The 44,366-nt window shown below is 43.5% G+C and carries 43 protein-coding genes and 1 riboswitch; of the genes, 11 read left to right on the top strand and 32 right to left on the bottom strand.

The window, feature by feature from the left end:
* Positions 1 to 109: 109 nt before the first annotated feature.
* From E2491_RS08245 to E2491_RS08200, 10 genes are all read right to left on the bottom strand, one after another.
* Entirely contained in the window at positions 110 to 1,183 is a 1,074-nt protein-coding gene (locus tag E2491_RS08245; protein WP_134374847.1) for an ABC transporter substrate-binding protein, read from the bottom strand.
* Entirely contained in the window at positions 1,183 to 1,986 is an 804-nt protein-coding gene (locus E2491_RS08240) for an ABC transporter permease (protein WP_134374845.1), read from the bottom strand. The genes E2491_RS08245 and E2491_RS08240 overlap by 1 nt, the downstream gene beginning before the upstream one ends.
* On the bottom strand, positions 1,970 to 2,788 hold the full coding sequence (locus tag E2491_RS08235) for an ABC transporter permease (protein ID WP_134374843.1): 819 nt from the start codon (positions 2,786 to 2,788) through the stop codon (positions 1,970 to 1,972). The genes E2491_RS08240 and E2491_RS08235 overlap by 17 nt, the downstream gene beginning before the upstream one ends.
* Positions 2,778 to 3,878, bottom strand: coding sequence for an ABC transporter ATP-binding protein (locus E2491_RS08230; RefSeq protein WP_134374841.1), 1,101 nt, complete (start codon positions 3,876 to 3,878; stop codon positions 2,778 to 2,780). The genes E2491_RS08235 and E2491_RS08230 overlap by 11 nt, the downstream gene beginning before the upstream one ends.
* A 513-nt stretch (positions 3,879 to 4,391) precedes the next feature.
* Positions 4,392 to 5,189: an SDR family NAD(P)-dependent oxidoreductase gene (locus E2491_RS08225; protein ID WP_134374839.1), complete on the bottom strand. Its 798-nt coding sequence runs from the start codon at positions 5,187 to 5,189 to the stop codon at positions 4,392 to 4,394.
* Positions 5,190 to 5,239: 50 nt separating this feature from the next.
* Positions 5,240 to 6,412: a cystathionine beta-lyase gene (gene metC / locus E2491_RS08220; protein WP_134374837.1), complete on the bottom strand. Its 1,173-nt coding sequence runs from the start codon at positions 6,410 to 6,412 to the stop codon at positions 5,240 to 5,242.
* Positions 6,393 to 7,526 carry a methionine biosynthesis PLP-dependent protein gene (locus E2491_RS08215; protein ID WP_134374835.1) on the bottom strand — a complete coding sequence of 378 codons (1,134 nt, stop codon included), beginning with the start codon at positions 7,524 to 7,526 and terminating at the stop codon, positions 6,393 to 6,395. Before E2491_RS08215 ends, metC begins: the two co-directional genes overlap by 20 nt.
* 102 nt (positions 7,527 to 7,628) lie before the next feature.
* Positions 7,629 to 7,731: riboswitch (SAM riboswitch) on the bottom strand.
* 962 nt (positions 7,732 to 8,693) lie between these two features.
* On the bottom strand, positions 8,694 to 9,398 hold the full coding sequence (locus E2491_RS08210) for a type 1 glutamine amidotransferase (protein WP_134374833.1): 705 nt from the start codon (positions 9,396 to 9,398) through the stop codon (positions 8,694 to 8,696).
* Between the two features lie 21 nt (positions 9,399 to 9,419).
* A complete protein-coding gene (locus tag E2491_RS08205) occupies positions 9,420 to 10,403 on the bottom strand; it encodes a DUF4003 family protein (protein WP_134374831.1) in 984 nt (327 codons plus the stop codon).
* Positions 10,404 to 10,418: 15 nt separating this feature from the next.
* Positions 10,419 to 11,060, bottom strand: coding sequence for a FusB/FusC family EF-G-binding protein (locus tag E2491_RS08200; RefSeq protein WP_134374829.1), 642 nt, complete (start codon positions 11,058 to 11,060; stop codon positions 10,419 to 10,421).
* Positions 11,061 to 11,236: 176 nt separating this feature from the next.
* Here E2491_RS08200 and E2491_RS08195 point away from each other — a divergent pair, with 176 nt between their 5' ends.
* The 3 genes from E2491_RS08195 to E2491_RS08185 all read left to right on the top strand — a co-directional run bounded on the left by E2491_RS08195 (position 11,237) and on the right by E2491_RS08185 (position 14,059).
* Positions 11,237 to 12,217, top strand: coding sequence for a Gfo/Idh/MocA family protein (locus tag E2491_RS08195; protein ID WP_134374827.1), 981 nt, complete (start codon positions 11,237 to 11,239; stop codon positions 12,215 to 12,217).
* A gap of 343 nt (positions 12,218 to 12,560) precedes the next feature.
* Positions 12,561 to 13,361 carry a transporter substrate-binding domain-containing protein gene (locus E2491_RS08190; RefSeq protein ID WP_134374853.1) on the top strand — a complete coding sequence of 267 codons (801 nt, stop codon included), beginning with the start codon at positions 12,561 to 12,563 and terminating at the stop codon, positions 13,359 to 13,361.
* Between the two features lie 20 nt (positions 13,362 to 13,381).
* Entirely contained in the window at positions 13,382 to 14,059 is a 678-nt protein-coding gene (locus E2491_RS08185; protein ID WP_134374825.1) for an amino acid ABC transporter permease, read from the top strand.
* 70 nt (positions 14,060 to 14,129) lie between these two features.
* Here the strand turns inward: E2491_RS08185 and E2491_RS08180 are convergent, their stop codons facing one another.
* The 5 genes from E2491_RS08180 to E2491_RS08160 form a co-directional block, all read right to left on the bottom strand.
* Positions 14,130 to 15,134, bottom strand: a complete 1,005-nt coding sequence (locus E2491_RS08180; RefSeq protein WP_134374823.1) for a sodium:calcium antiporter — start codon at positions 15,132 to 15,134, stop codon at positions 14,130 to 14,132.
* Positions 15,135 to 15,419: 285 nt separating this feature from the next.
* A complete protein-coding gene (locus E2491_RS08175; RefSeq protein WP_134374821.1) occupies positions 15,420 to 15,866 on the bottom strand; it encodes a hypothetical protein in 447 nt (148 codons plus the stop codon).
* A 4-nt stretch (positions 15,867 to 15,870) separates the two neighbouring features.
* On the bottom strand, positions 15,871 to 16,512 hold the full coding sequence (locus tag E2491_RS08170; protein ID WP_134374819.1) for a uracil-DNA glycosylase: 642 nt from the start codon (positions 16,510 to 16,512) through the stop codon (positions 15,871 to 15,873).
* Positions 16,513 to 16,777: 265 nt separating this feature from the next.
* A complete protein-coding gene (locus E2491_RS08165) occupies positions 16,778 to 17,713 on the bottom strand; it encodes a manganese-dependent inorganic pyrophosphatase (protein WP_134374817.1) in 936 nt (311 codons plus the stop codon).
* A gap of 138 nt (positions 17,714 to 17,851) precedes the next feature.
* The gene (locus E2491_RS08160; RefSeq protein ID WP_134374815.1) at positions 17,852 to 18,232 is read right to left on the bottom strand and encodes a hypothetical protein; all 381 of its coding nucleotides are present in this window, start codon (positions 18,230 to 18,232) and stop codon (positions 17,852 to 17,854) included.
* Positions 18,233 to 18,542: 310 nt separating this feature from the next.
* Here E2491_RS08160 and E2491_RS08155 point away from each other — a divergent pair, with 310 nt between their 5' ends.
* Complete coding sequence (locus E2491_RS08155) at positions 18,543 to 19,826, top strand: MFS transporter (RefSeq protein ID WP_371414462.1); 1,284 nt, start codon at positions 18,543 to 18,545, stop codon at positions 19,824 to 19,826.
* A 182-nt stretch (positions 19,827 to 20,008) separates the two neighbouring features.
* Here E2491_RS08155 and E2491_RS08150 read toward each other — a convergent pair whose 3' ends face one another.
* Entirely contained in the window at positions 20,009 to 21,055 is a 1,047-nt protein-coding gene (locus tag E2491_RS08150; protein ID WP_134374813.1) for a lactonase family protein, read from the bottom strand.
* 58 nt (positions 21,056 to 21,113) lie between these two features.
* Complete coding sequence (locus E2491_RS08145) at positions 21,114 to 22,040, bottom strand: AEC family transporter (RefSeq protein ID WP_134374811.1); 927 nt, start codon at positions 22,038 to 22,040, stop codon at positions 21,114 to 21,116.
* A gap of 173 nt (positions 22,041 to 22,213) precedes the next feature.
* Here E2491_RS08145 and E2491_RS08140 point away from each other — a divergent pair, with 173 nt between their 5' ends.
* The 3 genes from E2491_RS08140 to E2491_RS08130 all read left to right on the top strand — a co-directional run bounded on the left by E2491_RS08140 (position 22,214) and on the right by E2491_RS08130 (position 24,089).
* On the top strand, positions 22,214 to 22,693 hold the full coding sequence (locus E2491_RS08140) for a hypothetical protein (RefSeq protein WP_134374809.1): 480 nt from the start codon (positions 22,214 to 22,216) through the stop codon (positions 22,691 to 22,693).
* 17 nt (positions 22,694 to 22,710) lie between these two features.
* Positions 22,711 to 23,547 carry an endonuclease VIII gene (gene nei / locus E2491_RS08135; protein WP_134374807.1) on the top strand — a complete coding sequence of 279 codons (837 nt, stop codon included), beginning with the start codon at positions 22,711 to 22,713 and terminating at the stop codon, positions 23,545 to 23,547.
* A gap of 65 nt (positions 23,548 to 23,612) precedes the next feature.
* Positions 23,613 to 24,089 carry a M15 family metallopeptidase gene (locus tag E2491_RS08130; protein ID WP_134374849.1) on the top strand — a complete coding sequence of 159 codons (477 nt, stop codon included), beginning with the start codon at positions 23,613 to 23,615 and terminating at the stop codon, positions 24,087 to 24,089.
* Between the two features lie 283 nt (positions 24,090 to 24,372).
* Here the strand turns inward: E2491_RS08130 and E2491_RS08125 are convergent, their stop codons facing one another.
* The 5 genes from E2491_RS08125 to E2491_RS08105 all read right to left on the bottom strand — a co-directional run bounded on the left by E2491_RS08125 (position 24,373) and on the right by E2491_RS08105 (position 29,023).
* Positions 24,373 to 25,026, bottom strand: a complete 654-nt coding sequence (locus E2491_RS08125; protein ID WP_134374805.1) for a Dph6-related ATP pyrophosphatase — start codon at positions 25,024 to 25,026, stop codon at positions 24,373 to 24,375.
* A gap of 11 nt (positions 25,027 to 25,037) precedes the next feature.
* Positions 25,038 to 25,670: an HAD family hydrolase gene (locus E2491_RS08120; protein WP_134374803.1), complete on the bottom strand. Its 633-nt coding sequence runs from the start codon at positions 25,668 to 25,670 to the stop codon at positions 25,038 to 25,040.
* Between the two features lie 89 nt (positions 25,671 to 25,759).
* Positions 25,760 to 26,554 carry a hypothetical protein gene (locus E2491_RS08115; protein ID WP_134374801.1) on the bottom strand — a complete coding sequence of 265 codons (795 nt, stop codon included), beginning with the start codon at positions 26,552 to 26,554 and terminating at the stop codon, positions 25,760 to 25,762.
* A 341-nt stretch (positions 26,555 to 26,895) separates the two neighbouring features.
* The gene (locus tag E2491_RS08110) at positions 26,896 to 28,431 is read right to left on the bottom strand and encodes a UDP-N-acetylmuramoyl-L-alanyl-D-glutamate--2,6-diaminopimelate ligase (protein ID WP_134374799.1); all 1,536 of its coding nucleotides are present in this window, start codon (positions 28,429 to 28,431) and stop codon (positions 26,896 to 26,898) included.
* A gap of 226 nt (positions 28,432 to 28,657) precedes the next feature.
* Positions 28,658 to 29,023: a VOC family protein gene (locus E2491_RS08105; protein WP_134374797.1), complete on the bottom strand. Its 366-nt coding sequence runs from the start codon at positions 29,021 to 29,023 to the stop codon at positions 28,658 to 28,660.
* 115 nt (positions 29,024 to 29,138) lie between these two features.
* Here E2491_RS08105 and E2491_RS08100 point away from each other — a divergent pair, with 115 nt between their 5' ends.
* Positions 29,139 to 29,630, top strand: a complete 492-nt coding sequence (locus E2491_RS08100; protein ID WP_134374795.1) for a GNAT family N-acetyltransferase — start codon at positions 29,139 to 29,141, stop codon at positions 29,628 to 29,630.
* Positions 29,631 to 30,129: 499 nt separating this feature from the next.
* Here E2491_RS08100 and asnB read toward each other — a convergent pair whose 3' ends face one another.
* The 9 genes from asnB to E2491_RS08055 form a co-directional block, all read right to left on the bottom strand.
* On the bottom strand, positions 30,130 to 31,965 hold the full coding sequence (asnB, locus tag E2491_RS08095) for an asparagine synthase (glutamine-hydrolyzing) (protein WP_134374793.1): 1,836 nt from the start codon (positions 31,963 to 31,965) through the stop codon (positions 30,130 to 30,132).
* Positions 31,966 to 32,014: 49 nt separating this feature from the next.
* On the bottom strand, positions 32,015 to 32,464 hold the full coding sequence (locus tag E2491_RS08090; RefSeq protein WP_208528056.1) for a GNAT family N-acetyltransferase: 450 nt from the start codon (positions 32,462 to 32,464) through the stop codon (positions 32,015 to 32,017).
* A complete protein-coding gene (locus E2491_RS08085; RefSeq protein WP_166805830.1) occupies positions 32,436 to 33,272 on the bottom strand; it encodes a GNAT family N-acetyltransferase in 837 nt (278 codons plus the stop codon). The genes E2491_RS08090 and E2491_RS08085 overlap by 29 nt, the downstream gene beginning before the upstream one ends.
* A 27-nt stretch (positions 33,273 to 33,299) precedes the next feature.
* Positions 33,300 to 34,877: a ribosomal protection-like ABC-F family protein gene (abc-f, locus tag E2491_RS08080; protein ID WP_134374787.1), complete on the bottom strand. Its 1,578-nt coding sequence runs from the start codon at positions 34,875 to 34,877 to the stop codon at positions 33,300 to 33,302.
* A 297-nt stretch (positions 34,878 to 35,174) separates the two neighbouring features.
* Positions 35,175 to 37,277 (bottom strand): heavy metal translocating P-type ATPase, encoded by a 2,103-nt coding sequence (locus E2491_RS08075; RefSeq protein WP_244093917.1) that lies wholly within the window; start codon positions 37,275 to 37,277, stop codon positions 35,175 to 35,177.
* Entirely contained in the window at positions 37,261 to 37,641 is a 381-nt protein-coding gene (locus E2491_RS08070) for an ArsR/SmtB family transcription factor (protein WP_134374783.1), read from the bottom strand. The genes E2491_RS08075 and E2491_RS08070 overlap by 17 nt, the downstream gene beginning before the upstream one ends.
* 139 nt (positions 37,642 to 37,780) lie before the next feature.
* Positions 37,781 to 38,557: a sulfite exporter TauE/SafE family protein gene (locus E2491_RS08065; protein ID WP_134374781.1), complete on the bottom strand. Its 777-nt coding sequence runs from the start codon at positions 38,555 to 38,557 to the stop codon at positions 37,781 to 37,783.
* Between the two features lie 21 nt (positions 38,558 to 38,578).
* Positions 38,579 to 39,058 carry a DsrE/DsrF/DrsH-like family protein gene (locus tag E2491_RS08060; protein ID WP_134374779.1) on the bottom strand — a complete coding sequence of 160 codons (480 nt, stop codon included), beginning with the start codon at positions 39,056 to 39,058 and terminating at the stop codon, positions 38,579 to 38,581.
* Between the two features lie 53 nt (positions 39,059 to 39,111).
* Entirely contained in the window at positions 39,112 to 39,375 is a 264-nt protein-coding gene (locus E2491_RS08055; RefSeq protein ID WP_134374777.1) for a metal-sensitive transcriptional regulator, read from the bottom strand.
* A gap of 206 nt (positions 39,376 to 39,581) precedes the next feature.
* On the opposite strand from E2491_RS08055, the gene E2491_RS08050 reads away from it, so the two are divergent.
* Positions 39,582 to 41,264 (top strand): methyl-accepting chemotaxis protein, encoded by a 1,683-nt coding sequence (locus E2491_RS08050; RefSeq protein WP_134374775.1) that lies wholly within the window; start codon positions 39,582 to 39,584, stop codon positions 41,262 to 41,264.
* A 62-nt stretch (positions 41,265 to 41,326) separates the two neighbouring features.
* Here E2491_RS08050 and E2491_RS08045 read toward each other — a convergent pair whose 3' ends face one another.
* Complete coding sequence (locus E2491_RS08045; protein WP_134374773.1) at positions 41,327 to 42,151, bottom strand: STAS domain-containing protein; 825 nt, start codon at positions 42,149 to 42,151, stop codon at positions 41,327 to 41,329.
* 139 nt (positions 42,152 to 42,290) lie between these two features.
* On the opposite strand from E2491_RS08045, the gene E2491_RS08040 reads away from it, so the two are divergent.
* Both E2491_RS08040 and E2491_RS08035 read left to right on the top strand, forming a co-directional pair.
* Positions 42,291 to 43,511, top strand: coding sequence for an MFS transporter (locus tag E2491_RS08040; protein ID WP_134374771.1), 1,221 nt, complete (start codon positions 42,291 to 42,293; stop codon positions 43,509 to 43,511).
* A 54-nt stretch (positions 43,512 to 43,565) separates the two neighbouring features.
* On the top strand, positions 43,566 to 43,970 hold the full coding sequence (locus tag E2491_RS08035; protein ID WP_134374769.1) for a sporulation protein: 405 nt from the start codon (positions 43,566 to 43,568) through the stop codon (positions 43,968 to 43,970).
* Positions 43,971 to 44,366 lie beyond the last annotated feature (396 nt).

Below are 44,366 nucleotides of genomic sequence, written 5' to 3'. Positions count from 1 at the left end.
CCTGGCACCGATGGAGTACCGGTACCAGGCCGTAGCGTAGTTCTAACCTTTTTTCTTTTTTACTGTCTACTTGACAGGGTGCAGTTCAGATCTGATCGGTTTCTCTTACTTATCTCAAATTCATCTTAAATTCCAAAAACAGTTCATTGTAACGACCGAGCCACTCCGGTCCGAGGTTTTCGTATACTTCAAGACGTTCTGTTACTTCCTCTGGCGGATAAAAACGCTCATCTTCTGCTACCTCAGGAGGCAGCAGCTCATAGCCTGCTTCGCTTGGCGTGGAGTAGCCAACGTATTCTGCGTTCTGAGCAGCATTTTCAGGGTCCAGCATGAAGTTGATAAACTGGTGGGCTCCTTCAACATTATCCGCTGTTTTCGGAATGACCATATTATCAAACCAGAGATTGGAGCCTTCTTCCGGCACAACATAGTCGAGGTCTTCATTTTCATACATGATCTCAGCTGCTTCACCGGACCAGACGACACCGAGTGCCGCTTCGCCGTTTCCAATCAGCATTTTGATCTCGTCCCCGACAATCGCTTTGATATTTGGAGAAAGGGTTTGAAGCTTTTCCTGGGCTTCTAAAAGCTCTGACTCTTCTTTTGTATTCAAAGAGTAACCGAGACTGTTTAAGCCCATTCCCATAATTTCACGTGCGCCGTCTACAAGGAGAATATCATTGCGGAGGTCGTCCGCCCAAAGGTCGTCCCAGCTTGTCAGCTCGCGTCCAACCATCTCCCTGTTGTAAACGATGCCGACTGTTCCCCAGAAATACGGGATGGAATAGGCATTGCCCGGATCAAAGGACAGGTCCATAAAGTCAGGGTTCAGATACTCCATATTCGGCAGTTGACTGTGATCAAGCTCGATCAGCAGATCATCCTCAATCATTTTATCAATCGTGTACTCAGACGGGACTGCGATATCATACGTCGTTCCGCCCTGCTCAATTTTTGTCAGCATGGCTTCGTTCGAATCAAATGTTTCGTAAATCACACGAATGCCGGTTTCTTCTTCAAATTTGGTGATCAGCTCTTCATCAATGTAATCTCCCCAGTTAAAAACAGTCAGCGTATTGCTGCCGCCACCGCCTCCCTGGGAAGCATCAAGACGATCCACTACCACGAGTAATACCAGCGCAATGACTGTCACGATACCAAAAATACGAATGAGTTTTGCCATTATTTACGAACCCCCATTCCTACCAGTCCGCCACTGCGTTTACTGATAAAGTAATAGCCAATGACCAGCGCCAGCGTGACAAAGAAAATCAATGTGGATAAAGCGTTAATCTGAAGGGAAATTCCCTGTCTGGCAAGAGAGTAAATTTCAACTGACAGTGTTGAGAATCCATTGCCCGTCACAAAAAACGTGACAGCAAAGTCATCAAGTGAGTAGGTCAGCGCCATGAAAAATCCCGCAAAGATACCAGGTGTAATGTAGGGAATCACAACCTTCGACAGGACTTCAAAGCGGCTAGCGCCAAGATCTCGTGCTGCATCAATCAGCGTCGGGCTCATTTCCTGAAGTTTTGGAAGCACCATGATGACCACAATCGGCACACTAAATGCGATGTGTGCCAGTAAGACAGAGGTGAATCCAAGGCGGATCCCGATAATTGTGAATAGAATCAAAAACGACGCACCAATGATGACATCCGGGCTGACAATTAATACGTTATTCAGCGACAGCAAAGTGTTTTTCATCCGCTGCTGCTTCACATACATAATCGCAAGTGCGCCAAACACACCTATAATCGTTGAAATGACCGCTGACAGCAGGGCAATGATGACGGTATTCAGCACGATAATTAACAATCTCGTGTCAGAGAAAACAGCACGATACCAGTCCAATGTGAACCCTTCAAAGCCGTACATATTCTCTCCGCTGTTAAACGAATAAAACATTAAGTAAAAAATAGGTGCGTATAAAATCAAAAAGACAACTGCTAAGTAAATGCGGGACCATTTAAGCTTTTTTGTCATTGGTCAGTCCCCACTTTCTGTTTCCGGTTAAAAACATAATGACAAACATAGAGAGAATCAGGAACACGGCAATAACCGAACCCATTCCCCAGTCCTGTGTAACAAGAAAATGCTGTTCAATCGCTGTTCCAAGTGTAATGACCTGATTTCCAGCAATCAGACGTGTGATCATAAACAGTGACAGAGACGGAATGAATACAAGCTGACAGCCTGCTTTTACACCATCGATCGTCAACGGAAAAATGACCTGCCTGAAGGATTCAAAGGCTGACGCACCGAGATCACGGGATGCATCAACGAGAGAGGGATTCAGCTTATCAAGCGCATTATAAATCGGCAAAATCATAAACGGAATAAAAATATAAACGGATACAAAGACGAAACTGAAATCAGTAAATAACAGCTGGCGCTCACCAATCCCCATTACCTCGAGGAAGGCATTGGCAGGACCATACGTTCCAAAAATCCCAAGAAACGCATATACCTTTAACAGCAGGTTAATCCATGATGGAACGATAATCAGCAAAAGCCATAGCTGTTTATGCTTTAATTTAGTCAAAATCAGTGCGGTTGGATATGAAATGAGCAATGCAAATAAAGTGATTAGAAACGCATACCAAAATGAACTGACTGCAAGCTGAAAGTAGGTTGAGCTGAAAAAGTTTGCGTAATTGGCAAGCGTGAATCCTCCATCCAAATCTCTGAAGGAGTAAAATAGCACCAATAACAAGGGTGCCGCCACAAAAAAGACGATCCAGAAGCCATATGGAATTAAAAACAGATTTCTCGCTTTAGTTCCCATGGCCAGTCTCCGCATAGCCTTCCAGACGACGGTCGAAATCTTCTTCAGACTCGTTAAAGCGCATAACGTGAATCGCCTCCGGCTCAAACGTCAGACCGATTTCACTGCCAACCTCTGCTTTTCTTGTTGAATGGACAAGCCATTCATTATTAAATTCATCAAAGCAGCAAATCTCGTAATGAACCCCTCTGAACAGCTGGGAGTCTACCTTCACCTTCAGCTTTCCGGCTTCACTTGTCGTAATCGCCAGATCCTCCGGACGAATGACAATTTCAATCTCTTCGTTTGGCTGAAGTCCCGCATCTACACATTCAAATTCTTTGCCTGCAAATGACACCCTGTAATCGGCGATCATTTTACCTGAAGTGATATTTGATTCCCCGATAAAATCTGCGACGAAACGGTTAATCGGTTCATCGTAAATATCTGTCGGCGTTCCACTCTGCTGAATGACGCCGTTATTTAAAACGAAAATTTCATCCGACATCGCCAGTGCCTCTTCCTGATCATGCGTAACGAAAATGAATGTTATGCCGAGTCTCTGCTGAAGCTCGCGCAACTCATACTGCATTTCTGTACGAAGCTTTAAATCCAGCGCTGATAAAGGCTCATCCAGCAAAATCACCTCCGGCTCATTGACAATGGCACGGGCAATAGCCACACGCTGACGCTGACCACCGGACATCTCGCTGATCTCACGCTGCTCATAGCCTTCAAGGTTCACGAACTTCAGTGCTTCCTTCACCTTTTCAGCGATGAGTGATTTTTTCATTTTTTTGATTTTAAGACCGAACGCAACGTTCTCAAATACATTCAAATGCGGAAAGAGCGCATAGTCCTGAAAAACAGTGTTTACCTGACGTTTGTTGGCAGGCACTTCGTTGATCTTTTTCCCATCAAAATAAATAGAGCCCTGTGAAGGTTCCATAAAGCCGGCAATCAGGCGTAGAATGGTTGTTTTACCGCAGCCTGAAGGGCCCAATAAGGTATAGAATCTTCCTTTTTCTATATCAAACGATACGTTGTTTAAGACAACGGAATCATCAAACTGGTGGCTGACCTGCTCGAAACGAATAATGGTGTTAGTCAATTATGCATCCTCCTTTTATGTAAGCAGCGTGTGCTTTTATCTATTGTAAAGAATATAGGAAATTGTCACGATTTCAAGATGTTTATTTTGGATGTGTGGATGATTGTAAACCGTGGCTGAAAATCCCTCCCTTTCCTTTGTCCAGCTCCGGCGATTAGCCCCTCGAGGTCATAAGTCAAAGCTGAACGAGGGTAAAGGGCAACCCTCTTTTCATCTTCGCCTTATGCTTGTCGGGGCTGGACGAGTCGCCTACGCTTTTCCAAGGCCGCGCGGTGAGCCAGTTAGTGCTCCGCACTACGCTGTCTCACCTGTCGCTTTTCTGCCGCAGGAGTCTCCGGGTGTGTCAGGCACTTTGAATATTAAATGTCAAATCAACATCTTGAAAATGATGTCAAATAATAAAACCTTATTCCACAATAAAGACTGCAGTTTGGCTGCTGCAGTCTTTGTCGCAAATTTATTTAAGCATGATTATACAGGTAATTCAAGCAATTTTTTCGCAAGTCGAAAGATTTAGCGCATGACGCTTCCACCGGAGATTTTGACGGATTCTCCGACAATGTTTTCAGCTGCTTCGGATAGCAGAAAAAGAATGGTTCTGGCTACTTCTTCCGGCTGCGTGATTCTGCTGGATGGGAGTCCTTTTTCAACCTGTTTGAGCTGTTCTTCGAAGGATCTTCCTTCCCGGTCAGCTTTTTTCTTAATGGCATTCCGGCCCATTTCAGTATCAACGAAACCTGGACAGACAGCATTTACTCTGACTCCGTATTCAATCGCTTCAACTGCAAAGGATTGGGTGAAACCGATGACTGCAAACTTTGATGCAGCATAGGCGGTGTTGCCATGTGTCCCTCTCAGTCCGGAAAGGGAGGATACATTGACGACGGCTCCTTTTCCTGCCCCTTTCATGTCGGAGTAAAGCAGCTGTGTCAGAGCAACCGTTGAAAAGTAGTTAAGCTGCATGATCTTTTTCATGTCGTCTTCTTTCAATTTCTCAAGAATGTCTCCTCCGGAAATGCCTGCAGAGTTGACGAGTCCTGTGACAGGTCCTGAAGATTCTTTCGCTTTTTCAAGCAGATTCTTCCTGCCACTCTCCTCATTGAGATCAGACGTTACGATGGTCAGTTTTTCTGCAATACCGGATTTACCGCATTCTGCTTTCAATTCATCAAGCTTTTGTTCATTGCGTCCGGTTGCAGTGACTGAAGCACCTGCCTTAAGTGCTTCCATCACTGTCGCATAGCCGATCCCGCCTGTTGCACCTGTAACGAGGATATGTTCATTTTGAAATGCATCCTTTGAAAAAAGCATCGAATCCCTCCGTGTGGTTGATGGTAGACTATTCCACTCGGGGAGAGCGATTAAACACGAAGCGCTGCGTATTCAGATGCTTTTGCAAGCGCCTGTTTGACATCTGAGAGCAAATCTTCAGGATCCTCGAGTCCAACGGAAAGCCGCAGCAGTCCATCTGTAATTCCTCGCTTTTCCCTTTCTGCAAGAGGCATCGCTGCGTGTGACATTGTAGCCGGATAGGATAAAATGGATTCCACTGCACCAAGACTTACCGCAAACACTGGAATTTTCATCGCCTCTACAAATACTCCCGCACATTCTTTAGAAGGGAGTCTAAATGATAGTACTGCTCCCGCCCCGGTCGATTGGCGCTGATGAATATGATAGCCGGCGTGAAATGAAAACCCGGGATAGTATACTTCATCAATCAGTGGACTATGGTGAAGATATTGAGCAATATCACGAGCTGTCTCAGATGACTGCTTCATACGCACACTGAGCGTTTTAATACCACGCAGCAACAGCCAGCTATCCTGCACACCGAGAATCGATCCAAATGAGTTCTGAATAAACTTTAACCGTGATGCAATCTCTTCATCCTTTACCGCAGCAAGCCCTGCCACGACATCACTATGACCGGACAAAAACTTGGTGGCACTGTGAAGCACGAGATCCGCTCCCAGATCCAACGGCTTTTGATAAAGAGGTGTCATAAATGTGTTATCAACAAAAGTGAGACAGCCATGCGCCTTCGCTACCTTCGCCACACCCTCGATATCCGTTATATTCAGCGTCGGATTGGATGGCGTCTCTACATAAATGACTCTCGTATTCGGCCGGACGTTTCTGGCCGTCTCATCCAGGTCCGTCATATCAATAAATGTATGATCAATGCCAAAGCGTGTCAGCACCTCTGTGATCACACGATATGTGCCGCCGTATACATCCTTTGACACAAGGACATGATCACCGGCTGACAGCAGCATAAAGGCTGATGAGATCGCCGCCATACCGGAAGCAAATGCAAATCCGGCTGTACCATTTTCAAGATCAGCAATCGTTTCCTCCAGCGCCTGTCTGGTCGGATTTCCTGAGCGGCTGTAATCGTAAGGGCCGAATTCATCAATAGACTGCTGATGATACGTCGAAGAATAATGCAGAGGTACGTTGACTGCCCCTGTCTGTTTATCAATATAAGATGGCTGATGCAGCAGCTTCGTGTCAAAGCGATGTTCTGTCATATGCTGTCTCCTCCTTACAGGCTGCTTCTAGCGCCTTTTTTAAATCATTTTTCAAGTCCTCAACCTGTTCAATTCCTACTGAAAAACGCAGAAGCCTTTTACAAATCCCTTTTTTCTCCCGTTCTTCCTCAGGAATATCCGCGTGTGTCTGCGTTGCAGGATACGTAATAAAGCTTTCCACCCCACCAAGACTTTCCGCAAATGAGATCACTTGAGTCGAGCGTAAAAATGGATCAATCCATTCTTCCCTTTCAAGGCGGAAGGATAACATCCCGCCAACCTTCGGATAGATCACATCTGTCACGCCAGTTTGTTCAGTCAGAAAATCCGCCAGCGCCTGTGCGTTTTCCTGATGACGGTCCATCCTCAGCGCGAGTGTCTTCATTCCGCGGATCAACAGCCAGGAATCCATCGGGGATAAGACGGCTCCTGCACCGTTATGCATCTGAAACAGCTTTTCGCTCAGTTCTTCTCCTTTTGTCACAACAAGTCCAGCCAACACATCATTGTGTCCCCCAAGATATTTCGTTGCACTGTGAATCACAATGTTTGCACCATGCTCTATCGGTCTCTGTAAATAAGGCGTTAAAAACGTATTATCCGCGATAAACAAAAGATTATATTTTTTAGTAAAAGCTCCGACTGTATTTAAATCAGTCAGCTTCATCAACGGGTTTGTCGGGGTTTCAACAAAAACGGCTTTAACGTCTTCCGTATAAGCTTTTTCAAGTTCATCAGCATTGTTTGTATCCAGATATCGGAATTTCATATTGTACTGATTCTCCCAATGATTAAACAAACGGTACGTTCCGCCATAAAGATCATCTGAAGCAAGGATAACATCTCCCGGTTTAAATAATGATAAAACAAGCTGTATCGCAGCCATGCCAGAGCTCGTCGCGAATCCGGCATCCCCTTTTTCCAACCGGGCAATTCCTTCCTCCAAAATGGCTCTCGTAGGATTTTTTGTTCTCGTATAGTCGTATCCTGTTGATTCGCCAAGTCCACTGTGACGGTAAGCCGTCGACAAGTAAATCGGTGGATTCACCGTACCTGTATCTTTCTCACTGCGATTACCAAGCTGGGCAAGCTCTGTTTCCGGGAAATAACTCATCTTCCTCATTCCTTTCAAACCGGGATTCAATCTTTATGTTTTTGGTCAATAAAAAAGAACCTAATCTATGATGATAAGAGAAGGTTCTTTACGTGTAAGGTCCTCTTATCATTCAGGCATACGCCTGCTGGCATTAGCACCGGGCTATAAATAGCTGGTTGCTGAGGCGTCAAAGGGCCAGTCCCTCAACCTCTCTCGATAAGATATGAAATTGTCAGAAAAATTAATGTTGTTGTATAGCCTACCTTATTTTGCCGGAAGAAGCAAGGGGAAGATGATAAAAAGGAGAAGTTCATTCTCATCCGTAGTCTTAACAGGATAACTTTTTTGAGAGTCGTTAAATAATGAATAAGAGTTGTCAAATAAACGGATGAAGTTGTTAAATAATGCAAAAGAGTTGTTCAATAACGCCATAGCGTTGACAAATACCAGCAAAAAGTTGTCCAATCAATGGGAATGGCCGCTCGCAATCCTGTACCTGGACGCAGGATCGCGCTAGATTACTCAAAATCTTCAAGAGCCCCCGGCCTGCGCCGGGATATTTTGTGAGAGTGGTTAAATAAGGGCTGAGAGTAGTTAAATAACAATCGAAAGTGGTCAAATAAGTGTAAAGAGTGGTCAAATAACCCGAAAGAGTAGTTAAATAACTCGAATAAGTTGCTAAACGCGAACTTTCGCTTTTCTTGTTGTCCAGCTGCAGCGACTAGCCCTCGAGGTCATAAGTCAAAGATGAACTCGGGCAAAGGTCAGCCCTCTTTTCATCTTCGCCTTATGCTTGTCGGGGCTGAGCAAGTCGCCTCCGCTTTTCTTCGTGTCCAGCTACAGTTAGCAGCGGCTAGTGCGCTTCCCTCTGCTCATTTCGATAAGTCAACATCGGCTCGCTGACGCTCTCCGTGTTTCCTTTATCTTAATCGCCTCAGTCCACCGCATACGCCGCTAAACGCGAACTTCCGCTTTTCTACACACAAATATAGCCGGAGTCTGTGTGTCGGCAGGCTCCGGCTCAATAGAGGGGGTGTCGCTTTTATTCTTCCTGGCAGCAAGGTGACGGTGCGAATCGAAACTTTGCTGCAGAAGTTGTGTTAAGAATCAGCGACGATTCGTTTATTTTTAGTTGAGAATGAATCTCATTCTTATTGTATACACAATTCAAAAAGATGTCTACCCCTAATCAATCTTTTTTTCACCGGATACGCCGAGAAATTTTTCGAGTATCGGTTGGAAACGGTTATGACTTTGTTCAACGAAACCCGGATCTGCACGCGGCTCTTCAATTTCAACAGACGTATCTCTCTGCTCAATTTCCTGATGATCATGGTCAATCAGCTGCTGAATCCCCTTCACTGTCATTTCAGGGTGGAATTGAAACGCCAGTACCTGATCTGTATAAAATCCCTGAACAGGTGTCAGATCCGTTTTGCCAAGCGGTTTTGTACATTCTGGAAGCTCATACAGATCGCTGTGCCAGTGAAACATCGGGATGTCCATGTCCTCCACATCAAAGTCCTCCAAAAAGCCGTGGTCCCAGTTAATCTCAGCCCACCCCATTTCATACTTGGGAAGCGTATGAACTTCTGTGCCGTGAATATGAGCAAGCAGCTGAGAACCGAGGCAAATTCCGATCACCTTATACCCGTGCTGAAGTGCTTTTTCAATATAAGCCACTTCCTTCTGCATCCATTCAGTATCAGGCAGATCCATGACACTCATCGGACCTCCAAGAACAACAAGGACATCTTCATCTTCAAGCTCCGGATATTGTTCAGGCTCTTTTGCGTCAAAGTAATGAAGGCTGCACCCCCATACTTTTACCCACTCTTCTAAATAGCCTGCGTCATCGTACCAGACGTGCTGCAAACAAATCAGTCTCATATTAGTTCCCCGTCTCTGTATTTAATCGCTTGATGAACTTGCTGCAGCTGCTGCCGATGCTGAAATCGCAGCAAAGGTCGCTGCCTGTTGTGCCTGCAAAATGGATTCAATCGTTGTAGCCAGACCGACATCCAAAAAGCGGTTTTCCTCCGCCTGCTTCTGTACAACAAAGCGTACGGCAACCATGAAGCATAGATCCCGATGCCACTTGAATTGCTTATGGCTGACGAGGTTTTCAAAAACATCTTTCACTTCCGGCAGCAGATCAGACGGTCTCCCAGCCAGTGCTAAAACGCCAACCACCGGCAAATGGTTCCCGCGGAGCTTCATCTTGTTCTGTCTCAGGTCATCAAGCCAGGTAACCGTGTTCTGCACGAGCAGCTGGCGGTTATCCTGACGTCCGTATGTAAGAATCTGAGACAGAAATTGTCTGTTATTGCCCTTTGCCAGTACGATGTGAAGCTGGTCATAGTAATAAGACATATCATCGAGAAGTTCTTCCTGCTCTCCCTCTTCTTCAGCAAGCAAAACGGAGAGCGGGTAATCTTCATGTGAGGTCAGGAAAAAATGCTTTTCTTTAATTCCTTTATACATATTGATGGATCGTTCTACATGCTCATCAGCATCATCCCCATCTTTTAAAGAACTGAACAGGGCATAGGCAGCAATGTAAGCGTGTGGACTCCTTTTAAAGCCACCTTCGATCAGTTTTTCATAGATTTGCATCATGTCAGGATAGGCACTTTGAGGATCTTCATACTCAGCCCACAGCAGACCCGCCAGCATAAATCTTAAATCCGTTGACTGTACGTAGGAAAAGGCACTTGATTCATCCTTTATGAAATCAACAAGACGGATAAACTCATTGAGCTGAAAAGGTTTTTCGTGCGCTGCCAGCTGCCCGGCAATCATAATTAATGACTGATTGTTTGCCCGCCAACGGTATTTTTTTCGAAGCTGTTCATAAATCGCTACAAAAGATTTGATTTGATCTTCCACCTTCATGAATGGTCACCTCAATTACATTTTCACTACCTGGCGTAAAAAACCTTCGAGTGATTCCGTATTTTGTATAGATTGATTACATTCTTTACTGTCGTAGCAAATGTAGTGGCCAAATGCCTTGTATGGATCCTGCTGACCGGCTTTTGTCTGAATGCTCGTAAATGCAATATCCCCAAAGCGCCCACAAAAATGACATAGACCTTTCTTTGCAGAAATGACATATCTGCCTTGTATGCCGGTTAATTTACCATTTATGGGATAGACAAAATATTGTTTATCCTGACCAATGTCTTTCCAACCGAGATACGTAAGTCCTTTGAAATCAATCGTATTCAGGTCAGGGATACTGAGCTTCTTCACCTTAGGAAAAAGACCACGCAAATCAGCCGGTGTCATCGCCGGAAAGGATTTTCTGTATGGAAACAGTGATAACAGAAATGCGTTACGTTCTTCCTCAGTCCCGAGTGAGGAAATTGTTGAAAGTAGGGTTTCCTGTTCTGAAGTGAGATCGTCAAAGCTCTCCATCACTTTCGCCTCTGCCATCTCTTTTACAGCCGTACGGACACCCTGATCCGTTGTGCCAATTACCTGGCGCTGCATGCCCGTAAGTTGATGTTTGATTATATTGAATTGATGATTTGAAATAAATGGTTCCATCGCAATCTCCCTTTAGTCCTGGTGTAGTATTCATACGCATCAATGGCGAACAGGTTTCACCAAAGTATTATTCTCTTTCTATACCCTCATCACACCCTTTTGACGCATGTAAATGTTGTTTTTGACGGAGTTTACCATGTAAACTGTTCAACAGGTATACATAGAAAGGATGATTAATGATGAGATTCGGCGTAATCGGAACAAACTGGATTACAGAATCATTTATAGAAGCGGCCCGCACACTGGATGGAGCAAGTGTTACCGCTGTTTGTTCAAGAAGGCTTGAGACCGCAAAAAAATTCGCAGAAAAAAATGATCTGACACATACCTATGAGTCGATCACGGACATGTGTCACAGCGGAGAGATTGATGCTGTTTATCTGGCGACACCAAATGCCGTTCATCATGAACAGGCGATTGAATGTATGGAGGCCGGCATTCCTGTCTTATGCGAAAAGCCTTTAACTGCTACAAAAGCGCTGGCTGAAAAGATGATCAGCGTATCGGGAAAAGAAAATGTTCTTTTGATGGAAGCAATGAAATCAACTGTCATGCCAAACTTTCAGAAGATCCAGGAATCACTGCCCCTACTTGGAGACATCAGACAGGTGCGCGCTCATTACGGGCAATACTCTTCCAGGTACGACAAATTTAAAGCAGGCGAAGTACTGAACGCTTTCAAGCCGGATCTGGCAAACGGATCTTTAATGGACCTAGGCGTCTATACGCTTTATCCGATCGTGACATTATTCGGCAGACCCAATGAAGTACATGCGATCAGTACCAATTTGTCCACGGGTGTAGATGGACAGGGTATGGTGCTGCTCTCGTACGATGAGATGAACGTCACATTAAGTTATTCCAAAGTTGCAGACAGTTTTCTTGCAAGCGAGATTTCCGGTGAGAAAGCTGCTCTTCATATTGACCATATCAGCTCTCCTGAAAAAGTAAGCCTGATGTCAAAGCAGGATGGTGTGACGGATCTCTCAGTAGCACAATCCAAACCTCCGATGGCGTATGAAGTGGAAGAATTTATCCGTACATACGAAAGCGGCGCGATTGAGTCATCTGTCAACACCCACGAACGATCTTTATTGACTGTTGAACTGATGGAGGCAATCAGAAAGCAGATTGGTGTTGTTTATCCGTTAGACTGAACAGAGGCCGGGTCTCTCCTGCATGGAGGACCCGTTTTTTTAATTAGCCGGTCGATTGAGCAGCAGATGAAATCCCACTTTTTCTAACACATGATGCCTTTTTCAGGCCACCCCTTGTTCATTGTCCAAGTGAACGAAGCCTGTTATACCCCCTACTCTATTTCAGCACGAGATAAAATGACTGATTATTCACTCACAAACCCTTATTTACCAGCACTTTGAGAGCATATCTTTTCCTTGTGAAAAACCTACTGAAATGCTATGGTTTTAAAGGATTAATATTTGAGGAGGATGTACCTTGAACGCAAAATACCCTTTTAAAAAGCGGGCTTTGACAGCTGGCATGCTTTCAGTTGCCCTTTTAACAGCATGCGGCTCCTCTGGTTCGAATGAATCAGCGACTGCGTGGGATACGATTCAGGAGGAGGGTGTCCTGAAGGTTGCCACGTCCGGCACTTTATACCCGACTTCTTATTATGATGAGGAAACAGAAGAGCTGACCGGCTTTGAAGTGGAGGTCGTCAAAGAGCTGGCTGAACGGCTTGAGCTTGAGGTGGAATGGGAGGAAATCGGCTTTGACGGAATGCTGACTGCCGTTAACACAGGCCAGGTTGACCTTGCCTCTAATGATATTGAAATCACTGAGGACCGCGCCGAGGATTTCGCTTTTACGACACCGATTAAGTATTCTTACGGAACAGCGATCGTTCGCGAGGATGATCTGTCTGGAATCGAAACGTTTGAAGATCTGGCCGGCAAGCGTGCGGCTGGCGCAGCAACATCCGTTTATATGGATCTGGCCCGTGAATACGGAGCAGAAGAAGTGATTTACGACAATGCGACCAATGAACAATATTTACGTGATGTGTCAGTCGGAAATACAGACGTGATCCTGAATGACTATTATTTGCAGACACTTGCGCTTGAAGCATTCCCTGATCTTGGTTTGACAATTCACCCGAATCTTCAGTACAGCCCATCCGAGGTAGGTATGGTGATGAACCCGGAAAATGAAGAGCTGATCGAGAATGTCAACCGTGTTCTAGATGAAATGCTTGAAGATGGCACGATTGCTGACATTTCAGCACAATTCTTTGCGGGTGAGGATGTAACACAGGAACCGAATATTGATTTTGAAGAGTAAACGTTGAAAGGAGCGGGACAATGGGCGATATTCGATGGGATTTACTGTTTGATCCACAATTAGCATGGGAATCATTCCCTTTTGTTATTTCCGGTATTGGTTACACCATGCTCATTTCTCTCGTCAGTATGGCAGCCGGTCTCGTTCTCGGTTTTTTTATTGCTTTAGCGAGAACGTCAAAGTATTCATTTCTCAGATGGCCTGCGAGAACGTATATTTCGTTTATGCGCGGTGTTCCAATTCTGGTTATTCTTTTCTTACTGTACTTCGGTATGCCGGTCATTGGTGTCCAGATCCCGGCTCTGCAGGCAGCGCTGATCGCTTTCAGTATCAATAGTGCCGCTTATATCGCGGAAATTATACGATCATCCCTGTCAGCTGTCGATAAAGGACAATGGGAATCATCAAAAGCACTTGGCCTGAGCTACTGGCAGACAATGTTTGGCATCATTTTGCCTCAATCAATCAGAACCGCTACACCACCGCTTGCCAACGTACAGCTGGATATTATCAAAGCTACATCACTGGCTGCGATCATTACCGTGCCTGAGATTTTCCAGAAAGCCCGTATTGTTGGTGGACGGGAATTTGATTTCATGACGATGTACATTATGGTCGCTCTTATTTACTGGGCAATCTGCGCAGCGATGACTGTGTTCCAGAATTACCTGGAAAAGCGCTATGAAGAATATTTATAAAACCATTTTCAATGATAAAAAAAGCCGGCCACATTCAGCTCTTGTTCAGAGAAGAATGCGACCGGTTTTTTTATTGTGTAATAAAAATCAAATACGATGAAACAAAATATCCGACAATAATAATAAGGGACGGCAGCACATATTTAAACGTTGAAGCTGCTTTTTTCATCAGGACAGATCCCATGATCACAATAGAGAGAATGGTAACCGCTACTGCCGTTACAATATGAGAATTGGAGACCGCTGAAATAATGGCTCCCTCACGATAGAAAATATCTGATCCTGCAAGAATCAACATATTGAAAATGTTACTTCCGAGAATAGACCCAAGAGCGAGATTAACGTTTCTCAATCTCAGCGCAACGAGAACCGATACAGCCTCAGGTAAAGAAGTTGTCGCTGCGATCAGGAAGCTTCCGACAAAACTTGAACCGAGTCCAGTTACAACTGCGATCTCATCCCCCATTATCGATAGAACCGTACCCGCTCCCATAATGACGATTGCAGCTACAATAAAGCCAATTACGGCATGTTTCACTGACATCGTAAATTCAGCAGACTTTTTATCAACCTTTGTCTCTTTAGGCTCTGCCGGCACTTCAATAGCAGGTGCTTTAGGAAGTCTGCTGATAATGACCATTCCAATAATATAGACTATGGCAATGATTAACGCATCAAGCCCGATATTAAATACAGAAACATCGATTTTCAGCAGAAGTGAAATCAGAACCATGATCGTCAGTAAAAGCCCAAGACCAGCCGTATACAAATGATCATTACTGGCATTTAAAAACAGTTTTCTCTGTCTGTAATACAAGTCAAAGCACGCAATAATAAATAAATTAAATAAGTTTGAACCGAGCATGTTTCCGACTGCAATATCCGGATTACCGATGACGACAGCAGATAAACTCGTCGTTACCTCCGGAAGCGAAGTTGCCCCTGCCAGCAGAAGCGTCCCTACCAAAAGCCCGCCCATTGCTGTTTTTGTACTGATGACATCAGCATAAGTCGACAATTTAATTGCTGCAAAAACCGTAACAGCTGCAGCAAGAATAAACCATACAAAAACCAAAATAGTTCCTCCTTTATGAAATAAAATACACCTATCATTTCTGCATGATATTGGAAATAAAAAAGACCTTTTTATGAGATCTCGGCCTGTAAAGCAGAGCACTCATAAAAAGGTCTTGCGTACTCTTAATCAACTAAAGAGCTCAATGAACCGAGCAGGTCTTCTCTGCCGTAATGACGATTCATTGACCGGTAAAGGTCGCTACTCCCCTTTTTAGGGACTATTTATTTCACTATGATGTAATATACCACAATAATTAAGAATTAAACGATCAAAATGTAATTTTTACTGAATCTTAATGCTTTCCAGCTGTTCGAGAATATAAGCTGTGTCTTTTTGATTCTTACAGGAATGCGCGAATGCTTCCGCCGTTTGTTTAGCCTGCAGCATTTCTTCAGGTTGATTCAATAGTGAATACGCCCGTGCCAAAGCTTCATACACAAATGCCTCGTCAAAATCATTAAGACCGTATTGCTGATATATCCTTTCATTTGCTCTGGCATACACCAGCGCCTGTTCCCCATTTCCCGCCTCAGCAAAGGCACGAGAAATCTGCCAGTCTCCTCTTGACCAGTTGACGTGCGTCCCCGCTTCTCCCCAGTGAAATCTCGAAGTCTGGGCAAGTCTGATCATCTCCAGCGTTTCATCCTCTGTCCGTTCAGACTGGTCTATTAAATCCCAGGCTGCATTAAATAGTTGTATAGCAAGTGCTTTATGCTGTTCTTTATCCATCTGATCACCTCTTCTTTATCATTCTCTTTAACGTATTTAAATCCTCCATCAACTTTTCCTCCAGACTGCGATTGTAAAAAACAGCTGCCGGGTGAAAGGTCGGGAAGATTTTATATGACCTGTCTGTCCAGTGATAAGATTTGTCTTCCAGTGACCGCAAATATTGCACCGGCTGTTCGATCAGCTGTCCATGAATTTGCGTTACCTTTTTATCGTTACCGGCCAGTCTCTGAAGACCAATGTTACCGAGTGTCACAATGATAGGAGCCTGAATATGCTTTATTTCATAATCAAGAATTGGCGCATGGGCCAGAATCTCTTTTTTAGTTGGGGTACGATTATAAGTCCGCTTGATGATTTCGCCATCTCTGGTTCTCTTCTCACCCCATTTATATGGGCGGCTTCTGACCGCGCTCGTGATATACACCTGTTCCCTCGTTAATCCAAGAAAATCGAGAGACTTCATCAGTTCGGCACCTGCTCTGCCGCTAAAGGGAATTCCATTATGTATTTCAGTCTCTCCAGGTGCTTCTCCAACCAGCATTAAGGCGGGATGTTCAGGGCCCTCCCCATACACAAACCCTTCGACTGGAAACCCTTCTATTCGTTTACGGCCCAGTTCAGCTAAATGTTCCGGAATTCTCATGATGTTCCCTCCTTTTGGTCTGTATTCCCTGTTTTGTCGAGGGCAAGCACTGTTTTTTTGAGTAGATGTCATGTTAATCGCATAGTCCTTTTTTCACTGAACTGGCAAACTTTCTGACAAGCTCACGAACCTGCCGCCGAAACTCACAAACTTCCCTGACAACCTCATGAACTTCTCCTCTATCCTCACAAATCTCTACTCTTACCTCACGTTCCCCATCATCAAAAAAGGACAGACCCTGTTTCAGAGTCCGTCCGTAAAATGCTTATGCTTCTTCGTTAAACGTTTCTGTCAGCACAGGAACGATCTGCTTTTTACGTGATACAACACCTGCAAGTAATGCCGTTCCATTTGATAACGTTACATTAAATGCTTTTTCCGCTTTTGATGCATGAGCACCACGGACAATAATGGTGGAATCACTGTTTAAAATATCTGTAACCGCCACGATCGACAATGAAAGATTTTTATCTACCACTGCACGGTCCATCGCCTCTTCAATTTCAGCCTGACGACTAAGAATATCGTTCGGGTCAATGGCATTCACCTGTGCGATTTCAACATCATGTCCACCCATTTCAAAGACTTTTGCGTCAAGAGAAACAAGCTCATCCGCTGTTTTGCCGCTCAGGTCTGCTCCTGCTTTCAGCATTTCAAGACCATACTCTTCGGTATTCACTCCGGCAATCGACTGCAGTTCTTCCGCAGCTTTACGGTCCTGCTCTGTGCAGGTAGGAGATTTGAAAAGCAGTGAGTCAGAAATAATAGCTGAAAGCATCAGCCCTGCAATTTCTTTTGGAATCTCAACACCATTTTCCTTATACAACTTCAATAGAATCGTAGCTGTACATCCAACCGGCTCTGCTCTGAAATAAACCGGATCACTCGTTTCGAAGTTTGCAATTCTGTGATGATCAATGACTTCAAGCACCTGCACGTCATTGATATCTTCAACACTTTGCTGACGTTCATTGTGATCAACAAGGATCACCTGACCCGTTTCTTCTGAAGCTTTTGAAATCAGTCTAGGCTGCTCTGTTTTAAATGTCTCCAGCGCATAAGCTGTTTCACCATTAATCTCACCAAGACGTACCGCTTCCGCATCCATTCCAAGCTGTTGCTTTAAATAAGCGTAGGCGATTGCAGAGGTGATCGTATCTGTATCAGGATTTTTGTGTCCAAAAACGAGAACTTTACTCATATTGAGGCTCCTTTATAAATGGAATTGTTATTCAAATCAATCATTCCCATTTTAGCAAGGATTCCAGAAAGATTGAAGTCAGATTTCCTAAACACATAAAAAAAGAGTATCTTTATAAAAAGATACTCAATCAATTCATTATTTTTTTCGCAATAAGGCAAGTGTTTTCTCAATATCATTCAATAATTCATGATCTTCCGTCTTCTTCTTTTCTTCCTTCTTGCCGGGACGGTCCATGATACTGAAAGGCTTTCTTGTATAGGTCGTCTCTTTTAATTGCTCGATCTTTTTCAAAATGGCAACATGGCTGATACGGACATACTTACCTTCTTCATCGTACAGCTCTTCATTGACACTAATCTGGGCTTCGACTTTTTCACCTTTTACAAGTCCCTTATCAACAGCAGTTGTCCAAATGAAACGGTTTCCGGCTGCATCAGTAAAATGAATGACGTTTGAAAGATGTGACTTAGCCCTAGGCTTCACGTGTATAACTTCCAGATCAATCGTAATTCTCATTGCGTTAATCCTCTCTCTCTATTTCTCTATGTAGAATGTTTATATGACAAAACCCAATTCACTACCAATAAAATGAAAAGTTTAAAGGACTTTTTCAGTATAAATGATAGTGCGGTGCAGTTGTCAATTAGAAATACCATCCATTTAAAGGGATTTATCAAAAAAGGTTGCTATAACAACTTTTTTGGCAATAAAAATATCATTTTTTATTTATTCGTTTGTCCTGAATAAAAAACATCATCACTTATTTTCTGAAAAAACAGACTTTCGTACGATTTTTCATGTATATGCAAATGTATTGACAGGTGTTATGGATGAGTATAACATATTTAGGATATCTAAAAGACATTGTAATTGTGGACATTTTATAGAGAAAGAAGGCATCAACGTGGGAGCGGAACAAAAGAAAAAAATGATCATATTAATGATCAATATGTTTATTGCTATCGGAAGCTTTGGAATTATTATTCCTATCCTGCCGGCTTATCTGGAGTCAATTGGTCAAGGCGGTCAGGCAGCAGGACTGATTATTGCGATTTTTGCCGGCGCGCAGCTGATTATGTCACCAATTGCCGGCAAGTGGACAGACGTATATGGCCGTAGAAAAATGATTATCTATGGTCTGGCAGGTCTGACACTGTCTATGTTTATTTTTTACCTTGCTGATAACCTTTGGGTTTTATATTCATCCCGTGTAATTGGTGGGGTTGGAGCGGCTCTTCTTGTACCTGCAATTTTCGCTTATGTAGCTGACATTACAACACTCGATCAGCGTGCAAAAGGAAACAGTTACATCTCCGCTGCTATGTCACTCGGGATTGTCATCGGACCTGGAATCGGTGGATTTCTGGCAGACTTCGGACTAAAAACACCTCTGCTCGTTTCCGCTATTGTTTCTCTAGTGGCTGTCATTTTCTCTATTGTAGTATTGGAAGAAAGCCTTGCAGAACATGAACGTCCGGAAATCGTGGAAGGTGACGATCCACTTCTGAAGAAACTTGCGCTTTCGGTAAAGAAACCCTACTTCATCCCCCTGTTCATCACACTGATCATGAGCTTCGGTTTGTTGGCATACGAAACAGTGATCGGATTATTCGTCGATATTCAATTCGGGGCATCACCGGCAGACATTGCCCTTATGATTACATCAACAGGGATAATCAGCGTTATTGTCCAGCTGTTCGTAGTAGAGCGTGTAGTCAGACGTTTCGGTGAAGGTACAACGCTAAATATCTTCCTTGGGGTTGCTGCTGCAGGATTTTTAATGACACTGTTTGCGTCAACTTACGTAAGCTTTTTCATCATTACATTGATTGTCTTCCTTGCAACTTCTTTACTGCGCCCGGTACTGACAACGCTTGTATCAAAGCTTGCTGGTAACGAGCAGGGGTTTGCAATGGGTATGAATAATACTTATATGAGTATCGGAAACGTGCTCGGACCAACCATTGCAGGAGCATTGTTTGATATCAATATCCTGTATCCATTTATGCTTGGGCTGGTCATCCTGTTAATTACAATGGCTGTGTCCATCGCATGGCAGAAACAGCAGGCTAAGAAGCTTGCCAAGGTTGAAGCAGATCAGCCTGTTTAATGTAAATGAAAAGCTGTACAGCGAATCGTGCTGTACAGCTTTTTCGGTTTTATAAGTCGGGCCCTGGTTTTGTGATTGTTCCACCTAATTTTCAGATATAATATTTTGGGTCTACTACGCCATTCAATTTTCGTTTCTCATCAAAAATACTCTGTAATGTCAGAATGGTCATATAAAGATTTTCACTTCAGAAATTTTACGCATACCGGTTCCGGTACTTCGATTTTTTGTCCTGTCCATGTGAGTCTTCCTGTTTCAGGATCTCGGTTAAAGAGAACGATACTGTCGCTTTCCTGATTGGATGCCACGATATATTTTTCACTTGGATCAAGGACGAAGTCACGCGGCCAGTTGCCTTCTGTTGATACGTATTCAATATGTGTCAGTTCACCGTTGTTTTCATCCGCTGAGTAGACTGCGATGGAGTTATGACCACGATTGCCTGCGTAGACGAAACGACCGTCAGATGAGATATGAATCGCGCTTCCCTGACTGTTTTCAGTGAAATCGCCCGGAATAGCTGGGATTGCCTGAAGCTGTCGGAAGTTTCCTGTTTCTTTATCATAGGCAAGGGTCAACACTTCATTGCTGAGCTCTGTCATGCAGTATGCCAGAGGCTGTTCAGGGTGGAAGACTAGGTGGCGTGGCCCTGCTCCTGCTTCCGTTTTGAACACAGACGCCTCTTGCAGCGCTCCTTCCTGATAACGATAGGAAATGATTTCGTCTGTTCCGAGATCAACAGCGACTATATAGCGCCCGTCAGGTGAAAACCCGCTGTAGTGAGTGTGTGCAGCATCCTGTCTGTCTTTGTTAGGACCTTCACCTTCATGCTTCACGACATCAAGTTGCTCCTTTAATGCGCCTGTTTCCGGATCACGGCTGTAAAGCGCAAGTGTACCGTCATGGTAAAAAGCAGCTGCTGCAAACTTTCCGTCAGGACTCACACTTAGATGACAAGGAGAACCATCTTTTACGTTAAGGTGATTGATATACGTCAGTTCCCCCGTCTGCTGGTCGATTTGATAGGCTGACAAACCACCAGGTGCCACGGCATACAGATAGCCCTGCGAGTGATCCGCGTTTACATAGGTTGGGCTGTCCCCTTTCGCTGCTACTCCCTTTACTGAAAGTGATCCTGTTTCTGTATTCAGTTCAATTTGATAAATACCTTTACTGGACTTTCTTGTATATGTACCAATATAACCGGTGAATTGATTTGTCACTTTGATCCTCTCCTTTCATTCTCCTGTTCTCATACCACATTTTCCATCAACAGAAACCCCTCCGTCAAATCATGAGCCATGCAATGAAAGGAATGGTAATCAGGCTTAGCAGTGTGGAAGCAAAAATGGTGACCACTGCTGTCTCTTCTTCACTCGTAAACTTTGAAAATAGCACAGCGGTAATCATTGCGGTCGGCATCGCTGTCTGAATCACAATCAACTGAGCTGTCCAGCCGGTAAATGAAAACAGCTGAAGGATCAGCATCATTAAAAGTGGAATCACCATCAGCCTGAAGGACAAAGGAAACCATAGTTCGGGAAAGAAAATTTCCCGTTTCTTTTTAAGCAGAGGAGGCAGCAGCATTCCGACATAAAGCATAGCCATGGGTGCAGCCAGCGCTGCTAGCATTTCCACAAATTGAATCATCATCCCCGGTGGCTGAAAACCGCTTACCGCAGCCAATATACCAATCACGATTGCGCCAACTGGCATATTAATAACTGCTTTCAGCTGCCTGATGTGAAATTTCCCTTCCGCCTGCAATAAATAGATAACAATGGTATAAACCGTCAGACTGAGCCCCGCGTCAAAGATCGCTGCGAGGAAACCGCCTGCAGGTCCAAATATAGCAGCAGCAAGAGGAATACCAATAAACCCTGTATTCCCCAGTGCTCCAAGGATCATCATTTTCTTAGCAAATACTGAACGAAGTCTCAGTAAATAAGCCGCCGCTCCAACAAGCACAAGTGCTGCGAGATGATAAACAATCGATATACCGAATATAATCCCGGCTTCAGAGAGTGCCCCACCTGTAAGATCCACACTGAACACACCATTTAAAATAACTGCAGGCACCGCAATATTTAAAATGAGCAAAATTAAAACGGATTTCACTTCCGACGTTACATTCACCTTCATTGCAAAAATGGATCCTGTAGCAATCATTAATCCCATCACAATAATGGTTGACAGTACCGTTTGGATGTCCATCGGCCCCAACCCTTTTCTTTCCGATTTTTATCAATCGTACTTGATCACACATTCCCTGTCCACTTTCTCAGGAAATTTCAAAAATGATGTTTTTGTTAGATAGATTTGGGAATACACGGGGATAGAAGTGACAACCCATCGCCAAATGAAATATTACAATAGAAGGTGTTATAATGTTTCAACTGAAAGATATGTGGACCTTTTTATGGTCGTTTTTAATTGTCTTCCCTACAGTCTCTCTGATTCATCAACTCGGTCATGCGTTTTTCGCCAAGATTTTTGGCGGTACATGTACATTCGCACTTGGACGTGGGAAAAAACTTTTCTGTATAGGTCCAATCAGTGTTCATACCATTTATTTTTTAGATTCCTTTTGTAAATATACGGATTTAAAAACAAGTAATCGCCTGACTCACTGTCTGGTGCATCTCGGTGGCGTTATTTTCAACCTTGGATCTATTCTTTTGATCAATGTGTTGATTATGCAGGATATTATTAAACCTGACGTCTTTTATTATCAATATGCGTACTTCTCAGTTTATTTTGCTGCATTCTCACTATTACCCGTGAACTTTGGGAATGGGAAATACAGTGATGGATATGCAGCATATCGAATTCTTAAATATAAGCAGAGAATTCAACTGGAGAATTAAGAAAAGGAAGAGGTACTATGCCTGAAGGACCTGAAATCAGACGTGCTGCTGATCAAATAGAAAAAGCCGTTAAGCAAAAGACCATTTTAGAGGTGTCTTTTGCTTTTGAACATTTACAGGATTATGAACCTCTATTTGCCGGTGAAAAAGTGTTGAGGGTTGAAACAGTCGGCAAAGCCATGCTGATGCGTTTCTCTAACGGCTATACGATTTACAGTCACAATCAGCTCTACGGAAAATGGGTGGTCAGAAATGCTTATAACTACCCGAAAACGAGTCGTCAGCTGAGGCTTGCCGTTCATACAGAAAAGAAGTCTGCTCTTTTATACAGCGCCTCTGATATTGAAGTGCTTAAAGATGAAGAGGTTCACCTTCATCCTTTTATCGCAAAAGCAGGACCTGATGTACTCAATCAAAAAGTTTCAGCAGAAGATCTGATTGTGAGAATGACAGATAAAAGATTTGCCGGAAGACGCTGGACTGCTCTACTTCTCGATCAGGCATTTGTTGCCGGGAACGGGAACTATTTGCGAAGCGAAATATTATTTAAAGCCAGGATTCACCCTTCACTAAGACCAAAAGACTGCACAGACATCCAGTTAAGACTGGCTGCTGAAGCCATTTTACATTTAACAAAACAATCCTACGAAACCGGTGGCATTACTAATGACCTTGAACTTGCCAATAAACTGAAGGTACAAGGTCAAAAGAGGTCCGCCTATCGCCATTGGGTTTTTGCCCGGGCTGGTCAATCATGCAGGATTGATGGAACACCGATCGAAAAAATCATTGCGGGTTCAAGAAGGCTGTATTTTTGTCCAACGTGCCAGGCGATTGATGGTGATCAATTGTGAGGCTGCTTTACAGCACAATCGTTTTAGCCATCGTTGCAGTTGCAGGATGGTTGATTTATAAGGAAATGGAATACCGTGAAGAGTTGAGAAACCGGCCTTTACCCCAGGGTCTCCATCCGGTCGTTGCGGAAAAACGCGACCAGTTAATAGAAGAAGCATCGGGAAGAGGAATCGACATCATCATCACAGATGATTTCCGATCCTTCGAAGAACAGGATGAAATTTATGAACAGGGTCGCACAACAGAAGGAAACATCGTATCCTATGCCCGTGGCGGAGAGTCTTATCACAACTTTGGACTGGCCATCGATTTTGCCATTCGTGATGGAGAAGATGTTCTTTGGGACCTGGAATATGACGGGAATGAAAATGGGGAATCCGACTGGATGGAGGTCGTTGCAATCGCCAAAGACCTTGGCTTTGACTGGGGAGGCGACTTCAGAGGCTTTAAAGACTACCCCCATTTTGAAATGCCATTTGGCCTTTCCATCCGTGAACTGCAAAGAGGCGAACGGCCGGAAGAAGGACCAGTTGAATATTAATGATCTCATGAACCAGTTGAAACAAATTCCTTGAGTTCTTAGCTATAAACTGAAGGAAATGTTACAAAAACTTGAATATTTTTAATATAAAATATAGTTATGAAATTCTACAAAAAGGGCCGGTGACATCCGGAGACTCCTGCGGCAGTAAAGCGACAGGTGAAACAGCGTAGTGCGCAGCACTAGCTGGTTCACCGCGCGGCCGCGGAAAGCGAAGGATGTCACCGGCCCGGTTTTTAAGGCTCATTCCTAATAAACTTAACTCAGCCACATACGCTCTTCATTATCTAACAAGCTCCACTTTAGCAAATGAATAACCTGATTCACGGTGAATTCCATTCACAACAAGTGATAGGCGCTGCGAAAACATCGGGCCATCCACAACAACAGTATGAAACTCTCCTTCTTCTCCACACGCATCCACTCCGAATGATTCCAGCTGTTGAATCACATCTTCTGATAGCGTCTGACCTAGAAATGTATCAGGAAGTTTACTGTCCTGAACCGCAATAATCATACATTCAAAACCATGTTCAAGTAACTGATTCAGCACGTCTCGTCTTTCTAATTTCCATAATGGGTGATGAGCAGTCACTGACTTTTTGGCACACGTATCCTGTACCCATTTCAAATGATCCTCAAGATCAATATCTCCAAACACGCCGTCATAAACTTCGTCACTCTTCATTTCTTCAAGTGCTTCTAAAAATTTCGCCTCATACGTTCCCCAGGAAGCTCCCTTTATAATTAAAGGAACACCCACTGCATCAGCCTGAGCCTGAATGACTTCCATAGGCATAGCATGCGATCTGGATCGCTGTTCCGATTCTTCAAACATCGTTAACAGAAAAGCTGGATCGTGATGTTGCTGAAGCATTTTATAAAAGGAAAGAGCGGAATCCTTACCTCCGCTCCATGAACAGAAAAATCGTGTCATCTGAACTCCTCCTATCGTGCGAGAATTTCAGGTATTTTTTCAATTCGATCCACCTGATAATCCGCCTTTTCCCACTCATCAGGTTTACCAAATCCGTATGTGCAGGCAACAACCGGAATATTGTGTACACGGGCTGCTTCAATATCAGAATAACGGTCTCCCACCATAATAGCTTCTTCTTCTTCGAAATGATCGAAGTGCACTTCCAATATATCTGCCTTCTTTTCGCCATTAATGGTACCGAGGCAGATCGGATTGGAGAAGAATTCACGTATATTCTGTGAATCAAGCACCATATCCAGGTAATGCGTTCCACAGTTGGAGGCTGTTGATAAAATATGTCCCCGCTCCTTTAGTTCCTGTAACGTTTCTCTGACTCCAGGGTATAAAATATTTTTTCCTTTTACCAGCTGGTCCAGAAACATACTGCGACGTTTTCTAATAATCGTAATTTCCTGGGCTGTTGCATCCGGTACAACCTTTGCCCAGAAATCGTTTCCTGTCAGACCATATGCAGAACGGACTGTTTCTATTGAAGGATCCTCAAGATGAGGCATGTCTTCAAGTGCAAGATGAAGTGCTTCTATTAAGTGATCCGAGGAATCAACTAAAGTACCATCCAAATCAAATAGAATAAGAGCCATCTATTTCCCCTCCTGATGTATAAACTGAATTTTTACTCACTTTGTTATTATGGCATACTTTTCAGTTGGAAGGAAAATTCAATTGGCTTCTATACCCAGTTCATTTCTTCGTATAATCCGTCATTCTTCACTTCCTTCCATTCCTCTGATAGTTGACTGGCTGTGCGTCTCAGCTCACCAAGACGATATTCATATTCAATAAAGAACTCTTTATCATCATTCATTTTTTCCCATTCATACAGTAATTTTGCCAGTTCAGCACTTTCCCGTGAACAGGCTACTAAATCATTATATGTAGAAGATTTGATTTTCCCTGAAGGATTCACTGCAGACATCATTAATAACCACTTGGAAGATCGTTCCTCAAAATCAATGTTATTGTTTTTATAATATAATTTGAAACAAGGCAGGTTGATGGAAATAATATGGAGGTCGCGGGAGAGTTTTAAACCTGGGGTATTGGCACGGTACTTCCTTTTGATAAAGTATCCTTCGTCATTCCCGATCGAAAATTGTCTTTGAAAATGTACATTGATCAATAGCAGTGGTGTGTCATAGTTCTCTCCATTTACCCGTTGAATATGAAGATCCTTTAACAATAAAGGAACCATAAAAATATCCTCGAGTGTATTCATGAAACGCACCTCTAGATCAAACTCTCTTCCATCGTGATTGAATCCCCGGTAATACAATTTTGTTAATCGTGAAGACAGCGGTTCGCCCGGATAACCAAATGGTTTTCTTTCGATGGCTTTTGTCTTGTTACCCCAGTACGAATGAAGAAAATCAAAGATGAATTCAGGGTGATAGGACGTGTGCAGCTGAGCCCGGTCATGCAGCTCCATAAAGGCAATATCTACTGATAGGTCTGCTCTGTTGATCATGATTATTACATCCCTTCGAGTTGTTACATGAAGTGTACTGAATGGGGATGATGGTTGTAAAATGGGGAAATATTGTTTTTGGTGTTGAGTGTGAGGGATAAAATCGATGAATTTCTATGGAGATTGAATGATTTTTGGTTAGTTGAATAGATGTAAAAACGTTGAATGATGTAATTTAAATTTTTTTAGAATCAGGTCAGGGGGCATCCTTCGCTTTCTTTTGTCTAGCTGCGGATGCCACCAAACCTTTGAAAATGTGCGCAAGTCATTACTTTTTTTAAAAATAAAACAGCAGAACCACAATACGAAAGCATTGTGGTTCTGCTGTTTTATTTTATGTGTTAGGATGTTGTTGTTTTTTCAGTCCGGTATACTTTTTTCTTTTTAGCAGGTACATGATGTTTAAAATAGGACTGGATGATGTCTTCGTCTGAGTGTGGAATGTATTCTCCTTTGACGATTTGTGCTCCGTTGATACAGCCGCTTGAGAGAATGATGACATCTCCTTCGTCTGACAGTGATAAGGATTTTAACACTCCTTCTTTACGGGTTAAGGAAGTATTAATCGAAGGATTGTCGGGATAGCGGAAGCCTGTCATGACCTGATCAACGACTTTCTGAGGGTCATGATCTCCAGGGTGATCGACTGTAACAATGATTTCGTCTGCTTTCCCTTCGACTGTTTCGGCCATCTTCGGCATTTTACCAAAATCCCGGATGCCGATTCCCGCGATCATGACGATCAGTCTTCGATGCGGAAGTTTTTTCACTTCCTCAAGAAGGCTGTTTAAAGCAACTGGCGTATGAGCGTAATCAATAATGATTTTCCGGTTGCCATACTGTTCCACTACCTGAAAGCGTCCTTTTGGATTTTCAATTCTGGACAGATGAGGTAGCATGGACTCAAGTGAAAGTCCTGCATGAAGGCCTGCTCCAATAGCAGCCAGCAGATTTTGCACATTATAGTTTCCGTACACAGATGATCTGACCAGATAGGATTGTCCATTTACGAGCAGCTCGAAAGATGTTCCTTCTTCTGTAACGTGACAGTTATCTGCAATGAGGTCGGCTCCTGAATGGCGATCAAGACTGTAGGTGATCAGGTCACCTTTAAAAGCAGAGGCTAAGTCTCCTCCCATATGGTCATCATCAATATTCACGACCGCTTTTTTTGTCTGATCAAATAGTTTCATTTTAGACATCTTGTAATGTTCAAATGTTTTATGATATTCCAGGTGTTCTAGGGAAAGATTTGTATGAATGGCAACGTCAAATTCGATGCCTTCTACACGCTTCTGATCGACTGCAATCGAGGAAACTTCCATAACGGCTGCCTGGTCTTTACGCTCACGAAGATTATGAAAGATTTTGTGCAAGTCAGGCGCTTCCGGGGTAGTCGGCGTGCTTTTTTTATACACGATTTCCTCACGGGATGAGAAAATACCTGTAGTTCCAATTGATCCTGTAGGAATCCCACTTTGTGTAAACAGTGATTTTACGAAGGCAGCTACCGTTGTTTTACCATTTGTCCCTGTGACAGCAATTGTTTTCAGCTTATTATGAGCATGTTGATAAAAGTGCATTGAAAAATCAGCAAGCGCTGTACGATCATCCCCGACCACAACAAATGTAGAGGTTAAATTCTTCAGGCTGGCTTCCTGAAGCTTTGAAAAATCAGTCCCGACAATGAGCACAGCCCCATTTTTAATGGCTTCATCTATAAATTCATGTCCGTCAGCAACCTCGCCTTTTAAACAGAAAAATGCATGATTTACCTGAGTTCGTCTCGAATCGAAGGAAATTCCCGATATCTCCTGCTTTCGGGAATTAAAAATATGGTTAATCTTCATGTTGATTTCAGTAAAATCGATGACCATTATTCATCCCCTGTCTTTCATAAGTTTTATTACCCCTTTCCCTGAAATTCGACAAATAATGCGCGAATGTTTGACTTTATTTTGAATTCAAAATTTTACATTGAAAAATTTGTTATAAATAAGCATCTGTTTATTAAAACTCTGAGCGTTTTTATTAATCCTGTGAACAAAAATAAAAAGCCGATGAACAACTTCATCAGCTTTAGTATTGCTAGTTAAGATTTAATTAGTCATTACTGCATTCGCAAATCATGAGAACATTTCCATCAGGATCCTCGAATGTAAAAAATTCATCAAATTCGATTTCGCTCACATTATGCGCTTCAAAATCATGTATGTACTGATGGCTTTGCTGAATGTCGTCTGTGTTGAAATGAAAAAGCGGTACTGTGTTCTTTTTTCGTTTCGCATAAATTTTCTGGTCGAGAATAAGGTTGTGCCCGTCCTGCAAACGCACAACATACAAGTGACCGTGAACAATTTCATCCGTAGCCTGCATACCAAGTAAATCGCAATACCAATCACGGGCAGCTTCAATGTTTTTTACCGGAATAAATGTACCGCCTATCTTTGGCTGAATAGGGTTATTCATCAAACCGCTCCTTTCTTTATTCACTACCATTCTTTTTACTGAACTGGAAATCCTGCCGGCTGTTCAATTTTTATATTGTGATTTAGAATAGTAAGAAACGTTTTTGGAGGGTATTATGGTTTTTGTACGAAAAGCAGAAGAAAAAGATATTCATGAAATGACCGTCATTTACAATCAGGCAGTCGCAGAAACCGTTGCCACCTTTGACTTAAAAGCTCATACCTTTGAGCAGAGAAAAGAGTGGTTCGGACGTTACCAGGACCGCTATCCCTTAATTGTGGCTGAAAAAGACGGCCACGTTGCCGGCTACTGCAGCTTGAGCCCATTTCGCGATAAAGAAGCCTATATGGATACGGTTGAACTGTCCATTTACATATCTCCTGAATTTCAGGGAGCAGGCATCGGTAAAAAATTAATGGAAGCGATTCTTGAAGAAGCAAAAAACCGCAAATTTCATGTCGTGATCGGGGGCATTACCGGAGGGAACGAAGCCAGCGTCAGACTTCACGAGCGCTTCGGTTTCGAATTTGTCGGCAACTTCAAACAAGTAGGCTTCAAATTCGGCGAATGGCAGGACGTTCATTTTTATCAGCTGATTTTAAATTAAAGTTAAAAACCGGCCAGAACCTCTGCGGCAAAAGCAGAGGCTGACCGGTTTTTTATTTCCTTCACTTAGGTGACTGATTCCATCGTTTCAAAAAGTGATACAGGCTTTCCAGAAAAAGATTCAGGCTTTCAGAAATTTAATTCCTTCACTAACCCTTTAAGCAACCTTTTCCCCTTCATTACACCCAGGCAATTCCTTCACTAATGATCAGGATTCCTTCCTTCAAATCAACCATTCAATCAAAACCCATCAAGCCTCAAAACCCACCTTATGACGCGAAACAATCTCCCTGCCAAACAAACACCATTCCGCGTCACACCTGTATTTTCATTCCTATAAAAATAAGGTTTTGGAAACTCGTACACATAGGGTATGGGGCATCCGTAGACTCCTACGGCAGAGGAGCGACAGGTGAGACAGATGTGCGTAGCACAACTGGCTCACCGCGCGGCCGTGGAAAGCGAAGGATGCCCCATGCCCGGTTTTCCATTACTTCATCTCACTCCACAATCTCCACCCCATACTCCTCAAACCAGTAATCCAGCTGCACCAGATACGCCATCAGCTGCGGACCCGCCATCAGCTGACCAAACCACGGAACGCTGAACGACGCACCATTCGTCCGGATCAGTTCATTGAGCTTCGTCTTCGAAAACAGCTCCGGCAGCACAGAAGAGCTCCTCGCAGAAGCCTCCTTCAGCATCCCTTTTACAGCTTCTGTATAAGCAGGGTGATACGTTTTCGGATAAGGACTTTTCTTCCTGTATAAGATCTCATCCGGCAACAGCCCCTCAAGCGCTTTTCGTAAGATACCCTTCTCTCTGCCGCCATGCTGCTTCATATCCCATGGAATATTCCACGCGTACTCTACAATCCGGTGATCAGCAAATGGAACGCGCACTTCAAGACCTGCCGCCATACTCATACGATCTTTTCGATCCAGCAGTGTCGTCATAAAACTGATCATATTTAAGTAAGCCATTTCCCTGCGAAGTGATTCTGTTTCTCCTTCTCCATCCAGCCCAGGCGTTTCAGCACGTATTCTTTTTGCCTCTTCCCTTAAGTAACCTGAAAGATCGAGCTTCGTTTTCCAGGCAGGTAATATAAACGCTTCCCTCTCTTTTACTGAGCGAATCCATGGGAATCCAGGCTTTTTAAGCAGCTCTTCATTTTGAAACCAGGGATATCCCCCGAAGACTTCATCCGCACATTCACCTGAAAGTGCAACCGTGTACTTCTTTTTGATTCCTTCACAAAACCAAAGTAGAGAAGAGTCGATGTCTGCCATACCGGGAAGGTCTCTTGCTTTAACTGCATCCTTCAATCTGCCCGCAAGCTCCTGCTGGCTGATCGTAAAGGTTTCATGAGCCGATTTCAAAAAATCTGACATGGTCTGGATCGCCGGTGCATCCTCACTCGGTTTAAATGCGTCCGGTTTATAATGAAGGCTGTTTTCTTCATAGGTAATGGAACATGTATTTAATGCATCAGCCTGTTCTTTTGCCGCCACCGCACTGATGGCGCTTGAGTCGACTCCTCCTGAAAGAAAAGTACAGATCGGTTTGTCGGACACCAGCTGCCGCTTCACTGCATCTTCAAATAAACCTTTTAGATGAGCAGCCGTTTCTTCAACGCTCTCACCGTGCTGCTCCGACTTAACATTCCAATACCGCCATACCTTCAGGCCTCTGCGTGTATACATCATCGCATGAGCAGGTCTGAGCTCGCTGATCCCCTTCAGCACTCCGCTTCCAGGCTTCCTCGATGGACCGAGACCGATCAGCTCCCGCAATCCTTCCCTGTCTAATTGAGCCTTTTGTTCAGGATGAGCGAGGATCGCCTTCAGTTCTGAGCCAAATATAAGCTCTCCATCTTTTTCCGTATAGAAAAAGGGTTTCACACCAAGTCTGTCCCTGCAGGCGAAAAATTCCTCCTGTCTGTGATCCCAGATGGCAAAAGCAAATATGCCGTTAAAGTGCCTTGGGCATTCCGGGCCCCATTCAATAAAAGCCCGCAGGACTACCTCTGTATCTGATCTCGTCCCGAACGTATGACCTTTTCTTTTTAATTCTGTCCGCAATTCCTCTGTATTATAGAGCTCACCATTATAAATTAAGGTAAATTGACCTTTGTCTGTCTTGGCTGACATAGGCTGTGCTCCACCCGCCGGATCAATGACCGTCAGCCGGGTATGACCAAAAAGCGCATGACTCACGGCTTTGATGCCATAAGCATCCGGACCTCTTTTATCCAGTGTGCCGACCATTTTTTCAATGGTTTCCCACTCATTTATGAGAGGACGATTCCAGCTCACCCATCCAGTAATTCCACACATCTGCAGACACCGCCTTTCATCATAACAGTGTATGCACACATGTCAGAGCTTAGAATGTATAACGGGCAACCTGCTCTCCTTCAATCATTACACCTTCCTGCTCCACAAATCCCATGCCTGTATACAGACTTGCAGCAAACGTATTTTCAGGCTCATAGGATAGCGTAATCGTTGAATGGCGATCTTCCTTCATTTTTCGAATCTCATCAATCACCAGCCGAATCGCTTTTTTCCCATAGCCTTTACCCTGATGCTTTTCATCAACCATCATCCGGTAGATCCAAAACTCACCGTCATCACGATCAAGCCCGAATAGTGTAAAACCAACCATTTCATCATCGTGATAAACACCCATTGCGTGAAAGTCTGGTAAAAAGTTCAGCTGAGCCAGGGATATCGCATTTGATGCCACGAAGGTCTGCTGATCATCACGCACCTTTAATCGTACAGCCTTCAGCCAGTTATGTTCGTCAATTTTCTTTAGATAAAGCATGCTGATTCTCCTTTTTAAACACCGATATCATTTTTTCCACAGAGACACCGTCAATCTCCATTCCTTCTATCTCACACCCCGTCAGTTTAACGTTTGTGAAATCACATGCCCTAAAGGTACTGTTCTTAAGTCCTGCATACCAAAAGGACGCGTTGTGAATCGTCGAATCTGCAAGCAGACTGTCTGACATATTCACGTTTTGAAACCTGGACTTTCGCAGATTTGCATTTGACACAGAAAACCGCTGAAGATTAGCATCTGTCACATTTACATTCTCAGCTTTAATGGAAATAAGTTCTCTTTCCGATAAATCACGGTCAACAATCTGCCCTGAAGGTTTGTTCATCTCTTGTTTCTTTTCAAAATAAAGCTCATCTTCCGTTTCAAACACAAGCTCATATCCGCATGCCTGATAAAAATATCGGTTCGGCACCTGTCTGACTGATGTTTCAAGCTGCCACCTGAAACAATCCGGATACCGCTCCTCCAACAGCTTCATCGCCTGTTTCCCCCAGCCTTTTCCCTGATGAGAAACGGCAATGAAAATACGGTCAATCCGGACATACCCTCTGGCAGGAAACGTCAGCACGGCTCCACCTACCATCTCACCGTCGAGTTCAAGGCAAACAACCTCGAGATGCTCTAACATATACATCATCATTTCCTGATCTGCATACCCTGGCGGCTGTACATTCGCATCCGTCCCACCCTCCAGCATCCATCGATCTGCTTCCATAGAAAAGACCTGATCTGATAATGTTGTTAAGGATACCAGGTCATGTTGATCCGCTTTTCTTAATGTTAATTTCTCCATTTTCATTCCCCTTGTTTGCTTTACGCATTATGAGTCTGTCTTTTGTAATAGCTCCCTTTTCTTCTGTACAAGAGCCTGAAATTCTTCCTCAAGCACAGGGTCAGGCATAAGACTGATTCTGCTCAGCACTTCTGAGATCTTAGTCTCAACCATAAGTAATTGATCTTTGTTTTCATCACGGCTTTCAGACGGTTGATACGCCTGATATTCAGCAAGCGTACCTTCAAATACATGAAGCTCGCCCTCTTTAATTTCAAGAATCCTTGTTGCGAGCCTGCTTGTTAATTGTCTATCATGCGAAACGAATAAAACGGTGCCACGATAATCCATCAGCAGACTTTCAAGCGCTTCAACAGCTTCAATATCAAGATAATTGGTCGGCTCATCCATGACCAAAACGTTCAAATCACCCAAAAACACTTTGGCAAATGCCACCTTCACCCGCTCCCCACCTGAAAGAACAGAGACAGGTTTATAGACATCATCACCATAAAAATGCAGCCGGGCGAGAACGGTTCTGATCAAATTTTCTTTTTGGATTGACTCCTCACTGACATTTTCAAAAATCGTTTTGTTTGTTTTCAGCCGATCAAGATTCTGACTGAAATAACCGAATTTAACGGACGGCGATACATGAATCTCATCTTTTCCATCCAACACCGCCCGGATAAGTGTTGTTTTTCCTGATCCATTTTCTCCAATCAGTCCCACCTTTTGACCGCCATTAATGTGAAAAGGTTTGATGGTAAACAGCTTTTTATCTCCAGCTGTGATGATCTGCTTATCAAATCTTATAATCGCCCTTCCTTTCATATCCGACTCATTGGGAAGATTCATTTTAACCGGCGGTAATTCTCTTGGCCTCTCTACCTTCTCCATCTGGTTAAGCCTCGTCTCAAGCGCTTTAGCCGTTTGCCTCAACTTCTTCTGCTTTTTAGCAAAGTATGGCTTGGCATTCTTTGATTCGATTTCAGTACCATCCTTCGGTTTCTTCGTAGCACGCTTCGCACGTTTTTCCTTCTCTTCAATTGCGGCTTCAAGCTGCTTCTTTTTGCGCTCATACTGAACATGGGCTTCCTCCTGCTGACGTCTTCTGAGTGCCTTTGTATCAGCAAAAGTAGAATAGTTCCCTTTATACTCCTGAATTTTCCCATCATCGATTTCCCAGATTTTCGTACAAAGCTTGTCAAGAAATGCCCGGTCATGCGAAACCATCAGGATGGAACCTGGAAACCGCTCAAGGTGTTGTTCAAGTGACTGAACGTGCTCAACATCAAGGTTTGTAGTCGGCTCATCTGCCAGCAAAAGATCCGGCTTTTCAGCAAACGCCTGATTAATATATTCCTGCGTAACCTCTCCTCCGCTTTTAACCGTATCCGTATTTTTCAGCTGTGGGAGCAGAGTAATATGTCCTTTTTTGAACAGCTCGCCTTCTTCAGCACGTATCTTTCCATCAATCAGGTGAAGCAAAGTGGACTTTCCTGATCCGTTTTTTCCGACAAGCCCGATTCTGTCACCTTTTCGAATGGTCAATTCCTCTATTTCAAACAGTGTTCTAGCTCTCACAGCCACTTTGATTTCTTTTAATTCCAGTAAAATCGTCATACGATCATCCCCTATTTTCAAATTTCAGGGGACAAAAAAAGCCCCCTATCCGCTTACCGAATAGGAGGCATGGGTACACGAATGCCTTAAATAGAGAGTCCTCTCCAAATAAGACATGTCCCGGTTAAGCCTAATCCTATTCTGAAAACGGATGATGTGCGTGAAGACAGACGGGTTGCGTTTGCCAATCACAGAGTTATCATCATTGTTTTCTAAAAATAGGATTAGTACTTCATTCTCCCGGGTCACCCTTCCGTTATTTGTTAGCACCATCTTATGGGATTAAAAACGAAACTGTCAAGCTTTTTCTTTTACACGCAATAAACGCATACCGTTCAATGTGACGAGAAGCGTTGCCCCAAGATCTGCAAAAATAGCGATCCATAAAGTCAGCCAGCCCGGTACGACAAGTAACAGCGCGATCACTTTAATGCCGATTGAAAAAGCGATATTCTGCTTAATGATCCAGAGGGCTTTACGGCTTAATTTCACAGTAAACGGCAGCTTCTCAAGATCGTCTCCCATCAGGGCAATATCAGCCGTTTCCATTGCTGTATCCGTTCCGGCACCACCCATTGCAATTCCGACTGTTGAGGCTGCAAGAGCCGGTGCATCATTGACACCGTCACCAACCATCGCAACCTGATGGCCGTTCGCCCGAAGCTTTTTAATTTCTGACAGTTTATCCTCCGGAAGAAGCTCCGCACGTACTTCAGATACGCCTGTAGCTTTTGCCATTGCAGCTGCTGCTTCCTGATTGTCCCCGGTCAGCATGATCGTGGATTTAATCCCTAAATCATGCAGACGTTTTACCACAGGAGAAGACATGTCACGGACTTCATCAGCAATTCCGATAAAACCGATGACCCGCTCCTCCGTTCCAAACACAAGAACCGTTTTCCCTTCTGCCAGCAGCTCCTCCATCACGTCCCGTTCAGGGATACTCACACGTTTTTCTCTAAAAAGAGCCGGTTTTCCGATCAGATAGCGTGTTCCTTGAACGACTCCTATCATTCCTTTTCCAGTAAGAGACTGAACGTCATCTGCTTCAATTTGTGCTTCCCCTGCTTTTGACAGAATGGCTGAAGCAAGTGGGTGACGTGAATGCTTTTCGATCGCTGCAGCATAATGGATCAGTTTCTCTTCATCAAAATGCGGATCAATTGCCACAATATCTGTAACAGATGGTTCCCCTTTTGTCAGCGTTCCTGTCTTGTCAAAAGCGATGGTGTCAAGCTTACCCATTTCTTCAAGATAGACACCCCCCTTGATCAGGACGCCCTGTTTCGCTGCATTACCTATCGCCGTTACGATCGCGACAGGAGTTGAAATTACGAGTGCACAAGGACAGCCAACGACAAGAACAGCCAGCCCCTGATAAATCCACTGCGTCCAGTCAGCTTCACCAATTAAAGGCGGCAGAATCGCTACTAAAAAGGCAATGGCGATAATCGCAGGAGTATAATATTTGGCAAACTGATCAACAAAAGCCTGAGATGGTGCACGTTCAGCTTGTGCTTCCTCCACCATATGAATAATTTTCGCAAGTGTCGTGTCCTGTACATTTTTGGTGACTTCAACTTCCAGCACCCCCTCCTGATTAAGGGTTCCGGCAAACACTGTATCCCTTATGCTTTTTTCTACCGGGATGGATTCACCCGTAATGGCCGCCTGATTAATAGAGGAATGTCCCTTGATAATCACTCCGTCCATTGCGACTTTATCGCCTGGTTTGATAATCATTACATCCCCGGGCCGCACATCATCTACAGGCATTTCAATTTCATGATGTCCCCTTCTGATCAGAGCCGTCTTCGGGGAAATATCCATAAGAGATTGAATAGATGCTCTCGCTTTATCCATTGAATACCGCTCAAGCGCTTCACTAATGGCAAAAAGGATGACAACAACGGCTCCTTCTCCCCATTCCCCAATGATTGCTGCACCAATTACGGCAACCGTCATCAATGTTCTCATATCAAAATTCAGCCGGAATAAATTTTTAAATCCTGTGATAAAAAGCGAATATCCCCCAATCACTATGGCTCCCGCCAGCAGAACAACCGGGACCCATTCCACCTGGACAGTGCGTTCAGTTATAAACCCGGCTGTTAAGAGTATGAACGACAGTAAAACATTCCAATGACGTCTAAAAAAGTTGATTTTCTCAGGTGGGGAATACGCTTGCCGGTCATCAGTGACCCGCAGTTTTTCAAAAGCGCCCGCTTTCTCCAGCTGTTCTATCGTGGTGATCCCTTTTACCGTAATTTTTGAAGCACCGAAGTTAACCTGGGCGTCCTCAACCCCTTCAAGACTCTTCACATTCTTCTCAAAGGTTTTTGCACAACCCGCACAGGAGAATCCATTCACGCGGTACGTTGTTTCATTCACTTGATTCATTGCGCTCCTGAACCTCCTTTTCATGCTCTACAGCAAGATCGATCAGACTTTTCACATGATGATCATCAAGCGAATAATACACCTGTTTCCCCACTTTTCTGCTTTTAGCAAGACCGAGGGATTTCAGATGTCTTAAATGATGTGATGCAGTTGCATTCGATGATCCAATCACTTCAGCTACATCACACACACATAACTCATCTTCTCTGGATAAAATAAGAGCAATCTTCATTCTTGTATCATCAGCTAATGCTTTAAATAGATTTGCAACATTTCCTGCATTCGTCTCCTGCAGATGAATTTTTGAGCGCTTAACCTTATCAGGATGAATATTCGTTGCCTCACAGCAAACCTCACTTTTCATTAAAAACACCCCTAACATTCAAATCTTTGTTTGATTATAATATACTCCTTTCCAACATATTATTCAAACACTCATTTGAATGTTACAGAAAAATAAAAAAAGGGACAGAGCTGGTGAAAAGGATCACCCGCTCCGTCCCCTACAAAATGTCCATCCAAATCTTAATGGCTGTTGCCAGAATAATAACTGCAAGCAGGACTTGAAGAACTTTTGTATTCATTTTTTTCCCTAATTTCGCTCCAAGTGGTGCAGCGATCAGACTTGCTACAACCATAACGGCTGCCGGTAAATAATCGACCTGTCCTGTTGTCACTTTGCCAATAGTTGTTCCAATCGAGGCAATAAATGTGATGGCAAGAGAGGACGCAATGGTTACCCTGGTTGGTATTTTAAGCACAACCAGCATGATCGGCACGAGTAAAAAAGCGCCTGCTGCTCCGACAATGCCGGCACTTACACCTACGATAAACGCCAGACCTGCCGCCAGCCACTTGTTAAATGTTATCTGATCGTACGGAATATCTTCACGGCCCTTTTTCGGTACAAACATCATGACGGCAGCAATTAACGCAAGAATTCCGTAGACCATATTGATGGTGTCCTCGGCTAAAGCCTTCGAACCAAGTCCCCCGATCAGACTGCCGATTAGTACGGCAGCCCCCATATAAATAATTAAGGTTTTGTTCAGATATCCGCCCTTCCGATATGCCCACACACCGCCAATGGTCGCAAAGAATACCTGTACCGCCGAAATTCCTGCCACCTCATGCGCACTGAATGCAGCAAGTCCAAACAGCGGCGGAATATAGAGAAGCATAGGGTATTTAATGATAGAGCCGCCAATACCAAGCATTCCGGATATATAAGAGCCGATAAAGCCGATCAGAAATAATACGATAAACAACTCAATAGTCATGATGCTGCCTCCTTCAGACGATTAAATAAATAGGTTTACGTTCCCGTCTTCAGCATCCGCTAAATACGCTGCTACACCTGCATAATCAATTTCCTCAAGCAATTCTTCCTTCTGAAGTCCGAGTAAATCCATTGTCATCGTACAGGCAACAAGCTTTACCTCCTGCTCCTGAGCCATCTCGATCAAGTTAGGAAGCTCCATGGCATTGTGCTTTTTCATGACACTTTTAATCATTTTCTGCCCAAGACCGCCAAAATTCATTTTGGACAGCCCCATTTTATCTGCGCCCTTTGGCATCATTTTGCCAAACATTTTTTCCATAGGGCTTTTCTGCACGTCCACATTTCCATCCTTACGGAGTGCATTCAGCCCCCAGAACGTATGAAAAATGGTGACCTCATGATCGTAAGCAGCTGCACCATTGGCAATAATATAAGCAGCCATCGCTTTATCATAATCCCCACTGAATAATACAATCGTTGTTCTCTTTTTTTCTGACATGACAAATCCTCCTAAAATAATTACCCTATAGGGTATATGATTATTCAAAAAAATTACCTGCTCTTCACAAGCAGGTTCACCGCTTCTTTGATGAGTTCATCCGGTTCACGTCCGTCTGTCTCATTTGCTTCTTTTACACATGTCACTAAATTTTCACTGACGACCAGACCAATCGTGCGGTCAATAGCCGTCCGGACTGCCGAAAGCTGTGTCACAACCTCTTTACAGTCCTTGCCGTTTTCCATCATGGAAAGAACGCCTCTGAGTTGTCCCTCCACTCTTTTCATCCGGTGAAGCGTTTCTTTTGGATAATCCACAACAGGCACCTCCCTGCATTTGATCAGTGAATCTGAGTTAATAATATACCCTATAGGGTATTAAGTCAATAATTTAAATCCTACAAGACAAATCTTTAGAAAAATAAATACTTTTTACTATATTGGTTGTAATTACAGGATGGAAATAGTTATAATATACTAGAAAAAGTTATAATTTTCAAAAAAATCAGAATTGAGGTGCGCTGATGAAACTGATTGGGAAGCTGTTAACTTCTTATTTTGCAATCGCCACTCTGATCCTTATTCTCGGTATTCTGGCTATCTACAGTATGATGCAAATGGACAAGAATGCCGATTCGATGTACGTTGACCGCGTCATTCCTTTATCATATCTTGGGGATATCAGTAACAATGTCGGGTTAATTCAATCAGAAATGATGCATGATGTTTTAACTGAGGCTACTGTTTACTCAGAGGAAATTCAAAACGCCATCTCAAATATTGATGGTATTTTAGTAGACTATCGTGCTACATATCTTGTTCCTGAAGAAGAAACTGCCCTTGAAAGCTTTGAATCTGCCTGGGAGGAATATAAGCCAATAATTAACGAAACAGGTGGATTAATCGAAGCAGGTGACTGGGATCAGGCTGAGGTTGTATTACTATCAGGTGACGCATATTTTCATACCCTCCAGGAAGGTGTTATCACCATTTCAAGCGTTAATGAACAGGTAGCTGGAGAACTTCAGACAGACAGTGAGCAGTTTTTCACTTCAACCCGTCTGATTATTATTCTTCTCTCAGTGCTCGCGATAGCTGGTTCTGCAGCAATTGGTATTTATATGGGTCGCTCTATCGGACGCTCTACTGTAGCCGTGTCAAACCGGATGAAACAGATTGCGGATGGAGATTTGACCGCAACTCCTTTTTCAACGAAAAGAAAAGATGAAATCGGTGATTTAACCAGAATCGCCAATGATATGCAGGAACAGCTCAAATCATTGATGAAAAGCCTTGCGATTGCTGCAGATGAAGTGTCAAAGCGGAGTACTTTATTTAAACAGACATCGTCAGAAGTAAGAGAAGGCGGCGAACAAATCGCAGTTACAATGCAGGAATTGGCTGGCGGATCAGAGTTACAGGCGAATAATGCCGGCCAGCTTTCTGAGTCCATGATGTTTTTCAAAAATAGAATCGAATCCGTCACTCAAAATAGCCGAATTGTTGAGCAAAGCGCCACAAATATGTCAGACAAAACCGCTGCCGGCAGCAGGCTGATGGAAGATTCACTGTACCAGATGAATCAGATTGATTCTTTAGTCAGCAATAGTGTAAAAAGTGTTAAAGGGTTAAATGAGCAGACGAAAAACATTTACTCACTGGTCGAAGTCATTCAATCGGTTGCTGATCAGACGAATCTGCTTGCTTTAAACGCCGCGATTGAAGCAGCACGGGCAGGAGAGCATGGAAAAGGCTTTGCCGTTGTCGCAGATGAAGTACGAAAACTTGCAGAACAGGTATCTGAATCTGTAAGTGAAATTACGGGTATCGTCAGCAACATTCAGACAGAATCAAACCAGGTTGTGTCTGATCTTGAAAGCGGTTACAAAGAAGTGGAGCACGGTTCGAAAAAAATGAAGGAAACCGTTGACACATTCCATGAAATTAACCTTGCCATTTCTAACATGACAGACCTGGTCCGCGGTATAACAGTGAGCTTAAATGAAATTGATAAAGAAAGCACACAAATGAATAATTCTATCCAGGAAATTGCTTCAGTTGCCCAGGAAGCGGCTGCCGGAGTGGAAGAAACCGCCGCTTCAAGTGAAGAATCACTAAGCTCAATGGAAGAGATTAATTCACACGCCAATGAACTTACCGAAATCTCCAAAGAACTTGAAACGCAGGTGAATAGATTTAAGTTTTAAATGTCATTTTTTCTTTCATAAAAACAGGCAGAGACAACTGTAACATATGTCTCTGCCTGTTTTTATATTTTTAAGCCTTCAATTGCGGTCTTTAAGTTTTTACGAATCGTCATACCCTCGAATTTTATACCAATCTCAACAACTGCCTGGGCAATTTCCGGACGAAGTCCTGTCAGGATCGTCTTAACCCCGATCAACTTCAGGGAATCGATCACCTGAGACAGCTCATTTGCCACCATTGTGTCAACCATTGGCACACCGGATAAGTCAAAAATCAGCGTCGAGTTCCGAAGCTCCAGACATTTGTGTAACGCCACTTCTTTTAAGACTTTGGCACGTTCATCATCCAGTTCACCAATGAGTGGCAAAATCGCAACATCATCATTTAATCCGACAACCGGGACAGAATACTCCATTACGCTGTTCTTCGCCTTATTTAAATAATGGCGGAAGTTTTCAATATAGGCCAGACTGAATTCCTGACCGGCTTTATCAATAATCGGATCAATAATAAAGCTGATTTGAATCGCTTCCTTCGCCGTCAAACCAACCTCATCCACTTTTTCTAAAATCGTATTCCACGTCACCGTTCTCCAGGAAGTCAGCGTTGTAAGTGCATCGTCAAGCTCTATACCTCTGTAGACGGCTTCCTCACCGGACGTGCGCGCCCACTTCTTGATATCCGTCCAAACTACAGAAGAATCATTTTGCCTTACCGCTTCCGCAATGTACCCGATAAACTTTGCACGCCAATCATTCAGCTCTGCCAGTTCATCCGGAGGTAAATTTGATTCGACAAATTCTTTATCCAGGCTCTCATTCAATTCTCTTGCCAGCTCTTCACTTTTTTGCATTATGTATGATCCCAGTTGTGCATATGCATTCATTGAACACCCCTCCTGTCGATCTCACTCTATGCTAATATTCTCCTATTTTAATAAAAATGTAAACTCCTATAATTATGTAGACAAACGAAATACTTTCACTCATACTTTTTGATATGGAAAAAAGGAAGAAGGTTTTAACATGTTTCGCAATCGAAATGTCTGGATTCTGCTGACCGGAGAGTTTATTGCCGGAGTCGGTTTGTGGCTCGGAATTATTGGCAACCTGGAATTTATGCAGGAGAAAGTTCCGTCTGATTTTATGAAGTCACTGATTTTAGGAGCAGGTCTCCTCGCAGGTGTGCTGATCGGCCCTCTGGCCGGAAGAATTACAGATCAGCTGCGTAAAAAAACGGTGATGCTTGCCTCCGGTTTTGTGAGAGCGATCAGCGTGATCTTTATGTTGATCGCCATTCAACAGGATTCTGTGCTGTGGATGATTGTCTTTCTCGTCTTTATTCAAATGTCAGCAGCCTTTTATTTCCCTGCTCTTCAGGCTGCCTTGCCACTTGTTGTAAAAGAAAAAGAACTGCTTCAGCTGAATGGTATTCATATGAATGTGTCTACTTTATCAAGGGTTCTTGGAACCGCTGTTGCAGGAATTTTAGTCGTTCAGCTTCCGTTATCAATGGTTTATCTGTTTTCTCTATTAGCCTATCTCGGTCTGTTCGGTGTTACGTGGTTGCTTCAAATAAATGAAGAGCTTCCAAAAGCTTTGCCAAAAGAAGCAAAACAGCGTCCCGCCGGTTTCAGCGAAGTTTTCCCAATCATAAAAGGCTTGCCTATTGTATTGATGACGTTAATTCTCACGCTCGTCCCACTGTTGTTTATCGGCGGATTTAACCTGATGGTCATTAATATCAGTGAAATCCAAAATGACCCTGCCATAAAAGGCTGGATTTATACGGCTGAAGGGATTGCTTTTATGATCGGTGCCTTTGTGATTAAACGAATTGGCGAATCGTTTTCACCTTACTCGATTTTATTCGGCTTTTCATTTGTCATCGGCTTTTCACAATTCCTATTATTCTTTGCAGACATTCCTGCACTATCCATTTTATCATTCGCCATTTTCGGTTTTGCGGTAGGCTGCTTCTTTCCTACAGCGGCAACCATTTTTCAAACGCGCATTCCAAAAGAATTTCACGGTAGGTTCTTCTCGTTTAGAAATATGCTTGACCGGATCGTCTTTCAGGTCGTCCTTCTGTTAACAGGATTATTGCTGGATTTAATCGGCCTTCCTTTGATGGTTGTTGTATTTGGTGTCCTTTCATTCGTCATGACCAGCGTATTTTATGTACGTTTCCGTAAACTCAAAAGCTCACCGGAACTTGCTTCAACACCCGGTGGAACGATAAATTAATATTAGCAATGAAACCTTTATAAAATGTAATCGTATGAAATACCAAAGGATGTGATGAAAGTGCTCGCAAGAATGATCAGTGCGCTCTCACCGGGAAAAGGAAAAGTGGATTTAGTGTTAAATCAAAATACACTGACTCCTGGAGAAAAGATAACGGGTACATTCAAGCTGAAAGGCCCACGACAAAAAGCAAAGGTCTCAAGACTCGAATGTGATCTGATGAAATTTGATCCTGACTCTAACGAAGAAAAGCCAGTTGAAATTGCTGCGACGATTTATATGTCTCAGGAGATTGATGATAAGGAGTGGAAGGAGATTCCCTTTACTTACGTGATTCCTGAACACCTGGCCCAGCATGACGAAAAATGCCGCTACCGCTTCAGAACAAGACTGATTTTCAAGAACAATGTTCAATATATTGACCATGATGAGTTGAAGGCTGAGGAGAAGAATGATTAAAATAATTCGCAAGATCCCTTCGGCTTTCTTTTAACCGGTAAGCTCCGCGACAGGCGGATGCTTTCCGCGGCCGGGCGGTGAACCTCTTTGACGCTTCGTGCCTTCAGAGTTTCACCTGCCCTTCTATGCCGCAGGAGTCGCCGCCTTCTGCTCCACTTACCTGAAATTTTTAAACATAGAAAAGATCTTTCTGACTTTATACATTACTTTTCATCAAGTCATAAACACTTATTTTTAAAAGGACCGGACACACCCGAAGACTCCTGCGGCAGTGAAGCAACAGGTGAGACAGCGTAGTGCGAAGCACCAGCTGGCTCACCGCGCGGCCGCGGAAAGTCAGCTATATTATAGTCAAGAGAAAAAACAGATCTTTTTTGGTTTTTTTTTGAGGATCAT

Source organism: Jeotgalibacillus sp. R-1-5s-1 (assembly GCF_004405105.1).
In the GTDB taxonomy this organism is placed as follows: Bacteria; Bacillota; Bacilli; order Bacillales; family Jeotgalibacillaceae; genus Jeotgalibacillus.
The sequence above is the reverse complement of the archived record's forward strand: the minus strand, read 5'-3'. Positions and strand labels throughout refer to the sequence as shown.

What these genes read in the sequence shown, in the direction of transcription:
- E2491_RS08245 (WP_134374847.1), bottom strand. Translation starts at nt 1,183, where the DNA reads ATGGCAAAACTCATTCGTATTTTTGGTATCGTGACAGTCATTGCGCTG.
- E2491_RS08240 (WP_134374845.1), bottom strand. Translation starts at nt 1,986, where the DNA reads ATGACAAAAAAGCTTAAATGGTCCCGCATTTACTTAGCAGTTGTCTTT.
- E2491_RS08235 (WP_134374843.1), bottom strand. Translation starts at nt 2,788, where the DNA reads ATGGGAACTAAAGCGAGAAATCTGTTTTTAATTCCATATGGCTTCTGG.
- E2491_RS08225 (WP_134374839.1), bottom strand. Translation starts at nt 5,189, where the DNA reads ATGCTTTTTTCAAAGGATGCATTTCAAAATGAACATATCCTCGTTACA.
- metC (WP_134374837.1), bottom strand. Translation starts at nt 6,412, where the DNA reads ATGACAGAACATCGCTTTGACACGAAGCTGCTGCATCAGCCATCTTAT.
- E2491_RS08215 (WP_134374835.1), bottom strand. Translation starts at nt 7,526, where the DNA reads ATGAGTTATTTCCCGGAAACAGAGCTTGCCCAGCTTGGTAATCGCAGT.
- E2491_RS08210 (WP_134374833.1), bottom strand. Translation starts at nt 9,398, where the DNA reads ATGAGACTGATTTGTTTGCAGCACGTCTGGTACGATGACGCAGGCTAT.
- E2491_RS08205 (WP_134374831.1), bottom strand. Translation starts at nt 10,403, where the DNA reads ATGAAGGTGGAAGATCAAATCAAATCTTTTGTAGCGATTTATGAACAG.
- E2491_RS08200 (WP_134374829.1), bottom strand. Translation starts at nt 11,060, where the DNA reads ATGGAACCATTTATTTCAAATCATCAATTCAATATAATCAAACATCAA.
- E2491_RS08195 (WP_134374827.1), top strand. Translation starts at nt 11,237, where the DNA reads ATGATGAGATTCGGCGTAATCGGAACAAACTGGATTACAGAATCATTT.
- E2491_RS08190 (WP_134374853.1), top strand. Translation starts at nt 12,561, where the DNA reads ATGCTTTCAGTTGCCCTTTTAACAGCATGCGGCTCCTCTGGTTCGAAT.
- E2491_RS08185 (WP_134374825.1), top strand. Translation starts at nt 13,382, where the DNA reads ATGGGCGATATTCGATGGGATTTACTGTTTGATCCACAATTAGCATGG.
- E2491_RS08175 (WP_134374821.1), bottom strand. Translation starts at nt 15,866, where the DNA reads ATGGATAAAGAACAGCATAAAGCACTTGCTATACAACTATTTAATGCA.
- E2491_RS08170 (WP_134374819.1), bottom strand. Translation starts at nt 16,512, where the DNA reads ATGAGAATTCCGGAACATTTAGCTGAACTGGGCCGTAAACGAATAGAA.
- E2491_RS08165 (WP_134374817.1), bottom strand. Translation starts at nt 17,713, where the DNA reads ATGAGTAAAGTTCTCGTTTTTGGACACAAAAATCCTGATACAGATACG.
- E2491_RS08160 (WP_134374815.1), bottom strand. Translation starts at nt 18,232, where the DNA reads ATGAGAATTACGATTGATCTGGAAGTTATACACGTGAAGCCTAGGGCT.
- E2491_RS08155 (WP_371414462.1), top strand. Translation starts at nt 18,543, where the DNA reads ATGGATGAGTATAACATATTTAGGATATCTAAAAGACATTGTAATTGT.
- E2491_RS08145 (WP_134374811.1), bottom strand. Translation starts at nt 22,040, where the DNA reads ATGGACATCCAAACGGTACTGTCAACCATTATTGTGATGGGATTAATG.
- E2491_RS08140 (WP_134374809.1), top strand. Translation starts at nt 22,214, where the DNA reads ATGTTTCAACTGAAAGATATGTGGACCTTTTTATGGTCGTTTTTAATT.
- nei (WP_134374807.1), top strand. Translation starts at nt 22,711, where the DNA reads ATGCCTGAAGGACCTGAAATCAGACGTGCTGCTGATCAAATAGAAAAA.
- E2491_RS08130 (WP_134374849.1), top strand. Translation starts at nt 23,613, where the DNA reads ATGGAATACCGTGAAGAGTTGAGAAACCGGCCTTTACCCCAGGGTCTC.
- E2491_RS08125 (WP_134374805.1), bottom strand. Translation starts at nt 25,026, where the DNA reads ATGACACGATTTTTCTGTTCATGGAGCGGAGGTAAGGATTCCGCTCTT.
- E2491_RS08120 (WP_134374803.1), bottom strand. Translation starts at nt 25,670, where the DNA reads ATGGCTCTTATTCTATTTGATTTGGATGGTACTTTAGTTGATTCCTCG.
- E2491_RS08115 (WP_134374801.1), bottom strand. Translation starts at nt 26,554, where the DNA reads ATGATCAACAGAGCAGACCTATCAGTAGATATTGCCTTTATGGAGCTG.
- E2491_RS08110 (WP_134374799.1), bottom strand. Translation starts at nt 28,431, where the DNA reads ATGGTCATCGATTTTACTGAAATCAACATGAAGATTAACCATATTTTT.
- E2491_RS08105 (WP_134374797.1), bottom strand. Translation starts at nt 29,023, where the DNA reads ATGAATAACCCTATTCAGCCAAAGATAGGCGGTACATTTATTCCGGTA.
- E2491_RS08100 (WP_134374795.1), top strand. Translation starts at nt 29,139, where the DNA reads ATGGTTTTTGTACGAAAAGCAGAAGAAAAAGATATTCATGAAATGACC.
- asnB (WP_134374793.1), bottom strand. Translation starts at nt 31,965, where the DNA reads ATGTGTGGAATTACTGGATGGGTGAGCTGGAATCGTCCTCTCATAAAT.
- E2491_RS08085 (WP_166805830.1), bottom strand. Translation starts at nt 33,272, where the DNA reads ATGGAGAAATTAACATTAAGAAAAGCGGATCAACATGACCTGGTATCC.
- abc-f (WP_134374787.1), bottom strand. Translation starts at nt 34,877, where the DNA reads ATGACGATTTTACTGGAATTAAAAGAAATCAAAGTGGCTGTGAGAGCT.
- E2491_RS08075 (WP_244093917.1), bottom strand. Translation starts at nt 37,277, where the DNA reads ATGAATCAAGTGAATGAAACAACGTACCGCGTGAATGGATTCTCCTGT.
- E2491_RS08070 (WP_134374783.1), bottom strand. Translation starts at nt 37,641, where the DNA reads ATGAAAAGTGAGGTTTGCTGTGAGGCAACGAATATTCATCCTGATAAG.
- E2491_RS08065 (WP_134374781.1), bottom strand. Translation starts at nt 38,557, where the DNA reads ATGACTATTGAGTTGTTTATCGTATTATTTCTGATCGGCTTTATCGGC.
- E2491_RS08060 (WP_134374779.1), bottom strand. Translation starts at nt 39,058, where the DNA reads ATGTCAGAAAAAAAGAGAACAACGATTGTATTATTCAGTGGGGATTAT.
- E2491_RS08050 (WP_134374775.1), top strand. Translation starts at nt 39,582, where the DNA reads ATGAAACTGATTGGGAAGCTGTTAACTTCTTATTTTGCAATCGCCACT.
- E2491_RS08045 (WP_134374773.1), bottom strand. Translation starts at nt 42,151, where the DNA reads ATGAATGCATATGCACAACTGGGATCATACATAATGCAAAAAAGTGAA.
- E2491_RS08040 (WP_134374771.1), top strand. Translation starts at nt 42,291, where the DNA reads ATGTTTCGCAATCGAAATGTCTGGATTCTGCTGACCGGAGAGTTTATT.
- E2491_RS08035 (WP_134374769.1), top strand. Translation starts at nt 43,566, where the DNA reads ATGAAAGTGCTCGCAAGAATGATCAGTGCGCTCTCACCGGGAAAAGGA.